52 protein-coding genes and 1 pseudogene (1 of these 53 running past the window's edge) are annotated in these 57,671 nt (G+C 38.3%); 15 read left to right on the top strand and 38 right to left on the bottom strand.

The window, feature by feature from the left end:
* The 4 genes from rplW to F564_RS20190 all read right to left on the bottom strand — a co-directional run.
* A protein-coding gene (gene rplW, locus F564_RS0107950) for a 50S ribosomal protein L23 (RefSeq protein WP_028122167.1) crosses the window boundary here: on the bottom strand, window positions 1-274 show its 5' portion. It extends 17 nt beyond the left edge of the window; only the first 274 of its 291 coding nucleotides appear in the window; it begins with the start codon at window positions 272-274; the stop codon falls past the left edge of the window.
* A gap of 3 nt (window positions 275-277) precedes the next feature.
* The gene (gene rplD, locus F564_RS0107945) at window positions 278-907 is read right to left on the bottom strand and encodes a 50S ribosomal protein L4 (RefSeq protein ID WP_028122166.1); all 630 of its coding nucleotides are present in this window, start codon (window positions 905-907) and stop codon (window positions 278-280) included.
* Window positions 898-1,524, bottom strand: a complete 627-nt coding sequence (gene rplC, locus F564_RS0107940) for a 50S ribosomal protein L3 (RefSeq protein ID WP_028122165.1) — start codon at window positions 1,522-1,524, stop codon at window positions 898-900. The genes rplD and rplC overlap by 10 nt, the downstream gene beginning before the upstream one ends.
* A gap of 386 nt (window positions 1,525-1,910) precedes the next feature.
* On the bottom strand, window positions 1,911-2,183 hold the full coding sequence (locus F564_RS20190) for a low affinity iron permease family protein (RefSeq protein ID WP_161625934.1): 273 nt from the start codon (window positions 2,181-2,183) through the stop codon (window positions 1,911-1,913).
* Between the two features lie 116 nt (window positions 2,184-2,299).
* Here F564_RS20190 and F564_RS0107935 point away from each other — a divergent pair, with 116 nt between their 5' ends.
* Window positions 2,300-3,289, top strand: a complete 990-nt coding sequence (locus F564_RS0107935) for a hypothetical protein (RefSeq protein ID WP_051259608.1) — start codon at window positions 2,300-2,302, stop codon at window positions 3,287-3,289.
* Window positions 3,286-5,802 carry a hypothetical protein gene (locus F564_RS0107930; protein ID WP_028122163.1) on the top strand — a complete coding sequence of 839 codons (2,517 nt, stop codon included), beginning with the start codon at window positions 3,286-3,288 and terminating at the stop codon, window positions 5,800-5,802. The genes F564_RS0107935 and F564_RS0107930 overlap by 4 nt, the downstream gene beginning before the upstream one ends.
* 398 nt (window positions 5,803-6,200) lie before the next feature.
* Here the strand turns inward: F564_RS0107930 and F564_RS18930 are convergent, their stop codons facing one another.
* The 5 genes from F564_RS18930 to rpsL all read right to left on the bottom strand — a co-directional run bounded on the left by F564_RS18930 (window position 6,201) and on the right by rpsL (window position 12,049).
* The gene (locus tag F564_RS18930; RefSeq protein ID WP_051259607.1) at window positions 6,201-8,429 is read right to left on the bottom strand and encodes a zinc-dependent metalloprotease; all 2,229 of its coding nucleotides are present in this window, start codon (window positions 8,427-8,429) and stop codon (window positions 6,201-6,203) included.
* A gap of 259 nt (window positions 8,430-8,688) precedes the next feature.
* A complete protein-coding gene (gene rpsJ, locus F564_RS0107920; protein WP_002661363.1) occupies window positions 8,689-8,994 on the bottom strand; it encodes a 30S ribosomal protein S10 in 306 nt (101 codons plus the stop codon).
* A gap of 17 nt (window positions 8,995-9,011) precedes the next feature.
* Window positions 9,012-11,129 carry an elongation factor G gene (gene fusA / locus F564_RS0107915; protein ID WP_028122162.1) on the bottom strand — a complete coding sequence of 706 codons (2,118 nt, stop codon included), beginning with the start codon at window positions 11,127-11,129 and terminating at the stop codon, window positions 9,012-9,014.
* Window positions 11,130-11,135: 6 nt separating this feature from the next.
* Window positions 11,136-11,612, bottom strand: a complete 477-nt coding sequence (gene rpsG / locus F564_RS0107910; protein WP_028122161.1) for a 30S ribosomal protein S7 — start codon at window positions 11,610-11,612, stop codon at window positions 11,136-11,138.
* Window positions 11,613-11,635: 23 nt separating this feature from the next.
* Complete coding sequence (gene rpsL / locus F564_RS0107905) at window positions 11,636-12,049, bottom strand: 30S ribosomal protein S12 (RefSeq protein ID WP_028122160.1); 414 nt, start codon at window positions 12,047-12,049, stop codon at window positions 11,636-11,638.
* Between the two features lie 218 nt (window positions 12,050-12,267).
* Here rpsL and F564_RS0107900 point away from each other — a divergent pair, with 218 nt between their 5' ends.
* The 3 genes from F564_RS0107900 (at window position 12,268) to F564_RS0107890 (ending at window position 18,144) form a co-directional block, all read left to right on the top strand.
* The gene (locus F564_RS0107900; protein ID WP_028122159.1) at window positions 12,268-12,744 is read left to right on the top strand and encodes a Dps family protein; all 477 of its coding nucleotides are present in this window, start codon (window positions 12,268-12,270) and stop codon (window positions 12,742-12,744) included.
* A 183-nt stretch (window positions 12,745-12,927) separates the two neighbouring features.
* Entirely contained in the window at window positions 12,928-14,565 is a 1,638-nt protein-coding gene (locus F564_RS0107895; RefSeq protein ID WP_028122158.1) for a T9SS type A sorting domain-containing protein, read from the top strand.
* 231 nt (window positions 14,566-14,796) lie between these two features.
* Window positions 14,797-18,144, top strand: a complete 3,348-nt coding sequence (locus F564_RS0107890) for a methylmalonyl-CoA mutase family protein (protein ID WP_028122157.1) — start codon at window positions 14,797-14,799, stop codon at window positions 18,142-18,144.
* 115 nt (window positions 18,145-18,259) lie between these two features.
* Here the strand turns inward: F564_RS0107890 and F564_RS0107885 are convergent, their stop codons facing one another.
* Window positions 18,260-18,922 carry a hypothetical protein gene (locus F564_RS0107885; protein ID WP_154656824.1) on the bottom strand — a complete coding sequence of 221 codons (663 nt, stop codon included), beginning with the start codon at window positions 18,920-18,922 and terminating at the stop codon, window positions 18,260-18,262.
* 754 nt (window positions 18,923-19,676) lie between these two features.
* Here F564_RS0107885 and F564_RS0107875 point away from each other — a divergent pair.
* On the top strand, window positions 19,677-20,882 hold the full coding sequence (locus F564_RS0107875) for an NAD(P)/FAD-dependent oxidoreductase (RefSeq protein WP_028122154.1): 1,206 nt from the start codon (window positions 19,677-19,679) through the stop codon (window positions 20,880-20,882).
* A gap of 208 nt (window positions 20,883-21,090) precedes the next feature.
* Window positions 21,091-21,453, top strand: a complete 363-nt coding sequence (locus tag F564_RS0107870; RefSeq protein ID WP_028122153.1) for an iron chaperone — start codon at window positions 21,091-21,093, stop codon at window positions 21,451-21,453.
* 14 nt (window positions 21,454-21,467) lie between these two features.
* Here the strand turns inward: F564_RS0107870 and F564_RS0107865 are convergent, their stop codons facing one another.
* From F564_RS0107865 to F564_RS21195, 12 genes are all read right to left on the bottom strand, one after another.
* On the bottom strand, window positions 21,468-21,992 hold the full coding sequence (locus F564_RS0107865; RefSeq protein WP_028122152.1) for a DUF4252 domain-containing protein: 525 nt from the start codon (window positions 21,990-21,992) through the stop codon (window positions 21,468-21,470).
* Window positions 21,993-22,005: 13 nt separating this feature from the next.
* On the bottom strand, window positions 22,006-23,274 hold the full coding sequence (locus F564_RS19900; protein WP_051259605.1) for a DUF4252 domain-containing protein: 1,269 nt from the start codon (window positions 23,272-23,274) through the stop codon (window positions 22,006-22,008).
* A 95-nt stretch (window positions 23,275-23,369) separates the two neighbouring features.
* Window positions 23,370-24,104 carry a hypothetical protein gene (locus tag F564_RS0107855; RefSeq protein WP_028122151.1) on the bottom strand — a complete coding sequence of 245 codons (735 nt, stop codon included), beginning with the start codon at window positions 24,102-24,104 and terminating at the stop codon, window positions 23,370-23,372.
* Window positions 24,070-24,588, bottom strand: a complete 519-nt coding sequence (locus tag F564_RS0107850; RefSeq protein ID WP_028122150.1) for an RNA polymerase sigma factor — start codon at window positions 24,586-24,588, stop codon at window positions 24,070-24,072. Before F564_RS0107850 ends, F564_RS0107855 begins: the two co-directional genes overlap by 35 nt.
* A 552-nt stretch (window positions 24,589-25,140) precedes the next feature.
* The gene (locus F564_RS0107845) at window positions 25,141-26,400 is read right to left on the bottom strand and encodes a serine hydrolase domain-containing protein (RefSeq protein WP_028122149.1); all 1,260 of its coding nucleotides are present in this window, start codon (window positions 26,398-26,400) and stop codon (window positions 25,141-25,143) included.
* Between the two features lie 114 nt (window positions 26,401-26,514).
* Window positions 26,515-27,447, bottom strand: a complete 933-nt coding sequence (locus F564_RS0107840) for a 2-hydroxyacid dehydrogenase (protein WP_028122148.1) — start codon at window positions 27,445-27,447, stop codon at window positions 26,515-26,517.
* Between the two features lie 62 nt (window positions 27,448-27,509).
* Entirely contained in the window at window positions 27,510-28,028 is a 519-nt protein-coding gene (locus F564_RS0107835) for an acyl-CoA thioesterase (RefSeq protein ID WP_028122147.1), read from the bottom strand.
* Window positions 28,000-28,683 carry a hypothetical protein gene (locus F564_RS0107830; RefSeq protein ID WP_028122146.1) on the bottom strand — a complete coding sequence of 228 codons (684 nt, stop codon included), beginning with the start codon at window positions 28,681-28,683 and terminating at the stop codon, window positions 28,000-28,002. Before F564_RS0107830 ends, F564_RS0107835 begins: the two co-directional genes overlap by 29 nt.
* 92 nt (window positions 28,684-28,775) lie before the next feature.
* Window positions 28,776-29,447, bottom strand: a complete 672-nt coding sequence (locus F564_RS0107825) for a T9SS type A sorting domain-containing protein (protein WP_028122145.1) — start codon at window positions 29,445-29,447, stop codon at window positions 28,776-28,778.
* Window positions 29,448-29,608: 161 nt separating this feature from the next.
* On the bottom strand, window positions 29,609-31,711 hold the full coding sequence (locus F564_RS0107820; RefSeq protein ID WP_028122144.1) for a TonB-dependent receptor: 2,103 nt from the start codon (window positions 31,709-31,711) through the stop codon (window positions 29,609-29,611).
* 238 nt (window positions 31,712-31,949) lie between these two features.
* Window positions 31,950-32,621: a WG repeat-containing protein gene (locus F564_RS0107815; RefSeq protein WP_051259604.1), complete on the bottom strand. Its 672-nt coding sequence runs from the start codon at window positions 32,619-32,621 to the stop codon at window positions 31,950-31,952.
* A 7-nt stretch (window positions 32,622-32,628) separates the two neighbouring features.
* Window positions 32,629-33,054, bottom strand: coding sequence for a DUF2752 domain-containing protein (locus F564_RS21195; protein ID WP_394330630.1), 426 nt, complete (start codon window positions 33,052-33,054; stop codon window positions 32,629-32,631).
* A 275-nt stretch (window positions 33,055-33,329) separates the two neighbouring features.
* Between F564_RS21195 and F564_RS0107805 the strand changes: the two genes are divergently transcribed.
* Both F564_RS0107805 and F564_RS0107800 read left to right on the top strand, forming a co-directional pair.
* A complete protein-coding gene (locus F564_RS0107805; protein WP_028122142.1) occupies window positions 33,330-36,110 on the top strand; it encodes a bifunctional aconitate hydratase 2/2-methylisocitrate dehydratase in 2,781 nt (926 codons plus the stop codon).
* Between the two features lie 301 nt (window positions 36,111-36,411).
* Window positions 36,412-38,682 (top strand): aconitate hydratase, encoded by a 2,271-nt coding sequence (locus F564_RS0107800; RefSeq protein WP_028122141.1) that lies wholly within the window; start codon window positions 36,412-36,414, stop codon window positions 38,680-38,682.
* Between the two features lie 116 nt (window positions 38,683-38,798).
* On the opposite strand, the gene F564_RS18920 is transcribed toward F564_RS0107800, so the two are convergent.
* The 10 genes and pseudogenes from F564_RS18920 to F564_RS20925 form a co-directional block, all read right to left on the bottom strand.
* Window positions 38,799-40,754 (bottom strand): M4 family metallopeptidase, encoded by a 1,956-nt coding sequence (locus tag F564_RS18920; RefSeq protein WP_051259603.1) that lies wholly within the window; start codon window positions 40,752-40,754, stop codon window positions 38,799-38,801.
* Between the two features lie 427 nt (window positions 40,755-41,181).
* Entirely contained in the window at window positions 41,182-41,553 is a 372-nt protein-coding gene (locus F564_RS0107790) for a hypothetical protein (RefSeq protein ID WP_051259602.1), read from the bottom strand.
* Window positions 41,554-41,563: 10 nt separating this feature from the next.
* On the bottom strand, window positions 41,564-42,115 hold the full coding sequence (locus F564_RS0107785; protein ID WP_228373880.1) for an RNA polymerase sigma factor: 552 nt from the start codon (window positions 42,113-42,115) through the stop codon (window positions 41,564-41,566).
* Window positions 42,116-42,332: 217 nt separating this feature from the next.
* Window positions 42,333-42,908 (bottom strand): acyltransferase, encoded by a 576-nt coding sequence (locus F564_RS18915; RefSeq protein WP_084406791.1) that lies wholly within the window; start codon window positions 42,906-42,908, stop codon window positions 42,333-42,335.
* A 12-nt stretch (window positions 42,909-42,920) separates the two neighbouring features.
* Entirely contained in the window at window positions 42,921-43,643 is a 723-nt protein-coding gene (locus tag F564_RS0107775) for an SDR family NAD(P)-dependent oxidoreductase (protein WP_028122138.1), read from the bottom strand.
* On the bottom strand, window positions 43,640-44,854 hold the full coding sequence (locus F564_RS0107770) for an ANL family adenylate-forming protein (protein WP_028122137.1): 1,215 nt from the start codon (window positions 44,852-44,854) through the stop codon (window positions 43,640-43,642). Before F564_RS0107770 ends, F564_RS0107775 begins: the two co-directional genes overlap by 4 nt.
* Window positions 44,854-45,072, bottom strand: coding sequence for an acyl carrier protein (locus F564_RS0107765; RefSeq protein WP_028122136.1), 219 nt, complete (start codon window positions 45,070-45,072; stop codon window positions 44,854-44,856). The genes F564_RS0107770 and F564_RS0107765 overlap by 1 nt, the downstream gene beginning before the upstream one ends.
* 77 nt (window positions 45,073-45,149) lie before the next feature.
* A pseudogene (locus F564_RS20935) lies at window positions 45,150-45,287 on the bottom strand (DNA-binding response regulator); the annotation flags it as partial.
* Window positions 45,288-45,302: 15 nt separating this feature from the next.
* On the bottom strand, window positions 45,303-45,560 hold the full coding sequence (locus tag F564_RS20930) for a LytR/AlgR family response regulator transcription factor (protein WP_051259600.1): 258 nt from the start codon (window positions 45,558-45,560) through the stop codon (window positions 45,303-45,305).
* 12 nt (window positions 45,561-45,572) lie between these two features.
* Window positions 45,573-45,845: a histidine kinase gene (locus F564_RS20925; RefSeq protein ID WP_228373878.1), complete on the bottom strand. Its 273-nt coding sequence runs from the start codon at window positions 45,843-45,845 to the stop codon at window positions 45,573-45,575.
* Between the two features lie 176 nt (window positions 45,846-46,021).
* Here F564_RS20925 and F564_RS0107750 point away from each other — a divergent pair, with 176 nt between their 5' ends.
* Window positions 46,022-48,232 carry a TonB-dependent receptor domain-containing protein gene (locus F564_RS0107750; RefSeq protein WP_154656823.1) on the top strand — a complete coding sequence of 737 codons (2,211 nt, stop codon included), beginning with the start codon at window positions 46,022-46,024 and terminating at the stop codon, window positions 48,230-48,232.
* Between the two features lie 59 nt (window positions 48,233-48,291).
* Here the strand turns inward: F564_RS0107750 and F564_RS0107745 are convergent, their stop codons facing one another.
* The 5 genes from F564_RS0107745 to F564_RS0107725 form a co-directional block, all read right to left on the bottom strand.
* Complete coding sequence (locus F564_RS0107745) at window positions 48,292-48,984, bottom strand: RluA family pseudouridine synthase (protein ID WP_028122133.1); 693 nt, start codon at window positions 48,982-48,984, stop codon at window positions 48,292-48,294.
* 193 nt (window positions 48,985-49,177) lie between these two features.
* Window positions 49,178-49,504 carry a hypothetical protein gene (locus tag F564_RS0107740; RefSeq protein WP_028122132.1) on the bottom strand — a complete coding sequence of 109 codons (327 nt, stop codon included), beginning with the start codon at window positions 49,502-49,504 and terminating at the stop codon, window positions 49,178-49,180.
* Window positions 49,505-49,516: 12 nt separating this feature from the next.
* Entirely contained in the window at window positions 49,517-50,365 is an 849-nt protein-coding gene (locus F564_RS0107735) for a carboxylesterase family protein (RefSeq protein ID WP_228373877.1), read from the bottom strand.
* 76 nt (window positions 50,366-50,441) lie between these two features.
* Entirely contained in the window at window positions 50,442-51,257 is an 816-nt protein-coding gene (panB, locus tag F564_RS0107730; protein ID WP_028122130.1) for a 3-methyl-2-oxobutanoate hydroxymethyltransferase, read from the bottom strand.
* 122 nt (window positions 51,258-51,379) lie between these two features.
* Complete coding sequence (locus tag F564_RS0107725; RefSeq protein ID WP_028122129.1) at window positions 51,380-52,093, bottom strand: Crp/Fnr family transcriptional regulator; 714 nt, start codon at window positions 52,091-52,093, stop codon at window positions 51,380-51,382.
* 95 nt (window positions 52,094-52,188) lie between these two features.
* Between F564_RS0107725 and F564_RS0107720 the strand changes: the two genes are divergently transcribed.
* Window positions 52,189-54,561 (top strand): heavy metal translocating P-type ATPase, encoded by a 2,373-nt coding sequence (locus tag F564_RS0107720; RefSeq protein ID WP_028122128.1) that lies wholly within the window; start codon window positions 52,189-52,191, stop codon window positions 54,559-54,561.
* Here the strand turns inward: F564_RS0107720 and F564_RS0107715 are convergent.
* Window positions 54,558-54,908 carry a helix-turn-helix domain-containing protein gene (locus tag F564_RS0107715; protein WP_028122127.1) on the bottom strand — a complete coding sequence of 117 codons (351 nt, stop codon included), beginning with the start codon at window positions 54,906-54,908 and terminating at the stop codon, window positions 54,558-54,560. The genes F564_RS0107720 and F564_RS0107715 overlap by 4 nt on opposite strands.
* Before the next feature lie 129 nt (window positions 54,909-55,037).
* Here F564_RS0107715 and F564_RS0107710 point away from each other — a divergent pair, with 129 nt between their 5' ends.
* The 4 genes from F564_RS0107710 to F564_RS0107695 all read left to right on the top strand — a co-directional run bounded on the left by F564_RS0107710 (window position 55,038) and on the right by F564_RS0107695 (window position 57,564).
* Window positions 55,038-55,289 (top strand): hypothetical protein, encoded by a 252-nt coding sequence (locus tag F564_RS0107710; protein WP_028122126.1) that lies wholly within the window; start codon window positions 55,038-55,040, stop codon window positions 55,287-55,289.
* Between the two features lie 168 nt (window positions 55,290-55,457).
* Window positions 55,458-55,868, top strand: a complete 411-nt coding sequence (locus F564_RS20175; protein ID WP_076605661.1) for a hypothetical protein — start codon at window positions 55,458-55,460, stop codon at window positions 55,866-55,868.
* A complete protein-coding gene (locus tag F564_RS0107700; RefSeq protein WP_028122124.1) occupies window positions 55,784-57,037 on the top strand; it encodes a hypothetical protein in 1,254 nt (417 codons plus the stop codon). The genes F564_RS20175 and F564_RS0107700 overlap by 85 nt, the downstream gene beginning before the upstream one ends.
* A gap of 8 nt (window positions 57,038-57,045) precedes the next feature.
* Window positions 57,046-57,564, top strand: coding sequence for a hypothetical protein (locus F564_RS0107695; RefSeq protein ID WP_028122123.1), 519 nt, complete (start codon window positions 57,046-57,048; stop codon window positions 57,562-57,564).
* Window positions 57,565-57,671 lie beyond the last annotated feature (107 nt).

The following is a 57,671-nucleotide window of genomic DNA, read 5'->3' as shown; positions in this document are numbered from 1 at the left end:
TATCAATAACTTCTCCAGCCGCTAATGTTACAACAGCTTTTTTCAATTTATTGGTTTTCCCAACTTGAAGTCCTTGTTTAGTGTTTTTAGTAGAAACTTTAGGCGCATAAATCATCGTTCTAACGTCTGCTACTTTTACACCATAGTGTGCTTCTATTGCACCTTTGATCTGGATCTTATTTGCTTTTGGAGCAACTAAGAAAGAATAAGCACCTCTCAACTCTGTAAGATAGTTTGCTTTTTCTGAAATGATTGGTTTAATAATAAGTGACATGATTTATTTCTTTAAGTTTTCCTGAAATTTTTCTACTGCATCTTCCAAGAAGATAATCTCACCTGCGTTGATCAAATCATAAGAAGAAATCTCGTTATAATTCAACACTTTCGTTTTAGGTAAGTTTCTTGAAGATAAATATACATTCTTGTTAGACTCAGGAAGTACGAATAATGATTTTTTACCTGTAAGAGTCAAAGCATCCAACAATGTGATGAATTCTTTTGTCCTAGGTGCATCAAAACTGAAATTCTCCAATACTCTAACGCTGTTATCTTTCAATTTTTGAGAAAGTACAGATTTTTTAGCTAATCTTTTCAAAGATTTGTTCAATTTGAAACGGTAGTCTCTTGGTTTTGGACCAAAAACTCTAGCTCCACCTTTGAAAGTTGGCGACTTGATATCACCATATCTAGCAGATCCAGAACCTTTTTGCTTCTTAAGCTTTCTGGTAGAACCTGTGATTTCGCTTCTTTCTTTTGATTTATGAGTACCTTGACGCTGAGCAGCAAGATATTGTTTCACTTCTAAGTAAACCGCGTGCTGATTTGGCTCAATTCCGAAAACTGTTTCGTCAAGAGTTACTTTTCTTCCGGTTTCTTTTCCTGATGTATTTAATACTACTAGTTCCATTTTCTGATAATTACATAAGAATTTTTCGCTCCCGGAATAGCACCTTTTACTACTAAAAGATTTTGTTCCTCATCTACTTTTAACACCTGAAGGTTTTGAACAGTCACCTGCTTACCTCCCATTCTACCTGCCATTCTCATCCCCTTGAATACTCTAGATGGATCCGAACCCGCACCGATAGAACCTGGAGCTCTAAGTCTGTTGTGCTGTCCGTGAGTAGCCTGCATTACACCTCCAAATCCGTGTCTTTTAACAACACCTTGGAAACCTTTACCTTTAGAAGTACCTGTTACATCTACGAATTCTCCTTCGCCGAATAATTTCACAGTTACATCTACTCCTACTGTTACTTGGTCTACGAATTCTCTATAGAATTCTACCAACTTAGCTTTAGGAGTTGAACCAGCCTTCTTAAAGTGGCCAGCTAACGCTTTACCAACGTTCTTCTCACTCTTGTCATCGAAACCTAACTGAACAGCTTTATAACCGTCCTTTTCAATGGTTCTGACCTGTAAAACCGAGCATGGACCTGCTTGAATAACGGTACAAGGCATGTTTTTGCCGTTCTCGTCAAACAGAGATGTCATCCCGATTTTTTTTCCAATAATACCTGACATTATTTATATATATCTATTATATTAAAACTTTCATTTTAGCGCTGTTCGTCATATTCTATGTCTGAAATAGGCATACTCTTTCCCTAAAATGAGTGTGCAAATGTAAGAATATTTTTTATATTGACAAATAAATATTCGGAAATTATTTGATAATTTGTGAGTTACGTGATTTTGGGAAATTATTCCTTTTAAAAATAAAATATAATTTGCAGATTTATAATTGTTCATTTTTTTCCTGATACTTATTTCGGCGTTGTGTACTGCAGACTGCAGAAAATAACACTTGTGCCTATCTTCACCCTCTTGAACAATTCTGCGCCCTAAACAATATATTGATAAAGTTGGCCCATCTCCTTCTCCATAAAAGCATCTATATCCACTGTCTGCTAGCAAGTCTGTTTCCTCACTTTGATCAACTCATTAAACTTCAGCTCAACCGCATTCCCATCTATGTTCTGAGACTTTTGGATGCAGAAACAATCAAAATAGTAATGATAACAACAGGCATTAATCACAACCCGTAAGGTTTCCGAATAGTAGAAAAAACCAAAACAGTGATCGCCCACAGCATAACAATTAATAAAACTCCTGAGATGAGGAAGCTCACTTGGTAAAGTAGCAGTATTTCCGAATCTTCCAAACCACTTTTTATGACTCAATTTTTTATTCAAATTTACATTTTCAGCTGATCGAAGATTGGATTTTATTTTCTGAAAATTATTTTTCCGTTGTTATTTAAATCCTTAATATTATAAATCCTTAATAACACATTTCTATGAAACGACTTTTGAAGCTCCTGGTTTGTATTTTAATATGCAACAGCTGCTCTAAAAACGACATTGACAATGACTTTGGTTTTTACTTTTGGCGGTCAAAATTAAATTTAAATAAAAACGAACAGCAGACTCTAGTTAAAAGCAAAGTTCCCAATCTTTACACTCGATTTTTTGATATTGTAAAACAGAACAATCAATTTCTGGAAGTCGGTGTAATTTCTATTGATAACAATTTTTCTGTTGACAAACAGATCGTCCCAGTCATTTTCATCACCAATGAAACCTGGATTGGTATTAAACCTAATGAGATCAAATTTTTGGCAACTCAGATCAATAATCATATCAATAGAATCCAATCAAATCACAAACTCAATCTTGAAAATGAAATCCAAATTGACAGTGACTGGACAGCTTCTACAAAAGACGATTATTTCAGATTTCTGATCCTACTCAAAAAGATTTCGAAGAAAAATATCACCTGCACGTTACGGCTTCATCAAGTAAAAGATAGATCACAGACGGGAGTTCCACCCGTTGAGAAGATGTACCTGATGTGTTATGCCACTTTTTCCCCATTGGAAAATCAGAATAAGAATTCAATCCTGGATGTGAAGACTATGAAATCCTATTTGAAACAATTAGATACTTATCCTGTAAAACTAGACGTGGCGCTGCCAATCTATTCTTGGGGAATCGTGACCAATCACGTGGGGAAGAGAAAACTGATCAATGCATTAACGGCAGAAGAATTGAGGCAGAATAAAAACTTTAAGACAATCAACTATAATACGTTTGAAGTTCTGAAGGACGATTTCTATCACTCGCAGTATCTTAACAAAGGTTTTAAAATAAAAATCGAGGAAATCCCTGAAGAAGATCTCGTGGAAAGTATTAAATTCATCAACGAAAAATTAGATTACAAGCCGATCCTTATATATTATCATTTGGACGATAGATTTACAAAAAACTACAAAACACTTTTACAATGAAAAAACTTTTTTTGACCGCCGCATTATTTTTAGGTTTCCAGCAAAGCTCCAAAGCCTGTAGCTGGTATGATCCGGATTATGACTATTTCAACTTGTTTGCTCAAGAAATGATTCACAACAAAACGTATGAACCTTTTCTACTGACCTACAGCAGTCATTTCTACGGTTATGATTACGATGGCAGGATAGAAAAAAACATTCCCGATGAAAACATCGAATCTTGGGTGAAATACTTCGACAATAAACTCACTTACGAAGAAACCAATGCATTGGTGACAAAAGTAGACATCAAGCATCTGAACAGCCTAAAGAAAGGACAACTCACACATCCGCTCTTTCAAAAACTTGGGAAAGGATTTTATGCGAAATACCAGGAAGCAGTGGATTATCTAATCCAAGCCAAATATATGGAACCTTATATGAGGATTAATTATATTGAAAATACAGACGCCTACTATTACAGAGACGAAAAAACGGCTGACAAAAATGCGACCCAGCTGAATTACACCAAAACAAATGCAGCCCTAATTTCACTTTACAAAGCAGCTACCAACCCTGATATTAAACTGAGATACGCCTATCAGCTGGTTCGCTTCAACCATTATTCCAGAAAATACCAGCCGGCCATAGATGCTTTCCAAACTTATGTGGAACCTCTAAAGCTGAAAAACCATATGTACTATTATGCGCTAGACCAAAAAGCTGGCGCAGAACGCGGACTAAAACTTTTTGATAAAGCAAATTGGGACTTTTTCCAGGTTTTTAAAAACACCAAAAACAAAAAAGAAAGTGCCTACAACTCTATGTTTCTGGCAACAGATAAGGACTTTAATAAAATCCTCACACAGGCCAAAACACCGGAAGATAAGAATATGGCGTACTTTCTCTTAGCCTACAACTCCTTCAACAATCCGGTTCCGATAATGAATAAAATGATCGAGAACAACACAGAATCAGACATCCTGAAAGTCCTCACCGTGCGAGCCATCAATCAGTTGGAAAGAAACTATCTGGTGGTAAACCCTTATTGCAATGACGAAAAATGCGACCATTTCCGAAACAAGAGACTGCCTCTCTATGCACCAGACAATTACCAAGAGCAAACCAAAGATTTTGCGAAAGACCTGGAAACCACTATCATTCTTGCCAAAAACAAAAAAGGTGCAGACGAATTCTGGCAGCTTTGCGAAGCCTACATCAAATTCCTAAACACGGATTATAAAGAAAGCCAAAAGATTTTATCTCAAATAAAAACAACGGATAGAGAATATCTCGCAGAAATCGAGAAATTTAAAATGCTGAATGAGATTGTTTCCCAACCTACGATCACTCCCGAGTTTGAAAATGTATTAATGAAAAAGTACGCCTCGGTTTTTGAGCAAAAAGGAGATAATAGAAACTGGACTTATCAGCCTTCGACGAAAGATTTTGTGATGGACATTCTGGCCAACCGATACTTCCTGGAAAAGCAGGATGCCAAATCATTCCTCGTTAACAACAGCCTATCTGCCCTGCAGTACAACCCGAATTCTGATCTCGTAAGAAAAGTAGAAGAATTCTATAAAAAAGCCAACAAAACAGCTTTTGAAAATTACCTCGTGAAGAAAATGGAAGACATTACCGACCCAGAATCTTTCTTCAACGTCATCTATGGTGACCGGGCTATGCGATTGGCAGATTTCAAAAAAGCGAAAGAGTACTATCAGAAAGCCAAAAACTACAAAGGCATCCCCAGAATGTTGGGCGACTGGAAAGATGATGGCAAGACTTATGTTGAAAAACCTATGACTTTTGAAAATGGTGTCTATAATGGTTTTAATAATATTTCGTCGTTAGTTTTCGGTTACAATGTCTGGGAAAGTTTCCAAAGCAAGCCTCAGGAATCTATGAAAGCAGAAGGACTTTTTAACTTCCCATTCATCAAAAACAAAATGAATAAGGTAGAACTGGCAGAAGCAATGATACAGCTGGAGAATACCGGCAAAGGCAATGATGACAAAGCCAGACTGGCCAATCAGCTTCTTGGGAATCTCTTGTACAATACTTCGTTCTTAGGCTATTACCGTGAGATCTTTGTAATGGATGTTGATAACAGCAATGGTCCGAAATTCCAGTTTGGGAACGAGCTGCAGTCGCCATTTTATTTGTATTACAAAAACTTCTCGAGCAGAAGTTATGTAGAACCAGACAACTTTGATTTGGCAATCAAGTATTACAAAAAAGCGCTGTCCTTATCAAAAGACAAAGAAAACCAAGCCAGAATCCTCTTCCAGATGGCGAGTGCCGAACAAGGTAAATATTACCAGTGGGAAGCCAACAATCCGCTGAACGTAAAATATGACGATCCTAACTATGAAGCAAAATCCAAACAAAACGAGTTTTTTGCCAACAAGACCAAGAATGAAAAATTCCGAAGCTCTTTTGCTGAGCTGAAAGCCAACTACGGACAAACCGACACCTATAAGAATCTCCAAAGCAGCTGTCTGTATTTTGGATATTATACGAATAAGTAATTTTAGTTTTCACTTCAATACAAAAGCCGCTTCAGTTGTTGAGGCGGCTTTTGGTTTTGATGACTTTATACAGATTAAAACATACTACGGTCATTCCGTAGTAATCTCAACCCAAATGCACTCATGGCAGCAAGACATTTACTTTTTAATTTTCGTACATCATCTAAAGTAAATCCCGCTGATGTGAACCTCTGGCTCGTATCTTTTTTAAATTGTAAGCACGAGCGGACCGGTCTCGCCAGCGAAGGGCAAAAAATTTCGAAAATTTCAAATTATCTAAGAGCACACAACAGACTTTTTTTAGCATTAAAAAAATGATTGCCTTAAAATCGCAGCCCTAAAAAAAGCCGCTTCAGAAATTCTGAAACGGCTCTTGGTTTTAAATAAATTTAGAACTATTATTCTTTTACAAATTTAGTTTTTACAACAGTTCCTTTGTCATCTACATTTAAGAAATAAACGCCTTTTGCTAACTTATTAACTGTTACTTTTCCAGTTCCAAGATTACCTTTGGAAACCAATTGGCCTGCTGCACTGAAGATCTCGTAGTTTGAGTTCAGAGTGACGTTAGAAACATTCAGGACATCTTTTACCGGATTCGGGAAAATCTGAATTGCTTTGGTACCGTGCACATCAGACACTGCTAATGATCCAACCGTAGCAGCTTTTACAGCATAGAAAACATTTCCGATTGCAGATACTCTGATGTGTCCGCTTTTACCGGCTAATGCTACAGGAACAGCGACACTTGCGGTCCCGCTATTAGCAACAGAAGCTGCCAAAGTAGTCCACGTTGCTCCGCTGTCTGACGTGAAATCGATTTTAACATTTGCTACATTATAGGGAGAAGCGGTTGTTCCGGAAGGCACCCAAGTCACTGTAGAATTGGTACCTGCAGATAAAGATGTTGTGCTTACAGTAAATGCTGCCGCCGATCCTACAACAATAGTCTGCGTAGTGTAAGCGGTCTGCGCTTGTCCTGCTGCTTTGTTATCTCTTACTGTTACTCTGAATTTGGTGGTTCTTGCAACAGTAGAAGCCGCTTCAAAATCTGCGGTATTTTTCACAACACCACTAAGCACTGTGGATAATTTTGGAAAATATCTTGTGGGGTTTGTTGTTGGAGCATAAGAACGGTAAGTGGCTCCTGAAGTTGTATTACCTAGTGCAGATGCTCCATCACCAGTTCCTGATGCCATCCCGATTCCGTTTGCAATGTTGCTGGAATCCATTTCCTCCCAACAATAAGTCAACGCATCACCGTCCGGATCTGTAGCTATTGCAGTCAATACAAACGCTGTACTTTTAGGGACCGTGTAATTGGTTGCTGTCATAGCAGTCACAACAGGCGGATTATTAGAAATATTGGTTTCCACATCTACTGTTTTGGAAGCCAGATTGGCCTGTATCTGATCTATGCTCGCACTGTGGAAGTAAGGATCTGAATGTGCCTGAACATCTGTATTAGCACCTGTAATGCCGGCATAGCCCATAATCGTGGATCCAGAACCTGGTTCAACATTCACACCAGTTCCTTCATTATAACTATACGTATGGTTGTCTCCTAACTGATGCCCCAACTCATGCGCTACATAATCAATATCAAAAGCATCTCCGCTAGGCGCACCAGTTCCTGGTGAAGTAATACCGCTACCTTTGTAATTGTCTGGAGAGTTGTAAGAATATCCACAATCGCTGTAGGTCGTAAATGCTACATCATTGCTACCAATACAGCCAATGCAACCTGCATTACCTCCTCCGCCGCTTCTACCGAACAGGTGTCCGATATCATAATCTGCATCTGTAATGCCATAATTGCCTCCGTGCAACACATTCATCAACTCATAGTTCCATTTACACATCTGAGATGCTGCACTGTAAGGATCTGTAGAAGCGTTGGTAAAAATGAGATTGGGCGCATTGACAACGTTCAGGTGTAGGTTGAACTCCTGCTCAAAAACACCGTTCACTCTTGTCATGGTTGCGTTGATCTGTGCAAGCGCTCCAGCAACACCGCCGAAATAAGCACCATATTCTCCGGTAACAGACATCGCCAATCTAAGCGTATGGAACTTTTTGTTTCCTGCTTTGTCTGCACTTGCGTTCTTTCCTAATTGATGCAGTCTTTCTACAGAAGCAAACTCTTCTTTTGTGGTACAAGTAAAAGCACCATCTCTACTGGTCTTACCATGTACAGAATAGTAGGCTTTGTTATCTGTTGCTGGCTCAATAAATTCATATTTACCATTGCTGATTACCATAGATTGGAAGTCATTGGGCGCTACACTAAATCTCACATATTTTGTAGGATCATCTATCCCAACCCCAACATAAGAACCTAGCTGATATTGCTTAGCTAGCGCTTCATCCATCACGGGAAAGCTGCTAACGGCGAATCTTTCAATTTTTCCATCTATTGTAGGCATCGCTACGGTGACAGTTCCAGCTGCATTTGCAATTTTATCAGCAGCCAACAATTGGCCGCGGATAGCGTTGATATCTAACTTGTAATAGACAGAATTATCACTTTTTTTGGTGACTTTTACATTAGGTATCGACTTAATCCATTGTGCATTCGTCAATGATAGTCCACCTAAAAATAGTAAAATAGTTAATCTTTTATTCATATTTTTAATTTAAGGCGACAAATGTAGTATTTTATCACAAACAATACATTGTTTTATGAAAAATATTATAAAACTAACAACCGGATAAAATCTATCTACCAGACATGCACTTTTGATTAATTTACCTGATCAGTTTTCAAGTTTTGTTAAGGCCTTTCATACTATTCAAAAAAAATCCGCTCTCTTTCGAGAACGGATTTAGTATAGTTGCAAAGTGTAAAGCTAATTGCTATTAGCTTATAGCCAAAAGGCTCAATTATCACACTTTAATTTCTACGTCTACACCTGAAGGAAGTTCTAATTTCATTAGAGCATCAACAGTTTTAGAAGAAGAAGAGTAGATATCCATCAATCTCTTGTGAGCTGATAATTGGAACTGCTCTCTTGCTTTCTTGTTTACGTGCGGAGATCTTAGTACTGTAAAGATTCTCTTATTCGTTGGCAATGGAATTGGTCCGTTTACAACAGCACCAGTAGCCTTTACCGTTTTTACGATTTTCTCAGCAGACTTGTCTACCAAGTTGTAATCGTAAGATTTTAGTTTTATTCTGATTCTTTGTGACATTTCTTTGATTTAAAAAATTAACCTTTTGCTTTAGCAATGATATCTTCAGCAACGTTTTGAGGAGTAGCCTGGTACTTCTCTAATTCCATAGAAGAGGTAGCTCTTCCTGATGAAAGTGTTCTTAGAGTCGTAACATATCCGAACATTTCAGATAATGGAACTGAACCTTTGATAACAACGGCACCGTTCTTTTCTTCTTGTCCACTGATAGTACCTCTTCTCTTGTTAAGGTCACCAATGATGTTACCCATATATTCTTCCGGAGTTACAACCTCCAATTTCATAATAGGCTCCATAATTACTGGCTTAGCAGCACGTCCCGCTTCTTTAAATCCTAATTTTGCAGCTAATTCAAAAGAAAGTGCATCAGAATCCACCGCGTGGAAAGATCCGTCTTTAAGAGTTACTTTAATACCTTCAACTTCGAAACCAGCCAAAGGACCGTTTTTCATTGCAGCTTTAAAGCCTTTTTCAATAGCAGGAACAAATTCTCTAGGAACGTTACCACCTTTGATTTCATTAACGAATTCTAAACCAATTTTACCTTCGTCAGCAGGTCCTAATTCAAATACGATATCCGCAAATTTACCTTTACCACCAGATTGTTTTTTGTAAACTTCTCTGTGCTGAGCAACTTTTGTAAGATTTTCTTTGTATTCTACCTGAGGCTGACCTTGGTTTACTTCAACTTTGAATTCTCTTCTCATACGGTCAACAATGATATCCAAGTGAAGCTCACCCATACCAGAAATGATCGTTTGTCCAGAAGCCTCATCAGTTCTCACTGTGAAAGTAGGATCTTCTTCAGCCAATTTAGCCAGAGCGTTACCCATTTTATCCTGGTCAGCTTTAGTTTTAGGCTCAACAGCGATACCAATTACCGGATCTGGGAAAACCATCGATTCTAGAACGATTGGGTTTTTCTCGTCACACATAGTATCACCAGTTTTGATCGATTTGAAACCTACCGCTGCACCAATATCTCCTGCTTCAATATATTCTACAGGATTTTGCTTGTTAGCGTGCATCTGATAGATTCTTGAGATTCTTTCTTTATCACCTGAACGGGTGTTCAAGATATAAGAACCTGCATCTAGTCTTCCAGAGTAAGCTCTGAAGAATGCCAATCTTCCTACGAAAGGATCGGTAGCAATCTTAAATGCCAAAGCCGCGAAAGGCTCATTAACGTCTGGTTTTCTGAAAATTTCAGCATCGGTTCTTGGGTCTGTACCTTTGATATCATCTTTATCCAATGGAGAAGGCAAGTATTTACATACTGCATCCAACATGAACTGTACGCCTTTATTTTTGAATGAAGAACCACAAGTCATTGGGATAATAGAAAGATCGATAGTCGCTTTTCTTAGCGCTTCGTTGATTTCGTCTTCTGAGATAGAATCTGGATCTTCGAAGAATTTCTCCATCAAAGTATCATCGTAGTCAGCAACAGCTTCAACTAATTTCTCTCTGTATTCCAAAACTTCAGCCTTCATGTCTTCAGGAATTGGCACTACTTCGAAAGTAGCTCCTTGTCCTGCTTCATCCCAGATGATTGCTCTGTTTTTGATCAAGTCAACAACGCCTTTGAAATCTTCTTCAGCACCAATTGGTAAAACGATTGGAACGGCATTAGATCCTAACATTGTCTTAACCTGGTTTACCACGTTAAGGAAGTCAGCACCTTGACGGTCCATTTTGTTTACGAATCCCATTCTCGCTACTTTATAGTTGTCAGCAAGTCTCCAGTTTGTTTCAGACTGAGGCTCTACTCCATCTACTGCAGAGAAAAGGAATACCAAACCATCTAATACCCTCAAAGATCTGTTTACTTCTACTGTGAAGTCAACGTGTCCCGGTGTATCGATGATGTTGAAGTGGTAAGGTTTTGTGTCAGGAAGAACTTTACCTTGGTCTGTTGGGAAATTCCAAGAACAAGTAGTTGCAGCAGAAGTAATGGTGATACCTCTTTCTGCTTCCTGCTCCATCCAGTCCATTGTAGAAGCACCATCGTGAACCTCACCAATTTTGTGATTTACTCCAGTATAGAATAAAATCCTTTCTGTAGTGGTAGTTTTACCAGCATCAATGTGCGCAGCAATACCAATATTTCTTGTAAATTTAAGATCTCTACTCATTTCTAATTAGAATTTGAAGTGTGAGAAAGCTTTGTTAGCTTCCGCCATTTTGTGAGTATCAGATTTTTTCTTGTATGCAGCACCTTCTTCTCTAGAAGCCGCTACAACTTCGTTAGCCAATTTCAAAGCCATTGACTTATCATTTCTCTTTTTAGAGTAAAGGATTAACCATTTCATTGCCATAGAAATTTTTCTATCTGCTCTGATTGGCATAGGAATCTGAAAGTTTGCTCCACCTACTCTTCTAGAACGTACTTCTACGTGAGGCATAACGTTAGTTAATGCATCTTTCCAGATTTCAAGGGCTGTCTTTTCAGTTTCGCCTTTTTTTGCTTCTACAAGGTCTAATGCGTCATAGAATATTTTGAATGCGATAGATTTTTTACCATCTAGCATCAAGTTGTTTACAAATCTAGTTACCAATTGATCATTAAACTTTGGATCTGGTAACAACGGTCTTTTTTTCGCTTTTGTCTTTCTCATTGTTTCTGTACCTTATTTAATGATTATTTTTTCTTTCCTTTTGCTGGTGCAGCTGCAGCTTGACCTGGTTTTGGTCTCTTAGCTCCATACTTAGATCGTCTTTGAGTTCTACCACTTACACCTGCAGTGTCCAGTGCTCCTCTTACGATATGATAACGTACTCCCGGTAGGTCTTTCACCCTTCCGCCGCGTACCAATACTATCGAGTGCTCTTGAAGATTATGTCCTTCGCCCGGGATGTAGGCGTTGATCTCTTTACCGTTTGAAAGTCTTACCCTTGCAACTTTTCTAAGTGCAGAGTTAGGTTTCTTAGGAGTGGTAGTATATACTCTCGTACATACACCTCGTCTTTGTGGACAAGAATCAAGGGCAGCCGATTTACTCTTCTTGGTGAGTGCGACTCTTCCTTTTCTAACTAATTGTTGAATAGTAGGCATTTAATTGCTTTTTATTTTAGGGTGCAAAAATATGAATAATTTTTTAATGCACAACTAGTTAGATCAAAAATAATTAGCAATAGAATTTTTCAATAAGTCCTTTATCTTCCTGACACCATCATTCTTTCGTGAAATAATTAGTTTTGGAAAGATTATTGATAATTGTTATCTGTCTTCACCCACCACATTTTAATATCAATACAAATCAACTTTATATAATGAAAAATTCAAACCTGATCGGCCTACAAGAATCCGATTGCCAAAACATCTCAGAAAAACTAAACATTCTGCTGGCCAACTATTCTGTTTTTTACCAAAATACAAGAGGCTCACATTGGAATATCAAAGGTGATCAATTCTTCACCCTTCATCCAAAATTCGAAGAGCTCTACAATAGTTTGGTCTTAAAAATTGACGAAATCGCTGAAAGAATCCTGACACTGGGTGCAACACCAGCCCACAACTACTCAGATTATCTTAAGGTTTCTACCATCAAAGAAAGCAAAGAAGTGAGTGATGGAAATAAAAGTGTAGAGATCATCTTGGCATCTTTCAAAGTGGTGATTGACTTACAGAGAGAGCTTCTTGACATCACAGACAAAGCCGGCGACGAGGGAACCAACTCACAAATGAGCGATTACATCACTGAACAAGAAAAAGAGGTTTGGATGTACAATTCTTACCTTGGAAAATAAAAACCAAATTTCTTAAATTTAAAATCCAGCTCTGCACCAAAGCTGGATTTTTTCATTTGTGGTATTTCTATTGGAGTTTTGCGAAAATCACTTTTTCTAGTTTAAAATAATGATTAATTTTAAATAAAAACAAATCAAGTAATTTGATTATCTGCTATATTTGTCGTTTAATTTTAAAAACACTTGAAAAAAATTATATTCTTTTTACTGATTTCGAATTTTTTCCACGCACAATGGAGCATCTCCAATGCAGAAAGAAACGCACTGATTAATGTTTACAATGCGACAGACGGAGAAAACTGGAACAGACCATGGGACTTGGAACAAGACCCTAGAAACTGGTTTGGTGTGGTTGTAAAAAATGGCGTCATCACAGAACTGAATCTCTCCGGCAATGCGCTCAGCGGTAATTTCCCGACTTTTATCAATTCACTTTCAAAACTCACAAAACTTGACCTCAGCAATAACAAATTGACTGGGGAAGTGGCAATGGGCATTTCTGCACTAAGTTCATTGACAAAATTAGACCTCAGCAACAACAGATTGATAGGCGACCCGACCACTTCGCTGTCTGGACTTTCTAATCTGGAAGATTTGGGTTTAGGTGGGAATACATTTGCAATTACGGACGTCAACGCCATTCTTCAGAATCTCACTGGTATCAAAATTCTAAATCTTGCAGATCTCGGTTTGGTCTCTATCCCTGCAAAAATTGCTGCCTTCACAAACCTAGAGACCTTAACGCTTGACAACAATCCACTTGCAGCCAATGCTTATGCAAACATCGCAGGACTTACAAAACTGAAAACACTTTCCCTTTCAGGGACAAATCTGGTTCAGATTCCCACACCAGTGTCTCTACGCACCCAACTTACAAGCCTTAATCTTAGCAATAATAATTTGACCGAGCAAAGTACCGCAGGACTGTCGACCCTGACCAATCTAGAATGGCTGTCTTTGGAAAACAATCTCATTTCTCAGATTCCCGCACCACTCTCCCAACTTCAAAAACTCCAAAACCTGAATCTTGGAAGAAACAAAATTACCGGAAACCTTGCCCCACTTACCGCGCTAAAAAACCTTCAGCAGATCTTCCTGAACAACAATCAGATTTCAGGAGATTTCCCGTCTTCACTTCTGGGAATGCCAAAACTGATGATGCTCAATCTAAACAGCAATCAATTGACAGGCGAACTTCCGGACAAACTGCCCGAGATTACGCACATCAGCAACAACCGTTTTTCTAAGGCAGATCTATCCAATTATGTAACAGATTTCGCAGAGCAGACAGAGCTGAACTACTCACCTCAGCGTTACGACGATCTCAAAACCGTATTAGCCGCTGTAGGCCAACCAGCAAAACTAGAGCAATCCCTTTCCGGAGATTACAGTTTTACTTGGTTCAAAAACCTGGATCAGAAAACCAACACAACCACAGAAAACCTCAACTTCAGTCGTGTGGAAAATACAGATTTTGCCGTATACACAGCAGAAGCATACAGCCATTTCGTTTTGGACGGCAATAGCTTATTCGAGCTTTCTCTTTTCCGGGAACCTATCACATTGGCAGATGCACTTGCTACCCTGGGAACATCAGAGCTTACAGATCTGAACATCTATCCAAATCCAGCAACAGATGACATCCACCTGCTGAATGTCAGAACCAAAATAGAAAAAGTGGTCATTTTCGATCTTAGCGGCAAAAGGATGATGTCTGACAACAAGGACAAAATCAACGTTTCCCGATTACCTTCAGGCGTGTACGTTCTATCTGTAAAAACAGATTCTGGCATCAAAAACTTCAAATTCATCAAGCAATAATTTTTTTTAGGAGCTGTATCCCGCTTTCCACTGTATCTTTTTTGACATTGCGAACGACGAGTCGTTAATTCTTAGACATTTTTTCCCCGCAATGCCAAAAAAGGATGCCGTTGCAATCGCGGCTATTGGCATTGGTTTCCGTACACGCTACACCAGGCTTCTCACACCCATCTTCCATCCTATTGCCATTTCACAAAAAATATTATCTTTGGAAACAATCGATAATACAATATGGAAACCCAAAAATATACACCTACAAACAAAGTAAGAATTGTAACCGCAGCTTCGTTATTCGACGGGCACGATGCGGCCATCAATATTATGCGTCGTGTCATTCAAGGAACAGGATGCGAAGTCATCCACCTTGGTCACGATAAATCTGCTGAAGAAGTTGTAAACACAGCCATTCAGGAAGATGCTAATGCGATTGCTTTAACATCTTACCAAGGCGGTCACAACGAATATTTTAAATATATCTATGACCTTTTAAGAGAGAAAAACTCGCCACAAATCAAAATTTTTGGCGGTGGCGGTGGTGTAATTCTACCCGAGGAAATAGAAGACATTATGGCTTACGGAATAGACAGAATCTATTCTCCAGACGACGGCCGTGAACTTGGTCTTCAGGGAATGATCGACGATTTGGTAAAAAGATCAGACTTCGCAACAGGAAAAGAGATAACTGTAGAAGATTTAGATTCAATAAGTTTCGACAATTCTACAAGTATTGCTAAAATCATTTCTGCTGTTGAAAACTTCTCCGAAGAAAAACCAGAATTGGTAAAAGCCATTGACGAAAAATCAAAAGACTTAAACATCCCGATTATCGGTATCACAGGCACAGGTGGAGCCGGAAAATCTTCTTTAACAGACGAATTGGTAAGACGTTTCCTGCGTTCCAATACCGATAAAAAAATTGCGATCATCTCCATTGACCCTTCAAAAAAGAAAACCGGAGGAGCTTTGTTGGGAGATAGAATTCGTATGAATGCGATCAATGATCCAAGAGTTTATATGCGTTCTATGGCAACAAGAGAAAACAACGTTTCTGTTTCTCCATTCATTCATTCCGCATTAAATGTATTGAAATTGGCTCATCCAGATGTGATTATTTTGGAAACTTCAGGTATTGGTCAATCTGGGTCAGAGGTTTCAGATTTTGCGGATGTTTCTATGTACGTAATGACTCCTGAATACGGTGCTTCCACGCAATTGGAAAAAATTGATATGTTGGATTACGCAGATTTGGTTGCTTTAAATAAATCTGACAAAAGAGGTGCTTTAGATGCCCTTCAAGCCGTTAGAAAGCAGTTCCAGAGAAACCATTTGTTGTGGGAAAGTCCGTTAGACGATATGCCGGTTTATGCAACAAAAGCATCTCAATTCAACGATCACGGAACCACTGATTTATACAATAGATTAATTGAAAAAGTAAATGATAAGTTTTCTGATTTAAACTTGCAAGGCTTTGTAGAACAGGAGGTTTCTGAAGACATCACGATTATTCCTCCAAAAAGAGTTCGTTATTTATCCGAAATTGTTGAAAATAATAGAATTTACGACGCTAATGTTGAAAAACAAGCTGAATTAGCAAGAAAAATGTATCACATTGAGGGAGTAAAAAAATTCCTTTCAAATGAAACTTTAGACACTGAATATCAAAAAGCAGAAAAAGATCTTCAACAGGAAAATATCGATTTCCTGAACAATTGGGATGATACGAAACAAGCTTTCAAAGCTGAGTTTTACTCGTATTTCGTGCGTGGAAAAGAAATCAAGGTGGAAACCTCCACAGAATCTTTATCTCACTTAAAAATTCCAAAAATTTCTCTTCCTAAATATACCGATTGGGGAGACTTGATCAAATGGAAAGGTCAGGAAAATCTTCCTGGAGGATTCCCGTACACAGCAGGAATTTATCCTTTCAAAAGAACAGGAGAAGACCCAACGAGAATGTTTGCCGGAGAAGGCGGACCAGAAAGAACCAACAGAAGATTCCATTACGTTTCTGCGGAAATGGATGCAAAACGTTTGTCAACAGCGTTTGATTCTGTGACTTTGTACGGACAAGATCCTGCTCTACCACCAGATATTTATGGTAAAATTGGAAATGCGGGAGTTTCTATCGCCACTTTGGATGATGCTAAAAAACTGTATTCCGGATTTGATTTGGTGAATGCGATGACTTCGGTTTCAATGACGATCAACGGACCGGCGCCGATGTTGTTGGCTTTCTTTATGAATGCTGCCATCGACCAAAATGTTGAGAAATATATTGCAGAACATAAACTTGAAGCCAACGTTGAAAAAGCTCTAAAAGCAAAATTTGACGATAAAGGTTTAGAAAGACCCAAATATAACGGAGAATTACCTCCATCCAACAACGGTTTAGGCTTAAAATTATTAGGTTTAACGGGAGATGAAGTGATTCCTGCGGAAGCGTATGCTGAAATTAAAGCTAAAACCATCGCAACCGTTCGTGGTACCGTTCAGGCTGATATTTTGAAAGAAGATCAGGCTCAGAATACGTGTATTTTCTCTACTGAATTTGCCTTGAGATTAATGGGTGACGTTCAGGAATATTTTATTACAGAAAAAGTAAGAAATTTCTACTCGGTTTCTATTTCTGGTTATCACATTGCAGAAGCGGGCGCCAATCCGGTTTCTCAGTTGGCATTTACATTAGCAAACGGTTTCACGTATGTAGAATATTATTTGTCGCGAGGAATGGACATCAATGATTTTGCTCCCAACTTATCTTTCTTCTTCTCCAACGGTATCGACCCTGAATATTCAGTAATCGGACGCGTGGCAAGAAGAGTTTGGGCAAAAGCAATGAAACTGAAATACGGCGCAGACGAAAGAAGCCAGATGTTGAAATACCACATTCAAACTTCAGGACGTTCTCTTCACGCTCAGGAAATTGATTTCAATGACATCAGAACAACGTTGCAGGCACTTTACGCAATTTATGACAATTGTAATTCTTTGCACACGAACGCTTACGACGAGGCAATTACAACGCCAACTGAGCAATCTGTAAGAAGAGCAATGGCAATTCAATTGATTATCAATAAGGAACTAGGCTTAGCTAAAAATGAAAATCCGCTGCAGGGTTCATTTATTATTGAAGAACTGACAGATCTAGTTGAAGAAGCGGTGTATGCAGAATTTGACAGAATCACCGAAAGAGGTGGCGTTTTGGGTGCAATGGAAACAATGTACCAACGCTCTAAAATTCAGGAAGAATCTATGCATTACGAGTGGTTGAAGCACACCGGAGAATATCCAATCATCGGGGTAAATACTTTCCTTGGAAAAGACGGTTCACCAACGGTTCGTCCGGGAGAAGTCATCCGTTCTACAGAGGAAGAAAAACAGGTTCAGATTGAAACCCTTCATAATTTCCAGAAATCAAATGAAGATAAATCCGAAGCTGCTCTGAAAACGTTACAACACGCTGCCATCAATCAACAGAATTTATTCAATGTAATGATGGATGCCGTGAAATATTGTTCGCTTGGGCAGATTACCAACGCTTTGTTTGAAGTGGGTGGGAAGTACAGAAGGAATATGTAAGTACGTATCTGGACGGGCAGTTTTTCACTACTAACTGTCTTAAAAAATTATAAATTAAACCCTCAAAGAGTTTCTTTGAGGGTTTTGTATTTTCAATAAAATTTTTTCTTAAAAATTAATTTTCACTCAACAAAACAATATTAAGAGACGCATCAGAGATATTAGCAACAGCTCCATCTGAATATATGTAAAGTCTTAACTGATCATTTTTATTAAAATAAGCAATCCTGTTATAAAGCATAGTCCACCTGTTCCCGTTATTGGTCTGCCAAACACCATCTGGTATGTCTGAATTCGTAGTATTCACAGCCTGAAATAGGTTCCGTATAGGACTTCCATCTACCAACCTTACGCTCGATTTTATAATATAAGTTCCTGAAGTTGGAACAGTGTAAGTATTATTTGTAGTATTCCAAACCCCGCTACCAATATTTTTTGTCACATTTGGCAAAGGTACGGTGTTAAAAGCAGTAGCGGCAACAGATGCAGAAGCAGTAGAACCATTCCCATTTCCCAATGATGCTGTAAAAACCACTGAACCTGATCTTGAAACAACGGGTTGCCAAATTGCACCATCAAAGTAGTAATAACCAATTGTTGTAACTTTTACCGTTGAAGCTACGGTAGAGCCTGCAATATTCGTTACATAGAGTAAAGCGCCTATATGATTGGCATCATACCCTGTTTTTAGATTCAATTGCGCCAAAGTAATTCTAGGAGCACGCATACCGTCTATCGTAGAAGGAGTTGCAGCAACACCATTAACGTCTAAAGTCATTAATGGATTATTAGAATTTATCCCAACATATTGAGCATTTGCATAGCCCACTATTAAAATAAATAGTAGTATTAATCTTTTTTTCATTATAAAAAATTACCAACTGCAAAGATATGAATTATTGAAATACAACAACATAAAGAGTTATAAACTATTTATTAAATTGAGATTATCTCTCAGAATCTAGCAATATAATCTGTGGTTAAAAAAAAGTAAAAATCATCTATATAGACGCATTTTAAGCATTGACATTAACATCTGCGGGGTACTCAAACAAACAAAAATCGGAAATACCATTGAAACAAAGATCAAAAAAACATTGGGAATTACTGGAAAATTAGTTTCTGAACAAAAAACAAATTTACTATCGGGAGCAATCTCATCAGAAAAAATGAGAAAAAAAAACACATCCTGGCAAACCTGATCAAATTGGAATTTCCCCATCGTCAGTTCCCAAAAAAACTGATTAGAATAGATTACAAGTTTTCAGAACCTAAACATCCGAAGCTTACAGATAAACATCTTATTTTTAAATGCAGATAAACTTTTAGAAAAAAAAGAATAATCAGAAGACTAAAACATCTAACATTTTATGACAAAATAACTGTTCAAAAAATTACAAAAAGCAGTTTTGTAGACCATCTCTCCTTAATGCATTCCAATTAAAACTTTAAATAATTTCTGTAGTTTTAATTCGGATAAATTCTCGGTTTACTTTTTGATTAGCAAAAACCATCAAATCAAAAATCAAACTATGAAACTAAAATCTCCCGAACCATTCTGGCTTGTTAAAGACGGCATCAAACATTCTTACCCTTCGCTTAGAGAAAATATCGAAACGGAAATTCTCATCATCGGTGGCGGCATTACAGGTTCTTTCCTGGCACATCAAATGATAAAAGACGGTCACAAAACGGTCTTGGTAGACCGAAGGGAAATCGGGAACGGAAGTACGAGTGCAACGACATCAATGCTTCAATACGAGATCGATGTGCCACTTTTTGAACTCTCAGAAATGATCGGAAAAGAAGGGGCGGAAAAAGCCTATTGGGCGTGCTATGACTCGATAGACACTTTGGGAAAAGTAGCTAAGAAAGTAAAATCCGAATGTGGTTTCCGCAAAAAAGAATCGCTGTATTTTGCAGCCTTCAAGAAAGATGTTCCGGACTTGAAAAAGGAATTCGAAGCCAGAAAAGCAGCCAGTTTCCCTGTAAAATGGCTTTCTGCGGAAGAAATCAGTCAAACATTTAAAATCGAAAATACCTTCGGCGGCATCTTGTCTGAGCAAGGCGGAAGCATTGATGCGTTTGCTCTGGCGCACGACATTCTAGATTACAACCATAAAAAAGGTTTGCAGGTTTTTGATAAAACCGATATTACCAAATTTGATTATAAAAAAAACAGCGTTACGGCGACGACTGCATTCGGTAACAAAATAAAAGCCAAGAAAGTAATTTTTTGCAACGGTTTCGAAAGTACAGAGATCATCAAAGACGATTTTGTAAACCTGCTTTCCACCTATGCAATCGTTGGCGAACAGAATGAGAAAAACCCCAAAGAACTGAACGATCTTCTGGTTTGGAATACAGCAGAACCTTACATTTATATGAGGACAACGGACGACAATAGAGTTCTAATCGGAGGCGAGGACGAAGAATTTGTGAATGCTGAAAAACGAGATTCTTTACTTCACGAAAAAGAACAAAAACTCGTCAAAAAGTTAGATAAATACTTACCAAAAAATGACTTCCGGACAGACTTCGTTTGGGCAGGAACTTTTGGCGAGACCAAAGACGGATTGCCTTACATCGGCGAACATCCGGATTTTCCAAGCGCTTATTTTGTTTTAGGTTTTGGAGGCAATGGGATTACATTTTCGGTCATCGGGATGGAAATGGCTTCGGTTTTTATGAAAGGAAAAACACACGAATTAACAGAGTATTTCAGATTCCGAAGATAATTTCTGAGAAAATCTCGTATATCATTTTAATTTTTAACTTTAAAGCTTATTAAATATCATCAAAATTGTTTCCCCGATCCTAAAGGGCGCCATTTTCACGAAATTTCCAAGGCATTTTTCCGCCCGTTAGCTTTGGGAAAAGAAATATGTCTTGGGGATTTTTCTTTTTAATGATTTTTAAACAGATTCTTAATAAAAAAAATGACTGATGAAAACCTTCGAAGATTACTTTTCTCAGTTTGATGCCGCACTTAGACATCAACTGGAAACCATTAGAACTGAAATCAAACAAGAAATTCCGGAAGTGGAAGAATGTATTAAATACCTGATGCCGACTTTTGTTTTTCAGAATAAAAATCTGATCCATTTCGCCGTATTTACCCACCATATCGGACTTTATCCCGGACCAGAAGCGATTTCTTTTTATGAAAAGGAATTGGCAAATTACAAAACTTCAAAAGGTGCCATTCAAATTCCTTTGGATGAGGATGTGCCTTTGGATCTCATTAAAAAATTGATCAACCACGCTAAGGAAAGAATTCTTAAAATCACAAAAACCACTAATCAATAGTGGTTGATGAACAATTAATTTCGATTGATTTTGATTGGATTCTTTTCCGTGGCATTGATGATTTTTGAAACATCATCTGCGGAAAATTTCCCCGTCACATCTACGAAAATCGTTTCGTCTTGGTCATCTCTCACCGTGATGATCATTCGTTTGATCACGTCATCGGTCTGCTGTGCATTGAGGCTGATGAGATGACCTTCCTGTTTCAGAGACATCCATTCTTCGTAATGATTGCTGGTCAGATATTTTTGAAACTCCGCTTTAAAGGGTGTTTTAGAACTTTCAACGATGAGGACTTTCACATCTTTGATCTTCTTTACCAGATCGATCACTTCCTGACTTTCCCCATCTTCTTTCAAAGCATTTTTCACATATGACCTTGCTAGGAATGTAGGAACATTGATGCTCAGGTAAGTGGAATTATTTTTAAATCCTGGATTGTCAAAAAAATCAGTGTGCACTTTTTTCTGAGAAACCATACACGATTGCAGAAAAAAACCGACAACCGCTAAGATGATAATGTATAAGAATCGTAACATAATTGTAAGTTTTTTAGTTGATGGATGTAATACTTGCGCCCGTCACTTCTTGCGCAGACTTCGTTACTTTTGAAGGATTCCCTTTGTATTGGATGGATGCCGCAGAACTTGCACTGGCAGTGACACTGTCTGTCGTATTGATCTTCACGCTAGATCCGGAAGACGCATCCACAACTGCTGATTTTGTCACAAAGTCACCTGCAGAAACGGAACTGCCGCTGCTGGCGCTGATCACGCTTGTGCTTGCCGTGCCTGATAATTTCAAAGAACTGCCGCTGCTGGCGTCGATCGCTACCGATTTTGTATCCAGATTGATTTTAACATTGGATCCGGACTCTACTTCCAAAGCGGTGTTTGTAGAGATTTTGAACATTCCGGAAACCAACGAGCCAGAATTACTGCTCAAGGCAAGCGTCGTTTCGCTGACCGGTGTTATTGCTTTAAAAGACGCTCCGGATTTTGTAACAAGTCTGGACAACTTCGGATTGGAAACAACAACTTTCAAGTGATTGAAGTTCAAATTTCTAACACCTTTGTTTCTTACAAAAATTTTCAAAATACCATTTTCAACTTCAGTCATTACATATTGCTGTTTGTCTGCCTCTGTGTTTACAGTTACATTTCGATTTGGATTTTGACTGAACTCTACTTCCACGCCGGAAGAAACTTCGATTCCATTAAATTCCGAAACGCTTCTCACACTTCCCGGATTCGTCTTGCTAGAAGTAATCGTAGAAACAGGATTAACGGAGGTTACATTCTGCGTTTCCGCCATCAGATTGCTGATATCATCCATTGATATTTTTCCGTCTAGCAGCATCAGAACAGAACTGTCATCGGACATAATATTAAGGATGAGATTATCCATAACATTGGCGGTAATATCCTGCGCCATAAATTTGATTTTGGCATCGCGGCTGTTCACAGTTACCAGCTCTTCATATTTCATATTCTTGAGCGAGGCTGCAATTTCTTTTTCAATTATTCCGGATTGCACTAGCAATTTGTGATCTGTAGAAGCTCCATTTTCAGACCTACTTGGTTTTTCAAGAATCAGCATTTTCAGTCCATTTACTTTTCCTAATAGCGGCTGGATCTTGCCCAGTTCTGCATCATCAATTTTAAGATTGTTCAGCAGTTTGAACATCGGTTTCGCAATCTTGATAGATGTGACGCCTTCCGTATCCTGATAATGGTCAAAGAGTTCATTTAGTTTTTCCGACTGCCCAAAGATGTTGGTAGACAATAGAAATAGTACGAATAATAATGATATTTTTTTCATTTTAATATTTGTTTGTTTAAGGTCAGATGCAACCGCCGTTTTGACTAGATCTAGCTTGAATATATTATCTGGAGCGGTGACATTTGATTTTAAAATTAATAATTGAGAATCCTGTAAAAATCAACTTGATTTTGGGCAGATTCTGCGTGATTTATGGTTTGGGTAACGTTACTTGCAAAATAATTAAAAGCATTCTCTGTCACAGCAATAGCTTCACTCTCATCATAGATGGGCTTGCCGTTGATGATCACATAATTCGGACGGTAATCTAAGGTAGATTCTGCCGGAACCTGGATCTGCTTCTCTTCCTGTTTAGATGACTGCTCTTGTTGCGCCATCAGTTTGTCAAATTCTTTTCTGACAAGTTTTTTCACCACTTTGTCATTGCCAGATTGATCAGCTTTCTGATTTTCCTGATTGGCCAAAACTGGTTTTGGTGCCGAAGTTTGTTCTGTTGTTTCTTCAACTTGCGGAACTTTTTCTACTTTTTCTTTCTTAGGAACATCAGGATTTTTAGCAATCGTTGTTTCTATCTTCTGAGGCTGATTGAACATCCACAATGCACTCATTCCCATTAATAAAACTAAACCAGCTGCCATCCAATATATCTTATAAGAAGTTCGCTTAGTTGGAAGTACAACAATCTTCGGTTCTTCTGTTTTCTTTAAAAAATCCGCGAAGCTGATATCCAGTTTTTCCTGTTTCTCGTCTTTCAGAAATGAGAAATAAGGGTTGTCGCTTTCATTTTTCAGGAACAATTCTTCTTCCGGCGTCAGTTCTTCACCTTCGAAGAATTTAGATTCCCAATCCTTGTATCTGTCGGTTTTCATACGCATAGAGTTTGTTAATTGATTCTTTCACTTTTTGTCTTGCTCTCATCAGGTTCACGCGGACTGCATTTTCTTCCATTTCCATTATTCCCGCGATCTCTGAGATTTCATATTCTTCTACATCTTTCAGGTGAATGACCATTTTTTGTTTCTCGGGCAGTTGGGAGATGAATCCCAGAATCTGCTCTCTCATATTATTGGTTTCGATCTGATAAAGTTCCGAAGTGTGTTTTGTCTGGCTTGCAAATCCCAATTTCACTTCGTGGTGTTTCAGGCGGTTCAGGCATTCATTTTTTACACTTCTCATCGCGAAACTTTTCAGATTCTCTACTGCCAGGAGTTCTTCTTTCTTTTGCCAGAACTTCATCATCAGATCCATCACCACATCTTCGGCTTCATCTGCACTCATCAGAAACTTTTTCGCAAAACGGAACATCTCATTCTTGAGACTGTAAACCGTTGATTGAAATATTTCCTGAGTCATATTGATTCTTTTAATGTTTGAGGTTCAAAGTTTTAAGCTTTGAAAGTAGTTGAGTTCTTGGTTGTTTAAAAGTAAGACATCTGTAATGTAACAATTATTACATCAAATATAAAAAAAGAACCTTAATAATTATTAAAGTTCTGATAATCAATTCAATAAAGTTTATTTTTTACACAAAAATAATTTAGTTCATTTTCTGTTATAATAGTTTTTGCCCTTAAAATAAATTACAGGTCGCTCCGCTGGAGCTTAGATTGTCGTTTTGAATTTTGACCTTCTATTGACAGTTCACCACTCTGCGGTTTTCCTTAGCAAGGAGATTCTTATGGAAATGTAATCAAAATTATCCTGAAATAAACAGTACTCTGTCTTTCCGTAGGAATCTCAACAGTCTGGATTCTTAAGGAATGACAAATTGTGGATTGATAATGAAATGTTGATTCCTTGCGAAGCGCGCCCCGACTTGAGTGGAGCTCTTTTTCTTTATCGCTGCCTGAGCGATAAAGAAAAAAGCGGGAACGGAAGGCGGATAAAGGCGCCCAAATTTTTATTTTACAATTCTCCGTTTCCTGCCGCTGCTGTATCTTTTTCGCTACCTCCCGTCGGGTTCATCGTTTTGTTGAATTTGTCCATCTCGAAAGGGAAATCTTCAAACAATCCTGATAGTGACAAAGCGGAGTACACTTTTCCTGAATATTTGTTTCCAATTGCGATGATCGTCACTTTAGATTTCAGAAGATGTGCAAAAACCGAATTGGTCCCGTGCCACCAGCCGTTGTGGTAGGTGAGTTTTTCGCCGTTGTCAAAATTCTTCATTCGGAATCCGAAACCGTAATTGTTAATTCCTTTTTTCTCATTGCTATAAGGCTCGAATATTTTGGCTTCGAGTTCTGGCTTCAGAAAATCTTTGGAATAGATTGCCACCGAGAAATTGAGAAGATCTCTTGGTGTGGTGTAAACATTTTTGTCTCCGTAGATCAAATCCAGATGATCCAACGGATAAAGCCTGTAACCACTGAAAAATGATTGTGAGGCCGTGGGCATATTTTTTTTCTGAAAAATATAGGTGTGCGTCATCTTCAATGGTTTGAAAACGATCTCTTGCATTGCTTCTGGAAAAGGCGTGGCTGTTACTTTTTCTACAATCAAAGCCAGCAGTGCAAAATTGGTGTTGCAGTACATAAATCCCGTGTTGGAAATCTTTGCCAGCGCTGGTTTGTATTTGATCAGCATCTCCACAACGTCCTGATTGGTCAAATATTCTTTTTTGAGTTCTTGCGGCACAGGTTTTATAGCCTGATCAAAATGTTCGTACTTGGGAAGTCCGCTCCTTTGTGCCAACAGACTGAAAACGGTGATGTCAGCATAAGGGAATTTGGGGAAAAATTTGGTAAGATTGTCTTCGAGTTTTAGTTTTCCGGCTTCTACCAATTTCAGAACTGCCATTGCGGTCATCGTTTTGCTGACAGACGCCACGTGAAGTGGTGTGTTTTCATCAATTGGCATTTGTTTGCCTTCTCTGCCAAATCCCCGGTATTTTTCGAAGATAATTTTGTTGCCTTTTGCAATTAATAATCCGCCGCTAAGATCGCCTTGCTCCCAGACTTTCTGGTAATAATTATTGATTTGCGTTAAGATATTGGCCTGGTTTGGCAATGTCAACTCTTCTGGCGTAAACACCTTTTCCAGATCAACATTTCCGTAGTTTGGAAATTTTGAACCCTCTTCATCAGTATCTTTCTCCGATTTTTTATGGCAAGAAACAATTGACAAAACAACTAAAACCGGGGTAATTATTTTTCTAAAATTCATTATATCCAAACTTCTTTAAGGTTCGCAAGTTAACATAAAATGGAATTTTGAGCGAAGGGAATTGTCTTAAGAAATGTTAAATAAACCGTTGGGAATTTTATTTAATTTAAGAAACTAATCCATGAAGGTTTCAACAATTTTATCGACTATCACCTGAGCCAATTTGATTTTACTTTGTTGGGTCCAGCCTGCAATATGAGGCGTAACAATCACTTTATCAGAATCTAAAATATATTGCAAATCCTGATTTTCAGTTTCGAGGTTTTCAAAAGACGACTTTTCAAATTCCAAGACATCCAGGCAAGCGCCGAGCACCTTTCCAGATTCAATTGCTTCTACTAAAGCTTTCGTTTTAAGATTTTTCCCTCTGGCTGTATTGACGAAATAGAAATTCTTTTCCATTTTTGAAATGAATTCTTCATCAATCAAATCATTAGTTTCATGTGTTAATGGAATATGAAGACTCAGAATATCTGCCCTTTTCTGAAGTTCCTCCAAAGAAACTTGTGTTGCAAACTCATCAGAAAGATTTGGAAGAATATCGTGGAAGATCACCTCAACGCCGAAACCAGAAAGTCTTTTGGCTGTGGCTTTTCCCATATTTCCGTAACCGATGATTCCGAACGTTTTGCCCAGCAGCTCATCACCACGGTTTTCCTCACGTTTCCAGATTCCGTTTTTTACTTCATTGGACGCAATAAATAATCGGTTCATCAAAATCAACAACATCCCGACAACGTGCTCTGCGACAGAATCGCGATTGCCTTCGGGAGAATTTATTAATTTTATATTTAATTTTCCGGCAGTTTCAAGATGGATATTTTCCATTCCCGCTCCGACTCTTGCAATGAATTTGAGATGCGGAGCTCTGTTCAGGAAATTTTCGTCCAACGGAATTCGGCTTCGGATGATAACGCCCTCATAGCCACCTATTTTTTCCAAAACCTCATCGTAAGTGGAAATGTGGTCTTCTTCTATCAGAAAGCCTTTTGCGGTAAGCTGTTCAGAAATTAAGGGATGGTTTTTATCGAGCTGAAGGATTTTCATTTTCTTTAATTTTAGATGTAAAAAAAGGGCTTAGAAAAAGCCCGTATGTAATTGGTTTAAAATTACTCGCCTAAGAATAATTTTTTGAGTTCCACAGAATCTGCAGGTTTCATTCTTCCAGAAAGAATCAGTGATAATTCCTTTCTTCTCATGGCGGCGTCGTAACGTTCTTTCTCCAACTCTGTTTCCGGTTCTATTTGAGGAATTGGGATAGGGCGATTGAACTCGTCTACCGCCACAAAAGTGTAGATCCCTTCGTTGGTGTGTGTTTTTGTCTGATTGATAGGATCATCTAACCACACTTCTACATAGATCTCCATAGAGGTAGAAAACGCCCGTGACACTTTTGATTCCAAAACCACAATGCCACCTTCCGGAATCGGATGGTTGAAGGACACATGATTCACAGAAGCCGTCACCACTCTTCTTTCGCAATGTCTGGTTGCGGAAATGGATGCTGCGCGATCCATTCTTGACAGCAACTCGCCTCCGAAAAGATTCCCTAATGAATTGGTTTCGTTTGGCAAAACGATATTGGTCATTACCGTAAGGCTATCTATTGATTTTTTGGATTTTTGCATTCGTTGTCGGTTTTATACTGTCTGTTTTTATTGAATCTTGTTTAGGAATGGTCAAAACTCTCTTGGGTTCTGATCTCTTCGTGCTTTCTTTCTTTGTTGGAATTCTAGATGACTTCCCGAAAAGCAATGGTTGATATCTTAGAAAAAAAAGTACAATCGTTCCTATTATAACGATGGCGGAAAATGTCCAAATAACACTTTTGTTAAATGTGTAATGTTCCGAATCTGAATATTTTTTTTGAGACTTTTTTTTCAGGGCTTGCAAATTGATTGCTTCCAGACCAAACACATCGTGATGATCATCTGTTATTTTGACTACTTTGTGGTCATGATCCAGTTGAAATTGACCGATGTTTTCTAACGTGAGACCATCAGGTGTCTGTAATTTCTGAAACCACTGTTCCACTTCATTCTTTAAATTACTTTTAACAGTAGAAAGATCAGAATTGGTTTGATCAGAAATATACCTAACTAACTGATCATCAACAAGTCCGGGCACATATTGAAATACCACCACTTCTTTTGGTGGTGTAATGATCGAATTTTCTGCATCTATGCTCGCAGATTTTTTTGTAAGTTCAAAAACTCCAAAATACGGTACTTCTGCCTTGTGATGCTTCAGAAGATATTGATATAAAAAATACTCAAAATTCATTTGGCGCAAAACTACATATTTTTGAGGTTAAAGAGAATAAAAAAGGTTGCTTTTTACAGCAACCTTTTGATCTTGATATGAATAATTAAGGTCTAATAAGCAAACTTTACCACTTCAGAACTGTTGTTGCCCGAAATTTTCACCAAGTACAAACCTTTTTGAGAAAGGTTGAGATCGATTGGATTTCCGTTTGCATTTGCTTTTAAAGTTTTGATAACTTTCCCACCGAAGTCATACACCGTAAGGTCTATATTCCCTTTGGCAGAAGTAAACAGTTTACCTGCAGCCACTTGCGATTTTACTCTACCGTTGGACTCAGAAACAGCCAATGTAAGAAGTGTTGTTGGTCCTAGTACAGTAGAATCAGCAGATTGTTTGGTGGCTCCATTTTGCATATCTTTGAAGACAATTCCTAATTTTTGAACTGTAGTCCCAGCTGGTACTGTATTATTACTGTTGGTAAAAGTCTTAGTATTTAGATTAATTGTCCCAACGTATGCATTTGCGACAGAATCCCAATTCATCGTAACACTAGAATTGGTCCAGGCATCATCATATGACGTATTTACAGAATTATCCGCGGATGAAATCCATGTATGAACATAAAAAGTAGGAACTTGAAATCCCGGATCGTAAAACGAATAGTCATTGGCAGCGCCATAAGTCAATTTGAAAACACCAGGACTCACGATTTGTGTCGTAAGCTGTGCAGATACAGCGATGCTTGCAACCAAAGCAATCGCTAAAGAATAAATTTTTCTCATAAATGTTAATTTTTAAGGTCTATATAAAGTCGTTCATCACTCCTCACAAAAGCAATCGTGAACTCTATGTAAATCTAATATTAATTTTAAAACAACAAAGAAAAATTTTTATATCAGACATAAAAAAAACCACAACAAACTGATTACCAAACATAAAAACTTTAATAAATCTTCATAGAAACTCCAAACATGAAGTTAATCCCAGCTTGTGAGAAGTAGTAAGGTCCACTAAAACCGTTATTAACATACTTAACATCTGTGAAATTATTTAATAAGAATCGCAAAACCACTTCATTTTTTGCTAATGGCAATTTGTACGACATATGGAAATCTGGAACCAAATAATCTTTGAGTCTGTTATCGGCGGTCTCGAGATTATCTAAATATTGCTTACCGACATATTGCGCTGTTATTCCAAGATTAAAATTTTTGAATGGCGTGTAAAGAACGTTCGCATTAGCGATCATATTGGGTGAAAATGAAATATCGGTATTCTTTAAAACCGTATCTTCTTCGTTTTGAGCAGCGTTGATCTCTTTAATCTTATTTTGACTCAAAGATAGATTGGCGCCAAACTGGATTTTATCCGAAATTTTCGAATTCGCAGCTATTTCCACACCCAATCTATAACTCCTGTCCACATTCTGACGTATGAACTCTCCAATGTTATTAATTCTTCCGGAAAGCACCAGCTGGTTTTCGTAATACATGTAATAGGCATTCACCGTCACGGCAAGCTTTCCATATTGTTGTTCCAAACCAGCTTCAAAGTCGTGAAGCGTTTCTTGTTTCGTTTCAGAATTAGCGAAAAGATCGTCTCGGTTTGGCTCGCGGCGCGCATTGGCGTAAGAAACGAAAACCTTCCCTTTTGCTATATGATAATTGGCTCCAGCTTTGGGATTGAAGAACGTCCACTTCCGCTTCAGATCTGCACCTTCAGAATCACCTTGCTGCACTATTTTTGTATCGTAATCTATATTTCTAAGCTGAAGATCTCCAAAAATTTCGAATTGCCCTAACTGATAGATTGCCTTTACAAAACCAGACACTTCATTCTTAACCGACCGGTTTCTATAATATTCGAACGCGTTGATCTCCGGCAAGAATACACCAGTTACGTTGCCAAAATGTCTTCCGTAATACTGATTTGCAACTGCGCCAACATTGAGGTCTAGATTCCCCAACTTTCCGTACAATGTAGAGATCACGCCATAGAAATCATTGTCCAGCCATTTCTTCCTGATGAAATCCGAATAGGCTTCTTCTGCACCGCCCACAAACTGGTTGGGCAGATTGTATCGCGCAAAAGGATCACCTTGCTTGTAATTTTCATAGTAACCTTTCCCTTTGGTATAGTGTAAAGTTGTTTCAAGTTTCCACGCGTTGGAAAAACGTTGATTCCATAAAAACTGGTAGTGATTTTGTCTGTAATTATCTGTCTCATTATCGTAATAACTTGTGATACTTTCCCAATTCGCATCATAAATCGCTCCGGAATAATTGAATCTTGGGTTGGTCTCCCAGGTGGCTTTATCAATACCGTTCCAGGCTTGGTAAGTCTTCTCTTTTCCGCCGAAGGCTAATAATCTGAGCTCTGTCTTTTTCTCCTGAAACAAAGCAGAAAAAAGATAGGAATGAAGATCAGAAGAAGCCCTGTCTATAAATCCATCCGAATGGATATGCGTATACCTTCCCATCACAGACAGTCTGTTTTTCCAAAACTTGCCAGAATTGACCTCAGCACCATATTTATAGGTACTGAAGGAACCGTAAGAATCATCCGTCCTTACTGAAAACACATCCGAAGGATCTCTGGAAATCACATTCACACTAGCACCGAAAGCCGAAACACCATTAGAAGAACTTCCGACACCACGCTGGATCACGATCTGCGAAGCCGAACTCGTGAGATCCGGCACATTCACGAAAAAAGTACCTTGCGATTCAGAATCGTTGTAAGGCACGCCATTCAGCATGACATTGATACTTGTTCCCGCAGTTCCACGGATCCTAAAACCTGTGTAACCTACGCCATTTCCTGCATCTGAAGTAGAAATTACGGACATTTGATTCTTCAAAAGAATCGGAAGATCCTGACCTAGATTTTTATCGGCAAGATCTTTTTCAACATTGATGATCGATTTCGCAACCGGTGTTCTTTTGGTGAATTCCACAGCCTGAATGCTTGTAACAGTTACAGAATCTGTAGTTTGTGAAAAATAGAACGGAGCAACTAAGACTCCTAAAAAAAGTAAACCTTTCATTCTTAAAAAATTTTGATTGTTAAAATTTATTTAGAATAAAAGGGGCGACTATAGATATAAATGATCGTTGACGATTGATAAATGATCCTTCTGCAGATAATCAGTTATCATTGATGTTTTATCATTTATAATGAGGTATCCCTAAACAGCATTACCTGTTCCAGGTTCATTGGGTATAATCTCAGCTTATTACAGCACCCCTTAAATTTCTGACTGCGAAATTACAATTATTTTTGAATTAATAGGCTTTATTATTTTTATCAACGTAAAAGTACGATTTCCCATCTTTTGAAACCTCGAACAGATGGGCTGTTTTCCAGGAGAGGTTGGCTTTTATATCATTATAAACAAAAGGAATCACGATCTTATTTTCTTTGTTCACTACGCCAAATTTATTGTTCATCACGGCAATGATCATTGGATTACTCCTGTCACTTTCCAGCACATGCAGCAGCTGATATTGCGGATAGATATCAAAATCCTTGTAACCGCCCACGTCTATGTCATCTTTGCTCACAAGCCCATACATCCCGTTGAGTATAAAAGCTTTGTATTGATGCAGCTCATAGGGTTGAGAACATTTCCCAAGATCAGATTTTTTGTACTGATAGACGCGTTTCCCCTTTTTATTGATCCTGTAGGAGATCAGATTCTTTTCCACCGTTGCATAATCGGAGGAGCCAAAAACCCTGGCGTTTTTATTCGGAGAATTCAGGAGATTACAATCCTCAGAAAAGAACATTGCGATATGATACTCCGGCGCAATCATCACTTTTCCATTTTGATCAACATAACCGGATTTCTGATCGATCTTTTGGGGAATTAATGAAGGCAAAAGCGCTTCATCCATCTGACTAAAAGCTGCAGAGAAACAGCCTATAAAAATTAAGCTAACAAGTTTTTTCATCATATTTTTTTTATAAATGAATTATAAAATCTTTATAAAAGTCTGTGTTTTTCAGCAACGAAAATACAAAAACTATTATTAATACAACAAAGACAAATACCTTACTCGTCACACAACGCTTAAGCCTACTTCTTAGTTTTTGATTTTTAGAAAAATTCAGCAGAAGACAGATCACCAAAAAAAGGATGGCAATGATGAATAAAGGATTGTACTTAAAGGCTTCCAAGAATCTGAAATGCAGCAACTCATGAAAAGCTCTCTGCACACCACATCCAGCGCACTCATATCCAGTGATGGTCTTGAGTGGACATTTTAGAAAATAGGCACTTTTTGATGGATCAATAAAAAAATACAGACCAATTAAACAGACAAAAAAACCACAAAAAACAATTTGGCTTCTATTATTTTTAATTAAACTACTGATTTTCAACTTCACAACAACAAACGACTTGATTTTGTAAAGTAAAAATTAATTTGATTAAATTAAACATTATAGAAAAATTAAATCTAATTTATTTTGAATCTAAATTAATCTAACCATTTAAAAGCGTATAATTTCGTAAATTTGCTCGGTTTGCGAAGAATGAAAACTCTCGGGCAGCTAATACTTCTTTAAAAGCCAAATGCAACAACCAATAATGTAGAATTATAATTGAAATGATTAGCAATCACCTATAAATCTACGCTTAACATTAAAAAGAATTTCTATTTATGAATATTTATCAGGATTACATCCAAGAGATTGAAGAAAGAAGAACCCAAGGCCTTCACCCGAAGCCAATTGACAGTGCAGAGTTACTGAGCGAGATCATCTCACAAATCAAAGATTCTGAACACACACACAGGGAAGACTCTCTTAACTTTTTTATTTACAACGTTTTACCAGGCACCACAAGTGCAGCGACTGTCAAGGCGAAGTTTTTAAAAGAAATCATCCTTGGACAATCTGAAATAGTTGAAATTGCTCCAGCTTATGCTTTCGTATTACTATCTCATATGAAAGGTGGTCCTTCTATCGAAGCACTATTAGATCTTGCTCTTGGTACGGACGAAAATATTGCCAAAGAAGCAGCAACCGTTCTTAAAACACAGGTTTTCCTTTACGAAGCAGACACAGACCGTTTGAAAGAAGCATTCAACAACGGAAATGAAATAGCAAAAGAAATCATTGAAAGCTACGCACAGGCAGAATTCTTCACAAAACTTCCCGAAGCTGCGGAAGAAATAAAAGTAGTAACATACATCGCTGGCGAAGGTGATATCTCAACAGATCTATTGTCTCCGGGAAACCAGGCACACTCTAGATCAGATCGTGAACTTCACGGTAAGTGTATGATGACGCCAGAAGCTCAGAAAGAAATCCAAGCTTTGCAGGCACTGCACCCTGACAAAAGTGTGATGCTGATTGCTGAAAAAGGTACAATGGGCGTTGGATCATCCAGAATGTCTGGTGTAAATAATGTGGCACTTTGGACAGGTAAACAAGCAAGTCCTTACATCCCTTTTGTAAATTTCGCACCAATCGTAGGTGGAACAAATGGGATTTCTCCAATTTTCCTAACTACTGTTGACGTGACTGGTGGAATTGGTATCGATCTTCAAAACTGGGTGAAAAAACTAGATGCCGAAGGTAATGTAATCCGTAATGAAAACAACGAACCCATCCTTGAGGAAGTTTATTCTGTAACTACAGGAACAGTTCTTACTATTAATACAAAGACTAAAAAATTATACAACGGCGATCAGGAACTGAAAGATATTTCTAAATCTTTCACGCCACAAAAGATGGAATTCATCAAAGCGGGTGGTTCTTACGCTATCGTTTTTGGTAAAAAATTACAGACTTGGGCTTCAAACATTTTAGGAATAGAAATCCCAACCGTTTATGCGCCATCAAAAGAAATTACTAAAGAAGGTGTTGGTCTTACGGCTGTTGAAAAAATATTTAATAAAAACGCTGTTGGTTTAGCGCCAGGAAAAGTGCTGCACGCTGGTTCTGATGTTCGTGTAGAAGTTAACATCGTTGGTTCTCAGGATACAACTGGTTTGATGACCGCTCAGGAATTGGAATCGATGGCGGCAACAGTTATTTCTCCTATCGTTGACGGTGCTTACCAATCTGGTTGTCATACCGCTTCTGTTTGGGATAAAAAAGCTCAAGCAAACATTCCTAGATTGATGAAATTTATGAATGATTTTGGTTTAATCACTGCGCGCGACCCGAAAGGTGAATACCACGCAATGACAGATGTTATTCATAAGGTTCTGAATGATATTACCATCGACGAATGGGCAATCATTATTGGTGGAGATTCTCACACAAGAATGTCTAAAGGTGTGGCGTTCGGAGCTGACTCAGGAACTGTTGCATTAGCATTGGCGACTGGTGAAGCATCTATGCCGATTCCGGAATCTGTAAAGGTGACTTTCAAAGGCGATATGAAGCAGCATATGGATTTCCGTGATGTGGTACACGCAACTCAATTGCAGATGTTGCAGCAGTTTGGTGGAGAAAACGTCTTCCAAGGTAGAATTATCGAGGTTCACATCGGAACACTTCCTGCGGATCAAGCATTTACATTCACTGACTGGACTGCAGAAATGAAAGCAAAAGCTTCGATTTGTATTTCTGAAGACGATACTTTGATTGAATCATTGGAAATTGCGAAAGGCAGAATCCAGATTATGATAGACAAAGGAATGGACAACCACAATCAGGTTCTTCAGGGATTAATTAATAAAGCAAACAAGAGAATTACAGAAATTAAATCTGGTGAAAAACCAGCTTTAACACCAGACTCTAATGCTAGTTATTACGCAGAAGTAGTTGTTGATCTTGATATTATTGTTGAGCCAATGATTGCTGACCCGGATGTAAATAACGAAGATGTTTCTAAAAGATACACGCACGATACCATCAGAGATCTTACTTTCTATGGCGGAGACAAAAAAGTAGATCTTGGCTTCGTAGGATCTTGTATGGTTCACAAAGGCGACTTGAAAATCGTTTCTCAAATGTTGAGAAATATTGAAAGAAAAAATGGTAAAGTGGAATTCAGCGCACCGCTTGTAGTTGCTGCTCCAACTTACAACATCATCGATGAATTGAAAGCGGAAGGCGATTGGGAATTACTAGAAAAATATTCAGGTTTCGAATTTAATGACAATGCTCCGAAAGGTGCTGCTCGTACAGAATATGAAAATATGATGTATCTGGAGCGTCCCGGTTGTAACCTTTGTATGGGTAACCAAGAAAAAGCCGAGAAAGGAGACACTGTTTTGGCAACTTCTACAAGACTTTTCCAAGGAAGAGTGGTTGAAGATTCTGAACGTAAAAAAGGAGAATCTCTATTGGCTTCTACACCAGTTGTTGTACTTTCTGCAATTATGGGAAGAATCCCAAGCATTGAAGAATACAAAGAAGCAGTGGAAGGTATTGATTTAACGACTTTCGTTCCGTCTATCAAAGAATTGGTAACTGTGGGTCATTAATAGATTTTAAATTTTAGTCGAAAGACTTTTTTAAATATAAAATGGAAGATTTCTTTTGGAAGTCTTCCATTTTTTGTTTAGAACGCTTCCAGATTAAAATGACCCGATTTTTTTTACTCAATTTTAAAAAACAAGACTTCATTTTTGCTTAACTTGATAGTTGTAAATGATAGTCATCATTCATCACATTCATTCTGTCTTTGACCGTGTAGGAACAGTATTTGATGACGTACATTGATATAAACTTTACTTTTAAACAAAGGAAAAAGTAATTCATAAAGAACAAAAATAAAATCGAGATATGACTTTTGACTTAGAGATGATCAAAAAAGTTTATTCTGACTTCGAAGCCAGAGTGAACGATGCAAGAGCTTTCATGGGAAGACCTCTTACCTATTCCGAAAAAATCCTATGTGCACATTTGGACTCCAAGCAAGTAAAAGAAACCTTCAAGCGCGGAGAATCTTATGTAGACTTCGCACCAGACAGAGTGGCAATGCAGGATGCAACAGCTCAAATGGCGCTTTTGCAATTTATGCAGGCCGGGAAAAAGAAAGTCGCTGTCCCGTCAACCGTTCACGCAGATCACCTGATCCAGGCAAGAGTTGGCGCCGCAAAAGATTTGATTGAAGCTGAAAACAAAAACAACGAGGTCTATCAATTCCTTCAATCTGTTTCTACCAAATATGGCATCGGATTCTGGAAAGCCGGAGCTGGGATCATCCACCAAGTCGTTTTAGAAAATTACGCTTTCCCTGGCGGGATGATGATAGGAACCGATTCCCATACCGTTAATGCTGGTGGACTTGGAATGGTTGCCATTGGCGTTGGTGGAGCGGATGCTGTGGATGTCATGGCAGGAATGGCATGGGAACTGAAATTCCCGAAAATGATCGGTGTCAAACTGACAGGAAGACTAAACGGTTGGGCGGCAGCAAAAGATGTCATCCTCAAAGTAGCCGGAATCCTTACCGTAAAAGGAGGAACCGGAGCCATTGTAGAATATTTCGGAGAAGGTGCAGAATCACTTTCTTGTACCGGAAAAGGAACCATTTGTAATATGGGTGCAGAAGTTGGAGCAACCACATCAATCTTCGCTTACGATAACAATATGAGCAAATATCTCCGTTCAACAGACAGAGAAGATTTGGCCAATGCCGCTGATGCCATTGCTCACGTTTTGAAAGCTGATCCAGAAGTTTTGGCAGAACCAGAAAAATATTTTGACGAAGTGATTGAGATTAATCTTGATACGTTGGAACCTTATCTTAATGGTCCATTTACGCCAGATCTGGCAACGCCTATTTCTCAAATGAAAGAAATAGCTGATAAAAACGGATGGCCAACAAAAATAGAAGTCGGATTGATTGGCTCTTGCACCAACTCTTCTTATGAAGACATCGCAAGAGCAGCTTCTGTTGCGAAACAGGCCAAAGAAAAAAATCTGGAAGTAAAAGCAGAATATACCATTACACCAGGATCTGAACAAGTAAGATTCACCGTAGAAAGAGATGGATTTCTGAAAACTTTTGATGAAATCGGCGGTAAAGTTTTCGCCAACGCTTGCGGACCGTGCATTGGACAGTGGGCTCGTGAAGGTGCTGATAAACAAGAGAAAAACACCATCGTACACTCCTTCAACAGAAACTTCTCCAAAAGAGCAGATGGCAATCCAAACACTTATGCTTTCGTAGGTTCGCCAGAATTGGTCACTGCTTTGGCAATTGCAGGAGATTTGACCTTCAATCCTTTGACAGACCAACTTAAAAACAAAAATGGCGAAATGGTTTTTCTTGATGAACCAAACGGTGATGAACTTCCAAGATTAGGGTTCGATGTGGAAGATCCCGGTTATATTGCACCAGCAGAAGATGGTTCTAAGGTAGAAGTGGCGGTCTCTCCAACATCAGACAGACTGCAGTTGCTAGAACCTTTCACACCTTGGGACGGCAAAAATATCACTGGTGCAAAACTTCTGATCAAAGCGTACGGAAAATGTACAACCGATCATATTTCTATGGCTGGACCGTGGCTGAAATACAGAGGACATCTTGATAATATTTCCAACAATATGCTGATTGGTGCTGTAAACGCCTTCAATATGGAAACCAACAATGTCAAGAACGAAGAAGATGGACAGTACAAACCGGTTCCAGATTCCGCAAGACAATATAAAGCAAGCGGCGTTCCTACCATCGTAGTTGGTGATGAAAATTATGGCGAAGGTTCTTCCAGAGAACACGCTGCCATGGAGCCTAGACATCTGGGCGTAAGAGCTGTTTTGGTCAAATCATTTGCCCGGATCCACGAAACCAACCTCAAAAAACAAGGGATGTTGGGGATCACTTTTGCAGACAAAGATGACTATGATAAAATCCAGGAAGACGATACGATTAATTTTCTTGATCTGGATCAATTTGCACCAGGAAAACAAATATCATTAGAATTTCTTCACGCAGACGGAACCAAGGACGTTATTATTACAAACCACACGTACAATGCAGGACAAATTGCCTGGTTTAAAGCAGGATCTGCACTCAATCTTATTAAATTAATGGAAAAGGAAAACTAATTGCTTCTTTTTTTCATAGAAAATGCCTCCTGAGCTGGAGGCATTTTTTTTCATATTCTAATTTTACAATTATTAGAACTTTTACATTTACTAAAAATTGGTACCGCCTTCCATGATTATTTTTTGATAAATGAACCCGCTTTTTCGCCATTTACTATAACCAAATAAACACCAGTAGATGCATTAGAAGGGATTGCAACTTCTATTCTGTTTGCCCCAGCTATAGCTTTTGCAGAAGTCGAAACTATCTTTTTCCCAGTAACACTTATTAATTGTATGTTTTTCACATCAGCAATAGCGCTATTGAAAACGATGGTCGCTGTATTTGTATCTGCAACTACTTTATAAATTGGTACTGTTGTCGTTTCTGCCATTTTTCCTGCCGCAGAAGTTCCGCCGCCAACTCCTACTGCATTCCAAGCGTTTTTTACCTGTGAATATTCATTGCTTGTAGCGCCGTAAAGATCCGCAGCTGCCTGAAGAGAATAGGTTCTCGCATTCAAATAATTTGAAGCCGAGGTAAGGTAAGTAGCCAAAGTTCTGTATGCAATAGCTGCAGACTTGGTCAATCCCACTCCTGTTACGCTGTACGCAAAACCTTTATCATTGGTTCCGGATCCGCCATTTGTCAATAAATAATACCAATAATTTAGCACACCAGAATTGGTATGCACACCACAATTATCATTTGCAGAAGATGGCGTACATCCTACGACATTCACCCAATATGTACCAAGGTATGTATCTGGCTGCTGATAAGCGTTAGGATTTGCCATATCACGAATAACATAGTTGAAATCCTCACCCAATTTCCAACTGGCTTTTGTAGGTCTTGCCCAAAACTCTACACTATTACCGAAAACATCAGAGAAACCTTCATTCAGCGCACCTGATTCTTTCTGATAAGCCAAATTTGCAGTGAATGTCGTTAACCCGTGTGTGATCTCGTGACCACAAACATCCAACGCAGTCAGTGGCTTGTTGCCATTGACAGAACTGCCGTCACCATAAGTCATCCTTGTACCGTCCCAAAACGCATTAAAGTAACTTCTGGAATAATGAATGTAAGATTTGATGGCAAAATTATTATTATCAATACTTTTTCTTCCAAAATTAGAAAAATAGAAATCCAGTGTTTTTTCTGCACCGTAATGTGCATCCGTTGCGTACTGATCAAGAGTTGTATTCACATTATTCCAAGTGTTATCAGTATCCGTAAAGTCCACAGCTTTGGCGTAACTGGTACCCTTTTTCAGATTATAAGTCTCTACTGCGGCACCGCCATTTCTGCCACTTTCACGCAATCTGTAAGAAGTTGCGCTTATTTTATCAGCAACAATGGCCTGTGTCCCACTGTATGCTGTAACCGCGGTTCCAGGCGAGTTGGTTTCTTTGATGATAGAATCTGTTCCTAAAATAGCGCCCGTTTTGGCATCTACAAAAACGTATTGTCTGCTCACTGGTGCTTGTGCATAAATATCAAATTTATAAGCCAAAGTCATTTTTTTTACATCTAGATCAGAAGGATCAAAGTAATACACCAATTTTGCATTGGGATAAAATGTAGCATTTTCATTTTTCGATTCAGATTTCAAAAATTTTTCTTCCTCAGCATCTTGCCATTTGTAAGATTCGGCTCCGATAAAATTCAAAGCATTGGACAGCGCGATTTGCTCGCTGATCCCTTTTTGCTTTGCTAATGAGGCATTTCCTTGTGTTACATTTTTCACCCACACCCCATTCTGAGCTATTATTTTCCCATCTTTTACATGAACATTCACAATGCCATACTCTACAGGGATTCCGTTTATGGTTTGCTGAAATCGGGAGGTTTCAACACCTAAAGCATCTTTATCAGATTTAATTTTAAAACCCTCTCCTTGCGAAACATTTTTGCCCGCTTCATCATACAATACAGGCAAGTTATTGAAACTTGGCTCTTTTCCTTTATTGAATCTTACATTCTCAGGATAAAAACCATCTTTTCCTGGTGTCACTTTTGCTAAAGAATTCTGAGCAAAAAAATGTGCTGAAAGAAACATCGCAGCAACAATCGTAGATTTGTTTTTCATAAATATTACATGTTTGATTATCTAACCAAAATTAAAAATATTTTATAACAAAAAACATTATTTATTAAATATTTATCAAACAAAAAGCAACTATAGTATTTAAGCCATAATACAACAACAGCATAAAACTAGAATTCAACTTATTAAAAAGATTCGTCTAAAACAAATAATAAACTAAAAATAAATTACAATTTCAAATTAAACCAATCAATCCGATCGAAAAAAATGACTATTTTATCTTAAAACTATTCAAGCACGCAAGCATTAAAATAAATATCAATATTGATGCTTTCAAGACCCGAAGCTTATTGATTATCAATTTAAAACATCCTACAGATCTCATAAGTAAACATCCATAAAACAATAAAAAAAACCCGAAAGGAAAACTTTTGGGTTACGGCAATCACATTTTTTTGAAATAGTGATTTTAAACTTTATTCTCTTGAGATTCCTGCCTGCAAAACTTGGACTCAAATCTCTGTTTCCACATCTGTTTCACTTTGTCTCTTTCTTCCTCGGTTCCGCAGAATCTGGATTCTAATTTCTGTTTCCACATTTCCCCATCATCATGCCCAAACCGTTTCCGATTTCTAAATTTCTCTTTTGCATTGGCCAATCCTCCAAATAATATTTTGGAAATCACCAAAATCCCAAGAGACTGCCAGTAAGTAATTGCTTTCACGCCCAAAACATCAGGCAAAACGATATTCCAAAGCCATTGGAAAAACCAAATAAACAATCCTATTGCGACAATCACGCAAGGAAGTGCTAACCAAAATTTCTTTTTATGCTTGTTCATTTTCTTAAAATTAATTTTTCAAATCATTATAAAGCCGCTGCATCTTTTTACGCAAATGTTTGACCGCATAAGACTTTCTACTGATAATTGTTTTGATGTTTTCACCTTCTGCATCTGCGATCTCCTGTAGGGTTTTATCCTCCAGCTCATTTTGAACATACACCCTTTTCTGCTTTTCTGGCAACTCTTCCAGAGCCTTCATCAGCTCTTCCCAAAAAAGATCTTTGAACATCCCGACCTCAGGATTATTGCTATCATCCGCTAGAAGAATGTCTTTCACATTCAGTTCACCGTCTTCGTCCTGATAGACAAAATCTTCCAGAGATTCTGTTTTCTTCTTGCGGTAACTGTCGATGATTTTGTTCCTTGTGACAGAGTAGAGCCAGGCTCCGACATTTTCCAACTCATTCAGATTGGTAAGTCGGCTGGTTTGAAACCAGACTTCCTGTAGAATATCTTCTGCATCCTCCGTCTTTGCCACTTTAGAATTGATAAAGCGCAAGAGTTGGGAGCCGTAATTTTTTACGACTTCTGTAATAGATGCAGATCTAGTTTCGGTCATTTGCAGTAAAGATAGCGCGTCCATATGAATATGACGCCACGCGAGATGTTTTACTTTAAAGTTTATTGATATATCTTTGATCAGGGCGACGGCCGGGCTATCCAGGGGTTTCGTCTTGTGAAAATCCAACGCCTATTCCTGGCTTTTTCACAAGACCGCTCGTCTGGCTCGCGCCCTTACTATCCCTGTCGCGGCGGCGGCATCCGAGAGAAATATTTTACATCAAAGGCACTCTCATCAATTCGTTTTTCGCAAAGATGATAGAGTTGGAAGGTACATTTCTTGAGATCACGCAATTGGCGCCGATGATGCAGTTATCACCAATGGTTACCCCTTTGAGCACTGTCACATTGCTGTAGATCTTCACATTTTTCCCTATGATGATTGGCGCTGTATTGAATTTACTTTTGTACCATACATATTCCGGTTTGGTATCGAACGCGTGATCGTGATCATAAAATTTACAACCCTCGGCAACACAAGTGTCCTCGCCCAGTTCTATTTTCTCCAGACAGTTGATGGAAATATAATGACTAAGGTCTACATTGTTACCAAAGATCAAATGGCCACCTTTTCTGATTCTGATGGCTGTGTGATCTCTCCAGATGACATTTTTCCCAATCTCGAATTTCGCATTATCATCCAATTCAAAAACAGAAGCCTTCCCCATTCTAAGATCCGAATGTAGCGTCACTCCGGAATGAGCATTGAGGACGCTAAAAGAGTAGAGTTTCTCAATTTTTGCAATTGTTTTGGGAATCAGATTGAGTATTTTATATATTAGATTCATCATACCTGTTTAGTTCTAAAGTGTGCCAGAATCTACAAATATCTCCTGACCCGTGATAGATTTAGAGCGTTCGTCTGACAGAAACAAGACGGTTTCTGCAACGGATCTCATATCGGTTTCCTTTTTCAAAGCGGTCCTTTTGAAGATCCTGTTTTTGTGTTCAGCAGTTAACTTGGCATTCATTGCGGTTTCCATATAACCTGGAACTACAATATTGGACCGGATGCCTCGTTCGCCCCATTCTCTGGAAACATTTTTTGAAAATGACTGCAGAGCACCTTTTGAGGCCGCGTACATTGATAAGCCTTTGTAACCAGTGTGCGCACTGATGGATGAGATATGAATAATGCTTCCCGCAACCCTGTTGTAAATCATATTTCTTATGGCATACTTTGTCAGAAACATCGGAGAATAAAGATTGACATCGAACATTGTTTTCAAATCATCATAATTGAGATTCGTCACAATATCATCGTAAGCTGTTGCGGCGTTGTTGATCAAAACATGGAGCGGAATCTGATTGGTCACAAAATCCCTGAAAACAGACTGTTTGATGTCTTGCGGATTTGACAAATCAAAAACTTTCAAGAAAAGATGGTCGGGATATTGTTTTTCCAAAGCTTTCAAAGCTTCGGATTCTGTTCTGCTGATGCCATAGACCGTATGTCCTTTCTCCAGAAACAACTGACTCATTTCTAATCCGACGCCTCTGGAAACGCCAGTAATTAATACATTCATACGATTTTCTTTTTTCCGGTTCTTGTCAATTCTATTTTTTCTACGAAGCTAATTTTCCTTGGAATTTTGAAATTTTGAATTTTCCCATTCAGAAAATACCGGATGTCTTGTTCTTTCAATTCTGAGTCTGGGAGCAATTCTACATCACAGCAGATGATGTTTCCAAGCACCGCATTTGACTTCCCAAACACCCTTACATTCCTGATCTTTGGATGCTTCGTGAGTTCATCTTCTACCTCGTACGGATTCACTTTGTAACCACCAACATTGATCAATTCGTTTTTTCTGGAGGTAAATCTGAATTTTTTTTCCTCCTCACCAATCCATTCTACAAGGTCACCTGTTGCGTAGAAGTCGTCTATCAAAGTGAGCTGAGTCGTTTCCCCGAAAAGATCTTTATGAATATACAACTCGTCCTCCACTACTTTTACCAAACCAATGTGCTTATCTTGAACTACAAATTCGTCACTCTTAGAAGAAAACAGAGGTCCTGTTTCCGTAGAGCCGTAAACATTGTTGATCCTTGCATTCGGGAAATATTTTTCGACTTGTGAGATCAGATAATTATCAGATTTTTCGCCGCCAATCGTGATTTTTATGACAGAATCAAAAGACTGATGAAGAGGCAAAAGCAATCTGTAAAAAGTGGGTGTTGAGGAAAGATTTGTGATTTTATATTGATCAATGGCCTTGATCACGATCTCTTTCGGCTCCATAAAAACGTTGACCAAAAGATTTCGATTCAGAATGGCCTGAAAGAAAACCTGAACACCGGCAACATGCGTAGGATTGAAGGCAAAACCCCAGACATCGTTTTTCCTTTCTTCAGAAACATTGATTTTCCTAATCAGATTGTTCAGCGGATGCGTGAATTTTCTCGTGAAACCTGTCGTCCCCGAAGTAAAAAGCGTAATCTCAGAAAGGGAATACCGCACAGAAGTAACCAATTCTTCAACAGAATGTAATTTCTTAGGCTGCGGCACCCTTACCAATTGGTTGATTTCCAGATTATTGGTTGCGATTTCTTTCTCAGAAAGGTCAGAATCCATCAACGCGATATGTCTGTCATTGACCAAAGCGAAGATCCAATTCAGAAAAAAGGATTTCAGATCCGGATAAATGTAGCAATCTGTGTAGGCATTGGAAGAATTGATATGTTGCAAGATCTCTTGGTAAGACAAGGAAATATTGCGGTCTATGAGGAAGAACATTACAGTTTGGCGTAGATTTCATTAACCGAGTTTACCAAACCGTCTTCGAAAATATCGATTCCGAATTCCTCTTCAATTTTTACAGTAAGTTCTGCCAAATCAAAGGAATCAAAGTTAAGATCTTCTCTGAGCATTTGTTCCGGGTTTAGTTCCAAAACAGCATCCTCAAATTTATTTATTTTTATAGAATTGATTATATTGAGTAATTTTTCTTCCATCTTTTTTTTGTGTACGCAAATTTACAATTATTTCTGTTTTAAAATAAATTATTTAGAATAAATCGCTACGCAATGTATCAAGACTCCAATTTTAATAAGAATTCGGACTTGTACGTTTCACCTAGTGACACTTCTTTTCCAGTAGTCAGCATAACACACCTAATGTCTATTTTATTAATTTTATCAACATGGAGGATGAATGATTTATGCACCCGTACAAAGTGGTATGGTCACAGATGTGCCAAAGATTTTAAAGTTTCAAGGACGATATATTCCTGATTTTCGGTTTTGAAGTTCACATAATCCTTGATGCTTTCTCCATAGAGGATTTCAACGAAATTGATCTTATGTTTTGTTCCGGACGATTTGACAAAGAAATAATCACTTGCTAAAGTTTCATTATCCGAACATCTTTCCTGCGCTTTCAAAGCACTTTTTTCGAAACGGCCAAACGAAATAGGCTTCAGAAGACAATCGATGACTTGCATCGGGCTTTCCAGCTAACCGTTTTCTTTTTCCAATGGAATGAAATCTCTCTCCAAATCCTTCGTGTTGTATCTTAATAACTGGCTCCGTCCTTCTATCGCTGGCAGCGCTTTTTCAGATTTCTGACAAACCAGAGAGTAGATATCATTAAGTGTATTGAACATAAAATGCGGATTGATTTGGGTCTTCAAAGCCTGTATATTTGCTTCATACAAATCAACGCAACGGTGATCAACATCTTTTGACAGAGATTTTGTGGTGAGCTGTACTTTGAAGACAGCACACAACTGATGAATAATTATTGAGATGGCAGAAGTTTCCGCCCGAGCGTGAATTATACTTTTGGGAACAAGAAACAACTCAGTAAAAAAAATATCAACTTCGAAGAAAAAAACAGGGTACCATAGACTTAAAATGTAACAAATTGAAAGACCGACAGTCTAATTAGGGTACAAACTTCACTATGAAAATCAAATCTACGCTTGTTGTCAGTCTTTTATGCACCAGTCAATTTTACTTTTCACAAGAAACGCCGAAAAAGGAAAGCGAAAAACAAATCGAAACGGTTACGATTGCCAAAACCAAAAAAGCAGTAGAACAAAAAGCAGACAGAACCATTTTTGATTTCTCGGACCAAGCCTATCTCACCACAGGCAATCTGAGCGAAGGGCTGAAAAAACTTCCCGGACTCATCATCTCAGATGTTGCCGGAATGATGTATCAGGGGAAACAATTGGATGTTTACATGGACGGCCGACCGCTCAATATAGGCAGTAACGATCTTAATACTTATCTGGAAGGTATGCCAGCCAATTCTGTAGAGCGTGTAGAGGTCATCACACAACCAGGTGCCGAGTTTCCGGCCACTTCCGGCGGCGCTATTATAAATATCATCACCAATAAAAATGCTAAAAACTACCTATCTGCGACCTATTCCGGAAGATATTCTTTCACCAATGATGATCAATGGCGAAACAGAACCAACAACTCCCTTCTCCTGAATGCAAAAAACAGATACTTTGGTTGGCAGCTTAATTTTGGACAAAACTATCGTGAAAATTACACCAATAGTGTGACCGATGCCATTGCACAGGTGTTCAGCGAAAGAATCCAGCGGGGCTATTTCCTGAAATCTGCTGTTACTTTTGACATTGGAAAAGATCGTTTGCTAGTGAATTATGACGTGGGTAAGAATAATAATGACAATCAAATCCATAGTTCCGGGTACTATCCTCAATTAGACAGCAATCTACCAACTACCATTGTAGATTACACCACACGTGACCAGACCAACAACGAAAACCTCCGTCAGGAAGCCAGTGCAACCTACCAGATAAAATTCAATAATAAAAGTAAGAAACTGGATATCAATGCAACTTATAATCGTTTTGACACAGACTTTCAGCAGAACGGCGTGCGCCGTGAAAACAATGCTCAGACCAATTATCCTTCAGCAAACAGTTCACAGCAAGATGTAGGAACATTACGAATGGACTACTCACAACCGATCAAATTATTAGATGAAGGAAAATTATCATTCGGAGGAATCTATGAAAAATTAAACTTCGAAGCGTTCAACGGCAGTTTTACCAATCTGGATTACAGCAGACAAACCGCGTCGTCTTATCTGGAACTACAGACAAGGCTGAAAAAATTTGATTTCATTCTTGGTTTAAGGGCAGAAGATTATGACATTTCTGGAACTACAAAAAACACTGTGGAGAATGAGATTACGGAATCTGAATTGACGCCGTTCAAGCAGTTCAGATTTTTCCCTAATGCAACAGTTCAGTACAACTTTGCCAAGCAGGTTTACTTGATGCTGAATTACAATAAGAAAATCCAGCTTCCGAATATCAATTCATTAAATCCAAACAATACCAATTACCAGAACGGAAGCATTCAGTTTGGCGGAAACCCGAATCTCCAGCCTACGGTTTTTAATAATTTTGAAGCGAAGATTTCTGCCTTTGATTATGCATTCGTAGGTTATAACGTCAGCGTAGCGAGTAATCAAAATGCGCAGATTGCAGAGAAATTTTATCCTGATGCGAACAACAAAATAATTGACGGGCGAGATGCTTTCACCCTCAGAAACAGTTTTGTGAATCTTTCGGAAATGAGAATCCATAATTTTAATTTCGGCATGCCCATTCCTTTTATGCTATTCACGAAAGGCGTTTCTGAAACGTTGAAAATGAACATCAATCCTGATACTATGAATTTCCTTTATGTGTATGCAGCATATCAGGTGCATGACATTCCTGATTTTAAGGCAAAAGGATTCTGGACTTATAATCTGATGGCACAACTGATCCTGCCTCAGAAAATTAAATTTGTAGCGACTTACAATAACATGACCAAGGGAAACTGGTTCTATTATTTTATGGAAAAGCCTTGGTATCACAGTTTGGATCTCACGGCAACCAAAAAATTCATGAAAGACCAGCTGAGTGTTTCCATCTTTGCAAACGATGTTCTTAAAACCCAGGAAAATGCAGTACGTTCTGTTTACAAAGACGGCCCTATTTTCTTAGGAAACCGTTTCGATGCGCAGAACTTCGGGATTTCCTTTAACTACAAGATTCCCACCCGAAACAAGCTTGCCAAAGAAAACCCGAACTTGCTAAAAAAAGATAAACAGGACGATGGCGCAGGCATCGGTTTGCAATAATTACAACAAATCTGTCACAAAAAAGCCGCTAGACAAAATTCATCTTTCGGCTTTTTCTATTAGGACTCACAAGCTTTCCAAACCGCATCATTCTGAGGAACTGTTGCTGTGATCTCCATATTTTCTTTGGTCACCGGATGAACAAAATTGAGTTTTCTGGCGTGCAGAGAAATACCGCCATCCGGATTGGAACGTGGTGCCCCGTATTTCAAATCACCTTTTATCGGAACGCCTATTTTTGAAAGTTGTGCCCGGATCTGATGATGACGACCCGTTTCCAAATCAATCTCCAGTAATTGATAATTATCCAAAGTCCTGATCACGTGGTATGTCAGGATTGATTCTTTTGCGCCATCTGTTGGCTTTACGAATACAGTGGCTTTGTTCGTCTTCTCATTTTTCTGAAGATGGTGAACCAGTCTTTGGGATTTTGGGATCATTTCTTTCGCCACAAGTGCCCAATATGTTTTTTTGACTTCGCGGTCTTTTACCATCACAGTCAACCTGGAAAGTGCTTTGGACGTTTTGGCATAAATGACTAATCCGGAAGTCGGTCTGTCTATCCTGTGAACCAAACCCAGGAAAACGTTGCCTGGCTTATTGTCTCTTTTTTTGATAAAATCTTTGATCAGTTCCAGCAAAGACAAGTCACCCGTCTTGTCACCCTGAACGAGCTGTCCGGCTTTTTTGTTGATGACCATCATATGGTTGTCCTCGAAAACGATTTGATCTTCAGAAAAATCCTGATTCATAAGTGGTTATTAATTATCAAATAATACATTGTGCTAAAGGCCCTAACAGACGCAGTCCGACTTGAGTGGAAATCCTTTTTTTCCTTGGACTTCAGGTTCTGTGGGACTAGAAATCGCCTGCAAAAAAGATGGACTCCGTCGAACCACTCCGTTAGGTTTGGGAACGGAAGGCGGAAAAGCTGCCATAAAAACCTTAATCCCTGGAAACTCTCTGTCTGTTAAATACAGAAACGATAACGCCGGTAAATAGCCCAATGGTTTTGATCCTTGCAAACTGGGAATCGAATGGCAAAAATGCACCAACGATGCATAGGCCAGCCGCAATGTACATCAGATATACAAACTTTTGATTGAGAAAAGACTGTGCCTGAAACACAAAACTAAGACCTATCAGGACATAAAAAAACCGTTGGTAAAGCAAGTCCGTGATCTCCGGGGAAAACAGGTTGAACCAGCCTACAGCAAGGCAGATCAATGCCAGAATAGATAAAACACCTTGTATGGTATTGGAATTTTTCATTGTTTTTAAATTTTATTTTTTAGTTTGCTTAAAAAGCCATTTTGGGATCTCATCTACCAACTCGGCAGAGAGAATATTGTTGTGGTATTTGTCCTTGTACTCCCAAAGAAAGACATTTCCTTTGGTTTTCATTTCGTCAAAAAACCTGAAATTACTTTGCGGCAAATTGTCCGTATCCAGACTTCCGTGGATGAGCCAAATGGGCAGTTTCGTCAATTGATCCATTTTGTCAAACTGAGAAATTCCGGAAACATTGATGGCTGCTGCAAAAAGATCTGGTCTTTTGGAAATCGCATTGGACGTCGTAGATCCGCCCATAGAAAATCCGGTGATGTAAATCCGGTTGGGGTCTATATTATGATGAATGATCAAGGAATCAATGGATTTCAAAACGAGATCGAGATGGGCATTGGATTGAGAAGCTTTTACATTTATGGTTTCATCGAGATGATAATTGGAAGAACGGATCGGAAACTGAGGCGACAGAACATAGGACGGATGGTTTTCCCTATTCTCCGGAAGCAGCCACATCTTGGACAAAATGCCCATTTGCGCGGTATTATTGGTACCAATGGCTCCAGAACCATGGAAAACCAGGATCAAAGGATACTTTTTGGCTTGATCATTATTTTTTGGCTTTAACAATCGGAAACGGACTTCTGTTTCTCCTTCTTTTAAATTGCCAGCTTTGAAATCTGAATAGTCAAGTTTTTTGATTGCCTTAATTCTTGCCAGACCTTTTAGTGAATCTTTTTTGTCATAGATCTCTGTTCTAATTCCGGATTTTGTTTGACAAATGCAGGAAAAAACTGAGATGATAATGACAACAAATGATAAGAATTTAGTAATTTTCTGAACCATTCTGAATGTTTTAAAATTAAAAACCCTTTCAATGTTTTGATGAATGAAAGGGTTTGATATGTTCTGAAATATAGGATTAATAACTTTCTTTCTCATTTGGAAACTCAGAACTTTTCACATCTTTCACGTATTGTGAAACAGCACCGGTAATTTCTGTGTACAGATCAAGGTAACGTCTTAGGAATTTTGGAGAAAAACCTTGGTTCATCCCAACCATATCATGGTAAACCAAAACCTGCCCATCACAATCCTGCCCTGCTCCGATCCCAATGGTCGGAATCGAAATACTCTCCGAAGCTTTTTTCGCCAACGCTGCTGGGATTTTTTCGAGCACTATAGCGAAGCAACCCAATTCTTCCAAAAGTTGACAATCACTGATCAATTTTTCTGCTTCTGCATCTTCCTTGGCTCTTACTTTATAAGTACCGAATTGATAAATACTTTGCGGCGTCAATCCGAGATGTCCACAAACAGGAATTCCCGCATTGATGATTCTCCTGATAGACTCTTCAATCTCTTTGCCTCCTTCTACTTTGATTGCGTGCGCACCGCCTTCCTTCATCATTCTTACCGCAGATTCCAAAGCTTTTTCCGGATGACTTTGATAAGTCCCGAATGGTAGATCTGCTACCACCAACGCTCTTTCCACGCCACGCACCACACATTGTGTGTGGTAGATCATCTGATCCAGCGTAATGGGCAAAGTGGTTTCGAAACCAGCCATTACGTTTGCTGCCGAATCGCCGATCAAAATAGAATCGACACCGCCAGCATCTACCATTTTTGCAGTGGTGTAATCGTAAGCCGTCAGCATTGTGATCTTTTCCTTATCGAATTTCATTTTGCGCAAGGTCTCAGTGGTGATCTTTTTAATCTCGGAGTGTACAGACATAGAATTATTAATGATAAAATATTAATGATCAATGATAACCATTAATAATGATTGATAAAGTAAGATTGATAATTTATTTCGAATGACGAATTGCAAATCAATTATCATTCATCGATTATCATTTATATAACGACGTGACCTAGCTTGATCAATTTGTCGCGGTTTAAGATTTTGATATTTCTGCCTTCAACAGAGATCAGACCATCTTGTTTGAATTCGGAGATTAAGCGGATGGCGCTTTCTGTAGCAGTTCCTATCAGATTGGCAATCTCTTCTCTCGTCAAAGAAATTTTGATAAAGCCTTCCGGATCCGTTCCTAGCTTTTGTTCCAGTAAAATAAGGATTTCTGCTAATCGCTCCCTCACCGTTTTCTGTGCCAGAAAAGTGACGGTATTGGCAGATTCTCCTAACTCGTAGGCAATTTTCTGGAGCATTGCGTAAGATAATTTGGAATCAACCTGCAGCAAATGAAGAAAAATATCGCCAGGCAGAAACTGAACTTTCATAGGCGTCATCGCTTCGGCATTGGCCTGGAAATTTTCACCACAAAGCAAAGAACGGTAACCTATCAAATCATTTTCTTTGCAGAATCTGAGAATTTGGTCTTTTCCATAAACGCCTGATTTTGATAGTTTTGCAGTTCCATTTTCGATAAAATAAACACCTTTCGGAGATTCTCCATCTTCAAAAACGACTTCACCTTTTGCAAATTCCAAAACTTTAAGTGCTTTTTCATACACTTCAAAATCTTCAGGATTAAGACTTTTTCGCAAAGAATCTTTATGGAAAGCTTTCGAGAAATTTTCTTCGATAACCAATTGTTGTTCAAGAGACATACCTATGATATTTGTCAGCAAAAATAAGACTTTTTACCGCTACATACCAATATTTTTGACGTAATTTTGTCATCCAAATATCTGAGTACTTTTTAATGGCAGAACCATGTTTTCACTGCGGGCAAAATATCGATAAGGAACAAATTCTTTTTGATGAAAAATTGTTTTGCTGCAACGGTTGCCAATCGGTTTATGAAATCCTTAATGTTCATAATCTTGATAATTTTTACAATATCAATAAGCGTTCTGGCATAAAACCCAACAACGAAAACAATTCACAATTCGATTATCTTGATACGCCGGAAATCTCTAGCAAAATTGTAGACTTCTCCGAAGGCGGCACCACGCTTGTGACCTTCAAAATCCCTGTCATCCATTGCTCCTCTTGTATTTGGCTTCTCGAGAGCCTTCATACGATCAATAAGAGCATCAAGTATTCCCAGGTCAATTTTACCAGAAAAACAGTCCAGATTTCTTTTAAAGAAGACGAACTGAAGCTGAGCGAACTGGCAAAATTCCTAACCAATCTTGGCTACAAACCAGTGATCAACCTGGAAACTGCTGATAAAAAACACGATACACTCGACAAAACGCTCCTCATCAAACTTGCGATTGCGGGCTTTGCATTTGGGAACGGAATGTTCTTCAGCTTTCCGGAATATGTTTCTGGAGATGACGTCTGGTTCCATTCCTACAAACACTTGTTTAGGGTCATTTTATTTGTGCTGGCGACGGCCGTGGTGTTCTACTCCGCTTCCGATTATTACAAATCTGCGTGGTATGGTTTGAAAAATAAAATTATCAACATCGACGTCCCGATTGTTTTAGGAATTTTCGTCCTTTATGGCAGAAGTATTTATGAAGTCGCGACAGACTATGGCCCTGGCTATTTCGATACGCTATGTGGATTACTATTTTTTATGCTGATGGGGAAAATGTTCCAAAAGAGAACCTACAACACACTTTCCTACGACAGGGATTACAAATCTTTCTACCCCATTGCGGTTACCAAGGTGGACTTCGACGGCAAGCAGGACAATATTTTACTTTCAGAACTGGCCGTTGGAGACCGTATTATGGTCAGAAATCAGGAGATCATACCCGTTGATTCTATTTTGATTAAAGGTGAAGGCAACATAGACAACAGCTTTATTACGGGAGAATCTGCTCACATTTCCAAAAAACCAGGTGATAAGATTTTTGCGGGCGGTAAGCAATCGGGCTCTGTTTTAGAACTGGAAGTGATCAAAAGCGTAGATCAAAGTTACCTGACACAACTTTGGAACAAAGAAGCTTTCAAAAAATTCGAAACCGGACTTGACACTTTAACAAATACAATCAGCAAATACTTCACCTTCATTATCTTAGCCATCACACTTCTTGCCGGAATCTATTGGGCAAGAATCGATATGAAAAAAATGTTTCAGGTGGTTTCAGCGATTTTGATTGTGGCTTGCCCGTGTGCCTTGGCATTGTCTGCACCGTTCACTTTTGGTCACATTATGAGGATTTTAGGTCGGAATAATTTCTATGTAAAAGATACTTTGACCATTGAAAGACTGGCGAAAATAGACACTTTGGTTTTCGACAAAACAGGAACCATTACTGAAAGTAAAAAATCCAGCATCAATTATGTTGGAACTGAGATCGAAGCTTTTGATTTGAAAAATATCAAGTCGCTTTTGAAAAACTCAAACCATCCGCTTTCCAAATCGCTTTATCATTTTATTGAGGTTAATGATGATTATTTTGAAGTGGAAGATTTTGTAGAAATTTCTGGAAAAGGCTACGAAGGAAAAGTCCGAGGAACGCTTTATAGGATTGGTTCCGCAAGCTTCACAGGCGAGAAATCGCAGGATCTGGAAACGGCGGTTTACATTAAAAAAGATGAGACCTTCGTTGGGAAATTCACTTTCAAGAACGAATACCGAAGCAATCTGTCTGCACTTTTCAGCCATCTGAAAACTTACAGAATCCATATTTTGAGTGGTGACAATCCTTCAGAAAAATCAATTCTGGAAAAACTGATTCCGACTGTTTCTGAGATGAAATTCAACCAGAATCCGGAAAACAAGCTGGATTACATCAAAGAACTTCAGGACAAAGGACAAAAAGTTGCAATGCTCGGCGACGGATTGAATGATGCTGGCGCCTTGAAACAGAGCAATGTTGGAATCGCAATTTCGGATGACAGCAATTCTTTCACACCCTCTTCCGACGTGATTATGAATGGTGAAAAAATCCCAGATTTGGATAAATTTTTGGCACTTGCGAAAGACGCCATCACGATTGTAAAAATCACATTCATAATAAGTTTGTGTTACAATGTTGTCGGTGTAGGATTTGCAGTTACTGGAAATATGCACCCACTTTTTGCGGCGATTTTTATGCCGATAAGTTCTATAACGGTGGTAACATTCACGACACTTTCCACGTGGTGGAGAAGTACTAAGTATTTTAAAATTTAATTGCTTTTATTCTTCCAATACTCAAGTTGTTCCTCCAAAATTTTAATTCTGGCTTCGTATTGCCCTATTAATTTTTCTGATAATTGATTAATTGTGGAATTAATAGCCAAAGCAACTCCCCCTTTTTGTTCAGAATTATTCTGACTTATATTACCCCCACTCAAAAAATCCAAAATATTCATATCTAGAATTTTTGCTATTTTTTCTACTTGAGAAAAATCGGGATTACTTTTATCGTTTTCAAAATTAGAATACGCCTTTTGTGATACACGAAGATTGTCAGCCAGATATTCCTGAGTGAAATTTTTCATTACCCTTGCTCTTTTCAGTTTTTCGCCTAATGTCATATTGGAAATATTTTCTCAAATTTCCATTTTTACTTAGAAAAATAATACACATGACAGTAATTTATGATATAAACTGTATGAAATTTAGTTGATATATTTGTGTAAAACAAATTTTAAAATAAAACGTCTATGAAAAAAACTCATCTATTATGGTTTGCTTTCGTGGCATTCCTTATGTTAGGTTGTAGAAGTGAAAATCTAACATCTGATGATTCTTTTACCAATCAGCAAGCTCAACAGTTCCGTGTCGTACCAAAATCAGAAATCCCGCACATCATCAGTACCTTGCAAGAGGCAACAGACAATTTCAAAGTGCCTTTGAAAAATCATCAGTCGATACAAGGGAAGGCAGAAACCATATTCGGAGATATTAAAAACTGATTATATTATAGAAACTCAAAATGATGGTGCGAATTTTTACATATTTCCAGTACTACCAAATAAGGTTACTGACACATCGGAAACTTATAATCTGGAGATCAAAACTACCACAGACGGAAATACTGTAGAAAATGCAAACATCGTGGTTTACAAGCCACTGAAGATTGGTTGATTAATGGTAATGACAACTACTCTTTATTTTCCGGTAATATAAGCACTTACTCATTAGATGGAAGCTTAGAAACATCTATTGATTATCTTGCTGGTAATGGAGGGTGTACACCGCCGCCTTGCCCTGATTGCCCAACCATCCCTCAAGGCCCAGGTGGCGGAACCGATGGTGGTGGCACGCCGGGCGGCGGATGGACTGGTAACGGATCTGGCGGCTCGGGTGGCGGCACAGGAGGCGGAGGTGGCGACACTGGCGGTGGCGGAGGTGGCGGATATTGCACTACAACCTTACGATGTGCTGAGGACGAAAATGGAGTTTTAAAATGTTGGATGGAAACAGTTTGTACTGGAGCGAAAACCACTGGAGCTTTACGCCAAGCTGTGGCGGAGGTGGCTCTGGTGGCGTGATTACAGTCTATATACCTTCCGTTTATCTCAACAATACCTTAACAGCCATCAATAATTCTTATGCTCTTACTACGGCTGAAAAGAATTTTTTAACCAATAATTCGGCAATTACATCAAATCTTGCTAACTATATAAGAGCCAATAACAACCAGCAAGGTGCTGCTACAATCAAATGGGCAATTAACTATTTAAGCCAACCTCAAAATAGCCAAATTGCCACCTATTATAATCAAAATTCAGTAAATTTGAAAAACATCCTTTTCAATGATACTAATTTGAATGATGCAGATAATATTGCCACCAAAGTTGCTGTTGCTAATGTAATAACAGATTTTTTAAGAGCTAAAAGCAGTGGCAATATTGATCAAATACTTAGTACCAATAATCTAATAAGTTGGGATCAGATAAAAATAAATATAAAAAATTATGTTAAAAGCAAAATCCCTGACGCTGTAAGAATGGGCAAAATGGTGTATTCTTTTTTCAAAGAAAACATCCCAGACACAAAGATCAACGCACTAAACCAAAATTACATAGATCCTTTAAGAAGTTATGTTCAAGCCAACGGAAATGTTAACACGGATGTGCATACAATGAAATGGAAAGACATAGTGGCCTGTTGGCTTTTTGAATTGGGAGATTTTCCCATAAACAATTCTACGGGACTTGGGACAATGCCAACGATAGGATTTGCTGGCGCAGACTATACAATATCAGGCATCCCCAACCAGTTAAACCAAATGAGATATCTATCTGCTCACAAAACATTGAGCAATGGAAGCTTTTCTTCTGGCCCAGTTATGCAATTAAAAAATGATGCTATTAATCAAATAAAATTTCAAAATAATCTATCTCCTTTAAATGGAGAATGGATATTTAATTTCGATGCGGGTGTAGATACTATTAAGAATCTTGATGGTTTTCAATTTACATTGGGGTCTTACCAGACAACAGTTCATATAACCGCTTTAGGAAACAACCAATACAAGTTGACCTTTGTTGTGAAGAACAAAACCGGCTGGACATCTGGAACAAGAGGGCTTAATGATAATGATAATAACCCGAATAATGACAGCGGTTTCCCTGATAAGCCAATAGGAACAGGAATCCATCTTGGGGGTACTATCGGGCAAACGTTTGGCTGGTATGAGATTGTAACTGTACCTTAAATAATTTTATGAGAAATATTATTTTATCAGGATTATTAATCACAACTCTTTTGAGTTGTGATTTTGGCCCTAAAGGTGCTTTAAATGAAGATTTTGAGGAATTTGACAGAACAAAAGATTTACCATTTAGGGAATTAATAGGAGAATATGAATTAGATAAAGATTCGAAAAAAAGATATAATATCAGTGATACAGCAAATCTTAGAATAAACATTGTAAAAGACACATCTTTTATAGTTCGAAATATAGTTAATTACAAAGACCGAACAATAATATATAATAAAACTAAATATAAAACAGGATATGTAAACAATTATAAAGACAAACACCCAAGTCTTTTTTTTAATTTATTTTCGAAAGACTTCAATGGTGGGGGGACAATTAATCTTTATTACCGAAAAAGAGATAGTGCAATAGCCTTATATATTTACACTCCAGTTGTAGAAGCTACTAAAGAAAATAATATGCAGTATATCGAGGGAGATTATCTAAGGTATATAAAAATAAAAGATAGTAGCAAGAAATAATGACAGTATAATAACCCGTAGTGCATTATAAAAAAGGTTACTCATAATACGAAAATTTCGTATATTGTATTGACTATCAATCTAATACGTTATGAATAACCTAGATG

The sequence above is a fragment of the Epilithonimonas tenax DSM 16811 genome, assembly GCF_000428485.1.
Lineage (GTDB): Bacteria > Bacteroidota > Bacteroidia > Flavobacteriales > Weeksellaceae > Epilithonimonas > Epilithonimonas tenax.
The sequence above is the reverse complement of the archived record's forward strand: the minus strand, read 5'-3'. Positions and strand labels throughout refer to the sequence as shown.

Excerpts from the sequence above, each read along its gene's own strand:
- F564_RS0107845 (WP_028122149.1), bottom strand. The coding sequence starts at position 26,400 with ATGAATTTTAGAAAAATAATTACCCCGGTTTTAGTTGTTTTGTCAATT.
- F564_RS19900 (WP_051259605.1), bottom strand. The coding sequence starts at position 23,274 with ATGAAAAAAATATCATTATTATTCGTACTATTTCTATTGTCTACCAAC.
- F564_RS0107820 (WP_028122144.1), bottom strand. The coding sequence starts at position 31,711 with ATGAAAGGTTTACTTTTTTTAGGAGTCTTAGTTGCTCCGTTCTATTTT.
- F564_RS18915 (WP_084406791.1), bottom strand. The coding sequence starts at position 42,908 with ATGATGAATCTAATATATAAAATACTCAATCTGATTCCCAAAACAATT.
- F564_RS0107805 (WP_028122142.1), top strand. The coding sequence starts at position 33,330 with ATGAATATTTATCAGGATTACATCCAAGAGATTGAAGAAAGAAGAACC.
- F564_RS0107890 (WP_028122157.1), top strand. The coding sequence starts at position 14,797 with ATGGAAACCCAAAAATATACACCTACAAACAAAGTAAGAATTGTAACC.
- rpsJ (WP_002661363.1), bottom strand. The coding sequence starts at position 8,994 with ATGTCACAAAGAATCAGAATAAAACTAAAATCTTACGATTACAACTTG.
- F564_RS0107695 (WP_028122123.1), top strand. The coding sequence starts at position 57,046 with ATGAGAAATATTATTTTATCAGGATTATTAATCACAACTCTTTTGAGT.
- F564_RS0107935 (WP_051259608.1), top strand. The coding sequence starts at position 2,300 with ATGAAACGACTTTTGAAGCTCCTGGTTTGTATTTTAATATGCAACAGC.
- F564_RS0107800 (WP_028122141.1), top strand. The coding sequence starts at position 36,412 with ATGACTTTTGACTTAGAGATGATCAAAAAAGTTTATTCTGACTTCGAA.
- F564_RS0107885 (WP_154656824.1), bottom strand. The coding sequence starts at position 18,922 with ATGACTTTAGACGTTAATGGTGTTGCTGCAACTCCTTCTACGATAGAC.
- F564_RS0107715 (WP_028122127.1), bottom strand. The coding sequence starts at position 54,908 with ATGACATTAGGCGAAAAACTGAAAAGAGCAAGGGTAATGAAAAATTTC.
- F564_RS0107855 (WP_028122151.1), bottom strand. The coding sequence starts at position 24,104 with ATGAAAACCGACAGATACAAGGATTGGGAATCTAAATTCTTCGAAGGT.
- rpsG (WP_028122161.1), bottom strand. The coding sequence starts at position 11,612 with ATGAGAAAGACAAAAGCGAAAAAAAGACCGTTGTTACCAGATCCAAAG.
- F564_RS0107825 (WP_028122145.1), bottom strand. The coding sequence starts at position 29,447 with ATGAGAAAAATTTATTCTTTAGCGATTGCTTTGGTTGCAAGCATCGCT.
- F564_RS0107770 (WP_028122137.1), bottom strand. The coding sequence starts at position 44,854 with ATGTTCTTCCTCATAGACCGCAATATTTCCTTGTCTTACCAAGAGATC.
- F564_RS0107900 (WP_028122159.1), top strand. The coding sequence starts at position 12,268 with ATGAAAAATTCAAACCTGATCGGCCTACAAGAATCCGATTGCCAAAAC.
- F564_RS0107750 (WP_154656823.1), top strand. The coding sequence starts at position 46,022 with ATGAAAATCAAATCTACGCTTGTTGTCAGTCTTTTATGCACCAGTCAA.
- rplC (WP_028122165.1), bottom strand. The coding sequence starts at position 1,524 with ATGTCAGGTATTATTGGAAAAAAAATCGGGATGACATCTCTGTTTGAC.
- F564_RS18930 (WP_051259607.1), bottom strand. The coding sequence starts at position 8,429 with ATGAATAAAAGATTAACTATTTTACTATTTTTAGGTGGACTATCATTG.
- rplD (WP_028122166.1), bottom strand. The coding sequence starts at position 907 with ATGGAACTAGTAGTATTAAATACATCAGGAAAAGAAACCGGAAGAAAA.
- F564_RS18920 (WP_051259603.1), bottom strand. The coding sequence starts at position 40,754 with ATGAAAAACAAATCTACGATTGTTGCTGCGATGTTTCTTTCAGCACAT.
- F564_RS0107850 (WP_028122150.1), bottom strand. The coding sequence starts at position 24,588 with ATGACTCAGGAAATATTTCAATCAACGGTTTACAGTCTCAAGAATGAG.
- F564_RS0107710 (WP_028122126.1), top strand. The coding sequence starts at position 55,038 with ATGAAAAAAACTCATCTATTATGGTTTGCTTTCGTGGCATTCCTTATG.
- F564_RS0107700 (WP_028122124.1), top strand. The coding sequence starts at position 55,784 with ATGTTGGATGGAAACAGTTTGTACTGGAGCGAAAACCACTGGAGCTTT.
- F564_RS0107740 (WP_028122132.1), bottom strand. The coding sequence starts at position 49,504 with ATGAAAAATTCCAATACCATACAAGGTGTTTTATCTATTCTGGCATTG.
- F564_RS0107840 (WP_028122148.1), bottom strand. The coding sequence starts at position 27,447 with ATGAAAATCCTTCAGCTCGATAAAAACCATCCCTTAATTTCTGAACAG.
- F564_RS0107725 (WP_028122129.1), bottom strand. The coding sequence starts at position 52,093 with ATGTCTCTTGAACAACAATTGGTTATCGAAGAAAATTTCTCGAAAGCT.
- F564_RS0107875 (WP_028122154.1), top strand. The coding sequence starts at position 19,677 with ATGAAACTAAAATCTCCCGAACCATTCTGGCTTGTTAAAGACGGCATC.
- F564_RS0107720 (WP_028122128.1), top strand. The coding sequence starts at position 52,189 with ATGGCAGAACCATGTTTTCACTGCGGGCAAAATATCGATAAGGAACAA.
- F564_RS0107775 (WP_028122138.1), bottom strand. The coding sequence starts at position 43,643 with ATGAATGTATTAATTACTGGCGTTTCCAGAGGCGTCGGATTAGAAATG.
- F564_RS0107835 (WP_028122147.1), bottom strand. The coding sequence starts at position 28,028 with ATGCAAAAATCCAAAAAATCAATAGATAGCCTTACGGTAATGACCAAT.
- F564_RS20930 (WP_051259600.1), bottom strand. The coding sequence starts at position 45,560 with ATGCAAGTCATCGATTGTCTTCTGAAGCCTATTTCGTTTGGCCGTTTC.
- F564_RS0107735 (WP_228373877.1), bottom strand. The coding sequence starts at position 50,365 with ATGGTTCAGAAAATTACTAAATTCTTATCATTTGTTGTCATTATCATC.
- F564_RS0107830 (WP_028122146.1), bottom strand. The coding sequence starts at position 28,683 with ATGAATTTTGAGTATTTTTTATATCAATATCTTCTGAAGCATCACAAG.
- F564_RS0107745 (WP_028122133.1), bottom strand. The coding sequence starts at position 48,984 with ATGAATCAGGATTTTTCTGAAGATCAAATCGTTTTCGAGGACAACCAT.
- F564_RS0107930 (WP_028122163.1), top strand. The coding sequence starts at position 3,286 with ATGAAAAAACTTTTTTTGACCGCCGCATTATTTTTAGGTTTCCAGCAA.
- F564_RS0107785 (WP_228373880.1), bottom strand. The coding sequence starts at position 42,115 with ATGACCGAAACTAGATCTGCATCTATTACAGAAGTCGTAAAAAATTAC.
- F564_RS0107790 (WP_051259602.1), bottom strand. The coding sequence starts at position 41,553 with ATGAACAAGCATAAAAAGAAATTTTGGTTAGCACTTCCTTGCGTGATT.
- F564_RS0107815 (WP_051259604.1), bottom strand. The coding sequence starts at position 32,621 with ATGATGAAAAAACTTGTTAGCTTAATTTTTATAGGCTGTTTCTCTGCA.
- F564_RS0107865 (WP_028122152.1), bottom strand. The coding sequence starts at position 21,992 with ATGTTACGATTCTTATACATTATCATCTTAGCGGTTGTCGGTTTTTTT.
- F564_RS0107765 (WP_028122136.1), bottom strand. The coding sequence starts at position 45,072 with ATGGAAGAAAAATTACTCAATATAATCAATTCTATAAAAATAAATAAA.
- F564_RS0107870 (WP_028122153.1), top strand. The coding sequence starts at position 21,091 with ATGAAAACCTTCGAAGATTACTTTTCTCAGTTTGATGCCGCACTTAGA.
- rpsL (WP_028122160.1), bottom strand. The coding sequence starts at position 12,049 with ATGCCTACTATTCAACAATTAGTTAGAAAAGGAAGAGTCGCACTCACC.
- panB (WP_028122130.1), bottom strand. The coding sequence starts at position 51,257 with ATGTCTGTACACTCCGAGATTAAAAAGATCACCACTGAGACCTTGCGC.
- fusA (WP_028122162.1), bottom strand. The coding sequence starts at position 11,129 with ATGAGTAGAGATCTTAAATTTACAAGAAATATTGGTATTGCTGCGCAC.